Below are 57671 nucleotides of genomic sequence, written 5' to 3'. Positions count from 1 at the left end.
GTCACGTCCACGGCGATGATCTTCGACGCCCCGGCGATACGGGCCGCCTGCAGGACGGCCAGGCCGACCCCGCCGATGCCGAACACGACGACGCTCTCGCCCTCGCGCACCCGGGCGGAGTGGTGGACCGCCCCGTATCCGGTCAGCACCGCGCAGCCGAGCAGTGCGGCGTCGTCGAGCGGGATGCCGGCCGGCGCGGGCAGCACGCAGTTCGCGGCGACGACGGTCTCCTGGGCGAAGGCGGCGACGTTGAGGCCCGGGTGGAGCTCGGTGCCGTCGGCCGTACGGGCGTGGATGTTCGCGGCCCCCTTCAGCGCGTCGGCGCACAGCCAGACCTCGCCGATCCCGCAGTGGAAGCACGCGCCGCAGGACGGCGCCCAGTTGAGGACGACCGGGTCGCCCGCGGCAACGTGGGCGACGCCCTCGCCGACGGCGAGCACCGTGCCGGCGCCCTCATGGCCGAGGACGGCCGGGACCGGCAACCGCATGGTGCCGTCGGACAGGGACAGGTCGGAGTGGCAGACGCCGGCGGCGGCGAGCGAGACGCTCACCTGGCCGGGGCCGGGCTCCGGGAGTTCGATGTCGGTGATCTCCAGGGGAGCTCCGACGGCGGGCAGTACGGCGGCGCGGACCACGAACAGACTCCTCGGTGGGTCGTCGGGCGGATCAGAACTGGAGGGACTTGGTCTGGAGGTACTCGGAGAGGCCGTGGGGGCCGAGTTCCCGGCCCACCCCGGACTGCTTGTAACCGCCGAAGGGCGCCAGGGGGTTGAAGCGGCCGCCGTTGATGTCGACCTGTCCGGTGTCCATGCGGCGGGCGAAGGCGACGGCCTCCTCGTCGTCCGCACCCCAGACCGCGCCGGCCAGCCCGTACACGGTGTCGTTGGCGATGCGCAGGGCGTCGTCCACGTCCTCGTACTTCAGGATCGAGAGGACCGGGCCGAAGATCTCCTCCTGCGCGATGGTCATGTCCGGGGTGACGTCCGCGAAGACGGTGGGGCTGACGTAGTAGCCCCGGTCCTTGGGGGCCTCGGGGCCCCCCGCGACGAGGCGGGCGCCCTCCTCGACCCCCTTCTCGATGTAACCCCGCACCCGCGCCTGCTGCTTGGCGTTGACGACGGGGCCGACCCGCTCCCCCGGCACGTACTTCGCGACGGCGGTGGCCGCGAGCGCCACGGCCTCCTCGTACCGGTCGGCGTCGACCAGCATCCGGGTCCACGCGCTGCAGGTCTGGCCGGAGTTGGACATCACGTTGGCGACGCCGACGTTGACGGCCTTGGCGAGGTCGGCACCGGGCAGGATCACGTTGGCGGACTTGCCGCCCAGCTCCAGGGCGACGCGCTTGACGGCCGCTCCGGCGGTGGCACCGATCTGCCTGCCGACGGCAGTGGACCCGGTGAACGAGACCAGGTCGACGCCCTCGTGCTCGGCGAGCGCCTGACCGGCGACCGCGCCGATGCCGGTGACCAGGTTGAAGACGCCGGCGGGCAGGCCGGCCTCCTGGGTGGCCTCGGCGAAGAGCTGCGCGGTGAGCGGGGTGTCCTCGGCGGGCTTCAGGACGACGGTGCAGCCGGCGGCCAGCGCGGGTGCCACCTTGGCGACGATCTGGTGGAGCGGGTAGTTCCACGGCGTGATCGCGCCGACGACACCGACGGGTTCCAGCAGGACCGTCGAGTTGCCGAGCTTCTCCTCGAAGGAGTACGAGGCGGCGAGTTCGGCGTACGAACCGGCGACCAGCACCGGCACGCCGGCGTGCACCGCCTGGGAGAGCGGCAGCGGCGAGCCGAGTTCCGCGGTGACCGTCTCGGCGATCTCGTCCCTGCGGGCGGCGAGTACGTCGCGCAGTGCGGCGATCCTCGCGGCGCGCTCGGCGGGCGGGGTGGCCGCCCAGCCGGGGAAGGCGTGGCGGGCGGCGCGTACCGCCGCGTCGACGTCCTCGGCCGTGCCCGCCGGGACATGGCCGACGACCTGCTCGTCCGCGGGGTTCACGACCGCGATCGTGTCCCGGCCCGAGGCGGGCCGCCACTCCCCGCCGATGTACATCCCGTCATGCGCCTTCATGGCTGTCCCTCCCGGGCTCGCTGTGCCTGCCGCCGAAGCCGTGCTCGTGCGGACGGATGCCGTCCCGGGCCAAACTAGCGCTGTTAGTTTTTCGGCGCCAGGGAACCGCCGGAGAAGCGCCGGAGACACAGATCACGCACGGCCGGCGGCGGGGCGCCCCGTCAGGCGGAGTCCCGCTCGGCCTGGGGGCGTTCCACACGCGGAGCGGGGGTGGACGGCGGGGCCGACGGCGCCGGGCCCGGGGCCGCCGCCCGCGTTCCGCCGCCCCGCAGCCCGAGTCCCGCGGCGCCGACGAGCAACGCGCCCAGCATGACGAACGGGGCCGCGGTGCCCGCGACTCCGGCGACCAGTCCGGCCGCCGCGGGGGCCGCGACCTGGCCGAGCCGGTTACCGGTGAGCCGGAGGGCGAGCGCGGTGGACCGGGCCGCCGCGGGCGCGGCCTGGACGACGGTGGTCATCGAGAGCGGCTGGCCGAACCCCAGGCAGAAGCCCAGCACGGCGAGCATCACGGCGAGCCCCCACACCGGGACGGGCAGGGCGACGGCGGCGCAGAGCAGGCCGCCCAGCAGGCAGGTCACGGAGAGCAGGACGGCCCTGCCGACCAGGCGCAGCACCGGCGTCATCACGAGGCGGCAGGCGATGGTGGCGGCGGCCCGGAGGCTGAGCAGCAGGCCGACGGTGGCGGGCGCGATCCCGCGGTGCTCGCCGACCACCGGCAGGTAGGCGGTGAGGATGTCGGTGGCGCTGAGTACGGCGAGACTGATGAAGATGCCGGCCGGGACCCCGCGGGTGCGCAGGATGCTGCCCACCGGCACCTTCGCGGCTGCCTTCCGGGGGGATCCGGCGGCCCCGCGGTGCTCGATGCGCCACAGCGAGGTGAGGGAGACGGCGGCGACGGCCGCCGAGACGAGCAGCGCGAGGGCGCTCGTACGGGCCATCGCGCCGTCCCGCTCGGAGATGAGGTAACCCGCGGCGACCGGTCCGACGAGCTGGCCGAGGGAGGCGCCGATGGTGAAGTGGCCGAAGTTGCGGTCCTGTTCCGCGGGGGCGGACTGCCGGGCGACGAGCGACTGGGCCCCGATCACGAAGCACAGGTGGCCGAGCCCCATGACCCCGCTCCAGGCGGCGAGCGCCGTGAGCGAGCCCGAGGTGCCGCTGAGCGCGCACCCGCCGCCGATCAGGAGGACCCCGGCCGGCAGCAGCGGTGCGCAGCGGCCGTGGTCGGTCCGCCGTCCGAGCGGAACGGCGGCGAAGAGCGGCAGGAGCGCGTACACACCGGCGATGACGCCGATCGCTCGCTCGTCGGCGCCCAGCGAGAGAGCCCGGTAGGAGACGGCGGGCCGCGCCATCGACACCGCTCCCTGCGCGAAGGCGAAGGCGATGACGAGGCGCAGCAGCCAGCCCCTGCCGGGCCCTTGTTCCGGAGGCATCAGACGAGTCCGAAGAGGATGGCGGCTCCGAGGACCACCAGCGAGGTCAGCACGGCCCACTTGACGGTGAACCGGGTGTGGTCGCCGAACTCGACCTTGGCCATGCCGACCAGGACGTAGACGGCGGGGACGAGCGGGGAGGACATGTGCAGCGGCTGTCCGACGATGGAGGCGCGGGCGATCTCCAGGTGGGACACGCCGTGGGCGGCGCCGGCCTCGGCAAGCACGGGCAGCACTCCGAAGTAGAAGCCGTCGTTGGACATGAAGTAGGTCAGAGGCAGGCTCAGCACGCCGGTGACCACGGCCATGTGCGGGCCCATGCCGTCGGGGATCGCCCCGACGAGCCAGTCCGCCATGTGCTCGACCATACCGGTGCCGGTGAGCACGCCGGTGAAGACGGCTGCGGCGAAGACCATGCCGGAGACGTTGAGCACGTTGTCGGCGTGGGCCGCGATCCTGGCCCGCTGGTCGGTCATGCGGGGGAAGTTGACGGTGAGGGCGAGGGCCGCGCCGATCAGGAAGAGCACGGGGATCGGCATGAGTTCCAGGATCATCGCGGCCAGCAGGGCCACGGTGAGGCCGGCGTTGAACCAGTAGAGCTTGGGGCGCAGCGTGGGCCTGTCGGGGTCGAGCCCCTTGAGCTCGTGCTCCTCGTCGCCGCCCTGGGAGACGCCCGCGCTCCCCGCGCCACCGGTGCCGGCGGCGCCGGTTCCCTCCGGTGCCTTCGTGAGCCGGTCCCCGCCGCCCGCACCGACGAGGACGGTCTCGGGCTCGGTGACCAGCGCCTCGTCGAGGGTGAGCATGCCGAGCCGCTTGCGCTCGCGGCGGCCCAGGACACAGGCGAGGAGGATGACGGCGAGCAGACCGACGGCCAGGGCGGGGATCATCGGGACGAAGATGTCGGCCGCGTCCACCTTGAGGGCGGTGGCCGCCCGGGCGGTGGGGCCGCCCCAGGGCAGGGTGTTCATGACCCCGTTGGCGGTGGCGGCGACGCAGGTCATGACGACGAGGCTCATCTTCAGCCGCTTGTAGAGCGGGTACATGGCCGAGACCGTGATCATGAAGGTGGTGGAGCCGTCGCCGTCCAGCGAGACGATCGCCGCGAGCAGCGCCGTACCGATGACGATGCGCATCGGGTCGGCCTTGCAGAAGCGCAGGATGGCCCGGACGATCGGGTCGAAGAGGCCGACGTCGATCATCACGCCGAAGTAGACGATGGCGAACATCAGCATCGCGGCGGTCGGCGCGAGGGTGCCGACCCCTTCGATGACGTAGTCACCGAGCTTCGCGCCCTGTCCTACGGCCACGCAGAACAGGGCGGGGATCAGGACCAGCGCCGCGATCGGGGACATCTTCTTCGTCATGATCAGGACCAGGAAGGTCGCGATCATGACGAAGCCGAGGATTGTCAGCATATGGGATACCTCACGTTCACCTTTGAACTCTCACCGGTGCCGGCGGTGCGAGTGACGTTAGGGGCCCTTATGCAGCGTTAACAAGATGTTGACGTGTGAGCAATACGAGCAGAACCCCAGGTCAACGACGTGGTGTCACCGTGACGGGGACTGCGTTGAGCACGGCGGTGCCGGACAGCGGGTCCAGGAGGGTGCCGTCGAGGAGCTGGTTCACGTTGACGCCGGGCTCCGCCCCGGCCACCGACATGCGGGTGCCCGGGCGGCTGTGTCCCCAGCCGTGCGGGAGGCTCACCACGCCGGTGCGCACCGAGTCGGTGATCTCAGTGGGCGCCTCCACCTCGCCGCCCGCCGCCGTGATCCGGGCCGTGTCGCCCTCGACGAGCCCGATCCGGGCCGCGTCGTCGGGGTGGATCTGCAGGGTGCAGACGTTGGAGCCGCCGCGCAGCGCGGGGACGTTGTGCATCCAGCTGTTGTTGGACCGCAGATGGCGGCGTCCGACCAGGACGAGTCCGGCGGGCCGCGCGCCGAGCGACGCGCGCAGCCGGGGCAGATCGGCCGCGATCGGAGCCGGCAGCAGCTCGATGCGTCCGCTGCGGGTCCTGAGCACCTGCGGGAGGCGCGGTTCCAGCGGGCCGAGGTCGATCCCGTGCGGATGTGCGAGGAGCTGCTCCAGGGTGAGGTCGTACGGGCCGAGGCGCAGCATCAGGTCGAGCCGCCGTTCGGCGCCGGTGCGGCCGGTCAGTTCACCGGCGAGCGCCTCGGGCGCCCCCGCCTTGGTCAGCGCGGTACCGATGACCATGTCGTCGACGGCCTCCGGCGGCGCGCCGTGCATCCCGCCCACGGCGAGGACCAGCCTGGCGAGGATCTCGCTCTCGTCCATCCGTCCGTCCTCGAGGGGGACGGCGGGGCGGCTGTAGCGGACCTGGTTGCGTACCGCGAGGGAGTTGAACGCGAAGTCGAAGTGGGCGCTCTGCGAGGGCGGCGGCGGGGGAAGCACGACGTCGGCGTGGCGGGAGGTCTCGTTGAGGTACGGGTCGACGCTGACCATGAAGTCGAGGCCGCCGGCGAGTGCCCGGTCGAGGCGGTCGCCGTCCGGTGCGGAGAGGACCGGGTTGCCGGCGATGACGATCAGGGCCCGGATCCGGCCCTCCCCCGGTGTCTCGATCTCCTCGGCGAGGGCCGTGACGGGCAGTTCGCCCTTGGCCTCCGGGTGTCCGGAGACCCGGCTCGTCCAGCGGCCGAGGGCGAAGCCCTTGCCGGGGCCGGCGGCGCGAGGGGCGCGGGCTGTGGCGGAGAGCGGGAAGAGGGCGCCGCCGGGGCGGTCGAGGTTGCCGGTGAGGATGTTGAGTACGTCGACGAGCCAGCTGGCCAGGGTCCCGTGCTCGACGGTGCAGCTGCCGATGCGTCCGTAGACGGCGGCGGCGGGTGCCGCGGCCAGTTCGCGGGCGATCTCCCGGATGGTCCCCGCGTCCAGGTCGCAGGCCTCCGCCACGGCCTCGGGGGTGAAGTCCGCGACGGCATCCGTCAGTTCGTCGTAGCCCTCGAGGTGCTCGGCGAGCGCGCCGGGGTCGGTGAGCTTCTCCTCGACGAGTACCTGGGTGAGCGCGGCGAGCAGGAGGGCGTCGGTGCCGGGACGGATCGCGGCGTGCCGGTCGGCGAGGCGTGCGGTGCGGGTCCGGCGCGGGTCGATGACGGTGAGGGTGCCGCCGCGCCGGCGCAGCGCCCTGAGCTTGCCGGGGAAGTCGGGGGCGGTGCACAGACTGCCGTTGGACTCCAGCGGGTTGGCGCCGATCAGCAGCAGGTGGGCGGTGCGGTCCAGGTCGGGTACGGGGATGGCCTGGGCGTCCCCGAAGAGCAGGCCGCTGGAGACGTGCTTGGGCATCTGGTCCAGGGTGCTGGCCGTGAAGACGTTGCGGGTGCCGAGCGTGGACAGCAGCAGGGGCGGATAGAGCCCGCCTGCCATCGTGTGCACGTTGGGGTTGCCGAGGAAGACGCCGACGGCCTGCTTGCCGTGTTCCCCGGTCAGGGCGGGGATCTTCGCGGCGATCGTGTCGAAGGCCTCGCTCCAGGTCGCCTCGCGCAGGACGCCGTCCGTGCGGACGAGCGGGGTGCGCAGCCGGTCGGGGTCGGCGTCCAGGCCGCCGAAGGAGGCGCCCTTGGGACAGATGAAGCCCTGGCTGAAGACGTCGTCGCGGTCACCGCGGGCGCCGGTGACCACCGTTCCCTCGATGGTGAGGGTGAGTCCGCAGGTGGCCTCGCAGAGCGGGCAGATCCGCGGAGCGGTGCGGGATTCGTGGGACATGGGCCCTCCCCGGGGCGGCGGTGGCGCGCGGGCGTGATCCGGCGTCCCGCGGCGGGCGCGGAACCCCGGCGGACCGAGCATACCGACCGGTACGGATGGGGGCGAGGCCTTGGAGCGGGCCGTTGCGCCGCCACCGGCACCGGCTATTCGAGAACCCCCGCGAGGTAGGCCCGGAGCAGGATCCGGGTCTCCGCTACCAGGTCCGGATCGCCTGCCGGGTCGGCCCGGAACGCGAGTTGGAGCAGGGCGTCCGCGGCCTGCACACAGACCAGGACCGTGCGCAGGAGCACTGCATCGGTGGCCGACCCGTCGCGCCCGCGGCCGAGATGGCCGGAGAGCAGCTCCGCCAGGCGCCCCGCCACGCGCCGGTTCACCTCCTCGTCCAGCGGGCCGGCGGTTGGCACGGGAGGGCCGAAGTCGACGAGCGCGAAGCCGGGGACGGAGCGCTTCATCGCCAGGTACTCGTCGAGCACGGCGTCGATGGCCGCTCGCCATTCCCGCTCGGGGATCGCCTCCAGCCGGGCGACGACCCGTCCGGCGTAGACCTCCAGGTTGCGCTCGGCGAGGGCGTCGACCAGCGCCCTCTTGTTGGGGAAGAAGCGGTAGACGGAGCCGATGGGCACCCCGGCCCGGTCGGCCACCGCCCGGGTGGAGAACTGCTCGTAGCCGGCCTCGTCGAGCAGCCAGGCTCCGGCGTCGAGGATGCGGGCGAGGCGGTCGGCGCTGCGCTGCTGCACGGGGACGCGCCGGAGGTTCGTATGAGCACGGGACACGGTTCCATGATGCCCGTATGCCGTTGACGGGCCCCGTTTCGATTCCTACGGTGATCCATAGGATTCCTCGTCAGGGGTCCACAGGGTCCTTTCCGACGGGAGCACGTGATGAGCGGCATCGAGCAGGCGAGAGAAGCGGCGGAGAACCTCGGCCACCTTTCCGGCTTCGGCAACGAGCACAGTTCGGAGGCCGTCCCGGGCGCCCTGCCCCACGGCCGCAACTCGCCCCAGCGCGCTCCCCTCGGGCTGTACGCGGAGCAGCTCAGCGGCTCGGCCTTCACCGAGCCCCGCGCCCGTAACCGCCGGTCCTGGCTCTACCGGATCCGCCCCTCGGCCGCCCACCCCGCCTTCGTGCGCGTCGACAACGGCACCCTGCGCACCGGCCCGTTCACCGAGACGGTGCCCGATCCCAACCGGCTGCGCTGGGACCCGCTCCCCGACCCCGCGCCCGGCACCGACTTCCTGGCCGGCCTGTGGACGCTGGGGGGCAACGGCGACGCCACGCGGCGCACCGGCATGGCCGTGCACCTGTACAGCGCGAACGCCTCCATGACGGACCGGGTGTTCGGCGACTCCGACGGGGAGCTGCTGATCGTCCCCGAGCGAGGCGGCCTGCTGCTCCGCACCGAACTGGGCCTGCTCCGGGCCGAGCCCGGCCATGTGGCGCTGATCCCGCGCGGCGTGCGCTTCCGCGTCGAGCTGCTGGACACCACGGCCCGCGGCTACGTCTGCGAGAACTACGGGCAGCCCTTCGTCCTGCCCGACCTGGGACCCATCGGCGCCAACGGGCTGGCGAACGCACGGGACTTCCTGGCGCCCGTGGCGGCGTTCGAGGACCGCGAAGGCCCGGTCGAGGTGGTCAACAAGTTCTGCGGGAACCTCTGGTCGGCGACGTACGACCACTCACCGCTGGACGTGGTCGCCTGGCACGGCAACCACACGCCGTACGTCTACGACCTGCGCCGTTTCAACGTGATGGGCACCATCAGCTACGACCACCCGGACCCGTCGATCTTCACGGTGCTGACCTCGCCGTCCGACACCCCGGGCCTCGCGGGCGTCGACTTCGTCGTCTTCGCCCCGCGCTGGCTGGTCGGTGAGGACACCTTCCGGCCGCCGTACTTCCACCGCAACGTGATGAGCGAGTACATGGGCCTGATCGAGGGCGCGTACGACGCGAAGGCGGGCGGTTTCGTGCCGGGCGGGGGCTCGCTGCACAACATGATGTCCGCGCACGGACCGGACCGTGAGACCTTCGACCGGGCGAGCGCGGCCGAGCTGGTACCGCAGAGGATCGACGACGGCCTGGCCTTCATGTTCGAGACCCGCTGGCCGGTCACGGCGACCGCGCAGGCCGCGGGTGCGGACCATCTGCAGCGCGGCTACGACGACGTGTGGCAGGGTCTGAGCCGCGACTTCCGGCCGTGAGACCGCACCGCCGGCCACTCCTCGGAGAGATCGGGTGAACCGGATGAATCAGGTGAACGAGGCCGGCCGGCCCGGATTCGCCCCCGACTCCCTGGTGCTGAACCGGAAGCTGCCCCTCTGGTACCAGGTCTCGCAGTCCCTGCGGGCCTCCATACTGGGCCGCCCCCAGGACGCCTCGACGCGGCTGCCCACCGAGGAGCAGCTCGCCGCGCACTACGGCGTCAGCGTCCTGACCATGCGCCAGGCCCTCAAGGAGCTCGAGGGCGAGGGGCTCATCAGCAGGCACCGGCGGCGCGGCACGTTCATCGAGCCGCGCGCCCGGCGGGTGTCGCCGGTCCGGCTGCTGGGGTCGATCGACACGATCGTCGCCCAGCAGTCGGGCGAGCGGACGACGGTACTCGGCCACGGCCGCACGCCCGTCCCCGGCGATCTCGCGGAGTTCTTCCCCGAGTGCCCGGAGGTGGTCAGCTACCGGCGGCTGCGCTGCGACGAGGGGACGGGCGAGCCCACCAACTGGGCGGAGAACGCGCTGCGCCCGGAGACCGCTGCGCGGCTGGACGTGGCCGACCTGGAGCGGTGGCCGATGACCAAGGTGCTGCGTGACGTCGTCGGCGTACGCATCTCCCGGATCACGGACACCGTCGAGGCGCGCCTCGCCGACCCCGCCACGGCCGAGCTGCTCCAGGTCCCGCTGCTCAGCCCGATCCTGCACTACACCGGGGTGACGTACGACGAGGACGGCACGGTGGTGGACGTGGCGCGCATCCGCTACCGGGGGGACCGCTTCTCCTTCTCGGTGACCGTCGACGCGCACTGACGGCGGGGCCGCCGCGGCGGGATCGTTACGATGCCTGAGGCGGCGGACGTGGCGACGGGGAGGACGACACGGTGGCAGCACGGGTGGCGGCCGGAGTCGGCGGGGACGATGCGCTCCCGCTGCTGGACGACCTCATGCCCTGGTCGGTGCGGCCCCTGAGAACGGGGCGGCCCTGGGTGACGGCCGCCGAGGCGGCCTCGCTCCGGGCCCGCTGGGACCTGCTGGCGGGGGCGGAGCGCGCGGATCAGGAACGCCTCTTCCGGCCCAGCCGCTCCCGTACGCCGCTGACCCCGGCCGCGGCGCTGCCGGGCAGGTCCACCGGGACCGGCGCGTTCGCCCGGCACCCGGGCCCGTATCCGGAACCCGTGCGGATCCTGCACGGCCCCTTCGACGAGCAGTGGCTGATTCCCGACCACCGACTGCTCGACGCGGCCCGGCCCGAGATGTGGCGGGTCGCCGACGGTCACCAGATCTTCGCCGTCGAGCACGGATACGTGCCCCAGGACGACGGCCCCTGCCTGTCCGCGACCGCGCTGCTGCCCGACGGGCACGCCCCCGCGGGGCGGCCGGGCCGGATACGGCCGCTCTACCGGCGGCCGGGTGGGCAGGAGCCCAATCTCGCGCCGGGCCTGCCCGCCCTGCTGTCCGACCGGTACGGGACCGCGGTCAGCGCCGAGTCCGTCCTGGCCTGGATCCTCGCCGCCGCCCGGCCCTCCGCCGCGGGCCTCCTCGTCCCGCTGCCCACCGGCGGCGATCTGTGGGCCCGGGGCGTGGAGCTCGGGCAGGAACTGCTGCGGCTTCAGCTGCGTGGGGCGCGCGGCGGGGAGCGCCCGCGGCTGCCCGGCGGCCGGCGCCCGTACGTGCGGGCCCCGATCCAGCCCCGGCCGGACGGCATCCGCTACGACGCGGAGGAGGAGGTGCTCGTCGTCGGCGAGGGGCGCGTCTCGCCCGTTCCCGCCGCGGCGTGGGACTTCCGCGTCGGCGGAGTGCGGATGCTGGAGCTCTGGTTCGAGCGCCGCACGGCGGCGGCGGAGGGGCTGGCCGCCGTGGGGCCGCGTGGCTGGCCGCGGGAGCGGACGTCGGAACTGCTGGAACTGATCACCGTCCTGGCGCTGCTGGCCGGACTCGGGCCCCGGCAGGAGGCACTGCGGGACACGCTGGGGAGGACGGGGACTCTCACCCGGGACGCGCTGCGCACGGCCGGGGTGCTTCCCGTGCCCGCGTCGGCCCGTCGGCCGGCGTCCGTGCTGGATCACCGTGAGGAGGGCCCTGAGGGGCAGTTCGCTCTGCTGTGAGACGGGAGGGCGTCGTGCGGGTGGTGCCGGGCGGGAGGTGGCCGCCTCTGTGCACATGTCGCGGGTGCCGTTGCTCGCGTTCGCGCTGCCGGGCGGGCGCCGGTGCCGATGAGTGCCGGTGCCGATGGGTGCCGTACCGGCGCTGGGGAGCACACCGACGCAACGCTGCCCCGCCCTGGGGATGACGGACGGACGGACAGCAGCACTGCGCCGGAGCGGAGTGATCGTGGACACGGCCCTGGACGCAGGGCCGGACCGGTCGGGACAGCCGTCGGTCAGTGGCGGCTGCCGAAGAGCGAGCGCCGCAGTCGCCGCAGGGGGGCGAAGAGCGAGACACGCGCGCTCCTGCTCCTGCGGGTGTGCGCGACGTCGCGCGAGGTGAGCTCGAGCATGAGCAGCGTCGCCTCGGCCGACTCACGCTGCGGAACGGCAGGGCCGCCCAGCACCGAGAGATGGCGGTCGAGGCGCCTACTGGTCGCACCGCTCCCACATGTGATGGCAGGCACACGCGGCCTGCTGCGCACCGTTATCTGTTCCATGTCACTCCCCACCCGTACGAGGGCACCCGGCCCGGGCAGGTTAACCCTATCGTCCCGCAGTGACACTCGTGTATCCCGGCCGCAGGATCGCACGCCCGTACACGGGGGTTGACGGCCCGTTACCGGATCCTGTCGGTTCCAGGGCCAGTTGGGTTAGCTTGGAGGTGATTCGTCCGCACCAGGCGACGCTGCTGATGGAGGGTCACCGATGAGCGAAGTCCCGGACACCGGGCGCGTGATCGCGGATCGTTACCGCCTTCTGGACCGGCTGGGCGAAGGCGGGGCGGGCACCGTGTGGCGCGCCCGTGACGAGGTTCTCGGTCGCGAGGTGGCCGTGAAGGAGGTGCGGATCCCCGCATCCCTGTCCGCCACCGAGGCCGGACGGCTGCGTTCCCTCCTGGAGGGGGAGGTCCGTACGGCCGCACGCGTCACCCACCGCAACGTCGTCACCGTCCATGACGTGGTCACCCAGGACTCACGGCCCTGGATCGTGACGGAGCTGGTCCGCGGACTCACCCTGTCCGACGTCCTGGACGCCGACGGCCCGCTGTCCCCGCGGCGGGCGGCCCGGATCGGCGCCGAGGTGCTCGCGGCACTGCGCGGCGGCCACGAGGCCGGCGCGCTGCACCGCGACGTGAAGCCGGGGAACGTACTGCTGGCCAACGACGGGCGGGTGATGCTGAAGGACTTCGGCATCGCCGCAGACCGGGGAACGCCGGTACTCACCGTGGCGGGTGAGCCGATCAGCTCACCGGAGTACGTCGCGCCAGAGCGTGCGCTGGGGCGCACGCCGGGACCCGAAGCCGATCTCTGGTCGCTCGGAGTGCTTCTGTACGCCGCGGCCGAAGGCCGGTCCCCCTTCGGCCGGGACACCCCTGCGGACACGTTGCGCGCGGTGGGCGACGGGGAGCCGCCGCCTCTCGAACGGGCCGGTGCGCTCGCACCCGTCATCGAGGGACTGCTGCGCAAGGATCCGGCGGATCGGCTCACCGCCTCGGAGGCGGAGCGCCGGCTGCGGATCCTGGCGGCGGGCGGCACCGGATCGCCGGCCGGACCGCCCTCCCCGACGCCTGTGGACGGCGCGGACGCGGCGGACGGCGGCGGGGTACCCCCGGCGGACACGCCGGAGTTCACCGGACCCACGAAGCGCACGGGCGTGTTGGTGGCCGTCGCGGCAGTGGTCGCGCTGCTCGTCGCCGGCGGTCTCGTGTGGGCACTGGCGAACGACGACGACCCTGACGGGAGGAGCGGTGGCACGACGGTGACGTCCTGGTCGGCGAGTTCGCCGGCGCCCGCCTTCCCCGCCGAGGAGGAGGGGGCCCCGCAGGACGGAGCCCCCTCGTCTGCGCACGGCTGAACCCGGGCGCCCGCTACACGGGTGCGGTCAGGCCTTCGAGCTGAGGACGGGCAGATAGCCACCCGACTGCCCGGCGGCGGTGGGGTGGTAGGACTCACCGATGTTGAGCCAGTTCACGCTGTGCAGCCAGGCGCTGCCCGAGCAGATCTCGTGCCCGGTGAAGGCGGAGGTGACGTCGCCGAAGGTGAAGCCGTGGTCGGCGGCACGCTTGGCCGTGGCGGCGTTGAGGTAGTCGGCGGCGCCGTTGATGGCGGTGCGTTCCGTCTCGCTCAGACCGGCGACGCAACCGCCGCTGAGCTTGTAGAAGCGGGGGTAGCCGAGGACGACGACACGGGCCGAGGGCGCCTTGGCGCTGATCGCCGAGTAGACGGAGTCCAGTTTGCCGGGGAGGGTCGAGTCCACGTAGGCGCGGGCGGTGGCGATCCGGCTCAGACAGGTGGCTTCGGACTGCAGGACACAGGTGGTCATGACGTCGGCGAAGCCCGCGTCGTTGCCGCCGATGGAGATCGACACGAGGTCGGTCGCGGAGTTGAGCGGACCGAGCTGACCGGCCGTGACATCACCGGTCCTGGCTCCTGAGCACGCCGTGAAGGCGAAGGAGGCGGGGTTGTTGGCCGCCTTCCAGAGAGCGGGGTACGCACGGGTGCTGCGCTTGCAGTCCCCGCTCGCGCTGTCGTAGCTGCCGGCGCCGACGCCCGACGAGTACGAGTCCCCCAGAGCGACGTAGTCGACGGCTGCGGCCGAATCCTGGGCCTGGGCGACGCTCGCACCGGTCAGAGCGAGAACGGTGCCGAGCAGAAGAGAGGACGAGAACGCCACGAGTCCGGACATTTTCATGGAACCTCCTTGGGCAGGATCTCTGCCTACTCCGTGGTAGCAGTACGGACGCCAATTCCGGAAGTGTCCATGCCAAGAAGGTTGAACGAGGTTCGCGTGACGGCCCCCTGACGGCACATCACCCCCGCGGCGGACATACGGCGCGCCAAGGACCGGACGGCCGGCACTCGCCATCGACCGCGGCGCGGCACCCGGTTCACCTCCGCGCGCTCCTTTCACCCTCTTTGCTCGCTTCGTGACCCCGGCCGCCACGCCGCACGCCTGGCCGCCGGAGCCCGAGCGAACGGACCGGCCCGCCGCCTCCGTCCGGAACGACCGGCGGCCCTCCCTTTCGACGGCACCCGTCCGCCGGTGCCGAGCGGCAGGTCAGCGCGGAATTCCGCCCCGATCACCTCCACGGCGGCGCCGGTCGATTCACCTCCGGCCCGATCTTCCCGACGGCCGGTACACCACAGAAAAAGGAAGCATCAATTCCGTTGCCACATGTGACAGTTCCGTCGAAGTCCGAAAAGGGTGAGACGTCATTGCATGTCTTGCCATACAGTTCCAATCGTCAATATCGTCATGGATCAACCCGCAACGGCCCATCACGCAGGCGGCTCCAGGGGAGGGCTCAGGCAGCCGCGGTGGACACCGGAGCGGGGCGCGGTAGGGGGGTGCCGTGCCCAGCGGCCGTACTCAGTCGAGTCGGCCGCCGTACGGCCAGTTGTGCCAGCTCATCCGGCCGGCCCGGAGCGCCGTGCCGTCATGGCCGGAATGAGAACCCCCCTTTCGAACCGGACCTTCATCCGGACTGCCCGGGGGCGGGCCGTCCACCGGACGAGAGGGAAATGACTCATGAGTTCAGTCCTGCCTTCCTCGATCAGACCTGTCACCGAAGAGACCGGATCCGCTCGAATACAGAGCGAATACCGACCGATCTCTTCGCATCTCGCGATAGCGCCGCCGGTAAGTGTCGTGATCCCCGCCATGAATGAGGCGGAGAATCTTCCCCATGTGTTCAGGACGCTGCCCGACTGGATTCATGAAGTCGTGCTCGTCGACGGCAATTCCACGGACGGCACCGTCCGTGTCGCCCGAGAACTCCGTCCCGACGTCGTGGTCGTCGAACAGACCGGCAAGGGCAAGGGAGACGCCCTGATCAGTGGCTTCGCGGCCTGCACCGGCGAGATCATCGTGATGGTCGACGCCGACGGCTCGGCGGACGGCGAGGAGATCGTCAGCTACGTCTCCGCCCTGGTCGGAGGCGCCGACTTCGCCAAGGGATCCCGCTTCGCCAACGGTGGCGGGACGGACGACATGACGCCCGTCCGCAGGCTCGGCAACCGGGCGCTGTGCGCGGTGGTCAACCGCAAGTTCGGGGCCCGCTACACGGACCTCTGCTACGGCTACAACGCCTTCTGGAGACACTGCCTGGACAGGATCGCCCTGGACTGCACCGGCTTCGAGATAGAGACCCTGATGAACATCCGGGTGGTCAAGGCCGGTCTCAGGGTCCAGGAGGTGCCGAGCCACGAGTACAACCGCATCCACGGCGTCAGCAACCTCAGTGCCGTGCGCGACGGTCTGCGGGTGCTGCGGGTGATCCTCACGGAGAAGCGGGTGCGTCGCCGCCGGACCGCGACCGCTCCCGCCGTCATCGGCCGGGGACAACTGCTGTGAGCTCACGCGCCTTCTCCGTCGTCGTCTGCGTCTACACCGAGGAACGCTGGGACGGCATCCTCGAAGCGGTCGCCTCGGTCCGGTCCCAGTCGCTGCCGGCGGAGGAGACCCTCCTGGTCGTGGACCACAACCCGGCGCTGCTGGGCCGGCTGGCCGACGAGTACCGGGGCTCCCCGGGGGTGCGGGTGCTCGCGAACACGGGTCCACGCGGGCTGTCGGCGGGCCGCAACACGGGCATCGCCGCCGCACGCGGCACGATCGTCGCCTTCCTCGACGACGACGCGGTGGCCGGGCGTGACTGGCTGCGTCACCTCGACCGGGGGTACGACGACCCGGAGGTGATGGCCGTCGGCGGCCGGACCCTCCCGTCGTGGGCCTCCGGGCGCCGACCGCTCTGGTTCCCCGAGGAGTTCGACTGGGTCGTCGGATGCACCTACCGGGGGCTGCCGCCCGGCACGGTCCGGGTGCGCAACGTCCTCGGCGGCAACGCCTCCTTCCGGCGTACGGCCTTCGACGCGGCGGGCGGATTCGCCACCGGCATCGGACGGGACGGGGACAAGCGGCCACTGGGCGGTGAGGAGACCGAGTTCTGCATCCGGCTCACCCGTGCGCTCCCCCGCGCCGTGCTGCTGATCGACGACCGCGCCGTGATCCGTCACAAGGTCCCCGAGGCACGGGAGCGTTTCGGGTACTTCCGTACCCGCACGTACGCGGAGGGGCTCTCCAAGGCGCTCGTCGCCCGGAGCGTCGGTGCCGCCCGGGGGCTGGAGTCCGAGCGCCGCTACACCACCCGGGTGCTCCCGGCCGGGGCGCTGCGGGGCGTGCGCGACTTCCTGCTCGGCCGTCCCGGCGGCGCGGGCCGTGCCGGCGCCGTCGTGACGGGGGTGCTGGCGGCGGCGGCCGGTTACGCGGTGGGGAGCGTACGGGTCCGGCGTGCCGGCGCGTCCTTCGCCGTGCCCGCGATCGAGCCGGCGGGCGTGCGGGAGGAGGTCCGGTGAGCGGGGAGGACCACGGGTGCGGGGCCGTGCCGATCCTGATGTACCACGCCGTCGGCCACCGCCCGGCCGACGCCGTGTACGGCCTCTCCGTGTCACCCGGCGCGTTCGGCACGCAGATGGAGATCCTGGCCCGGCGCGGCTTCACCCCTCTCACCACGGCCGCGCTGGCCGGGAGCTGGCGCACGGGGCGGCCGCTGCCGCCCCGGCCGGTGCTGATCACGTTCGACGACGGCTACGAGGGGGTGCACCGGCACGCGCTGCCGGTGCTCGCCGAGCACGGGTTCGCGGCCACCGTCTTCGTCACCACCGGCTGGCTGCGCGGGAGCCACGACGAGGGCGGCGCCCCGGACACCATGCTCGGCTGGGACCAGGTGCGCGAACTCGCCTCCACGGGCGTGGAGATAGGAGGACACAGCCACACCCACCCGCAGCTGGACCAGCTCGACGGGACGGCGCTGCGGGCCGAGACCGCGGGCTGCCGGGAGATCGTCGCCGCCGAACTGGGCGCTCCCCCGGTCTCCTTCGCCTACCCCTACGGCTACTCCACCCGCAGGGTGCGCCGGTCGGTGCGGGCGGCGGGCTTCGCCCAGTCCCTCGCCGTGGGCAACGCCCTGGCGCGGCGCCGCCAGGGACCGTACGCCCTGGAGCGGGTGACCGTACGCCGTCGCACGGGCGCGGCCGAGTTCGCACGGCTGGTGGAGGGCCGGGCGGTCGCCCGGACGTTCGCGGTGGACCGGGTGCTCACCAAGGGGTTCGCAGTCGTGCGCGGGGCGCGCAGGGTGCGGCGCGGGCCGGGCTGAGGGCGGTCCCCGGTCCGGCGCGGCGGCGCCGCCGGACCGGAGGCCGTGGCCCCGTCCCGCCACCCGGGGGCAGCTCCTGAAACCTGGGTGCGCGGGACGGCACCGTGGCGGATCATGGGCGCCATGTCTGCCAACCCCGAGTCCGCCCTGCCGATCCGGCTCAACGTGGACGACAGCGATTCGCCGTCCGATGTCGTGGACGCGCTGTTCCTGGGCCGCTTCGCGACGGGCGAGCAGCCTCACTCGCACAGTTCCTCCCTCGACCGGGTCAGGTCGGGGGCGACCCTGCTCCCCGCGTCGGCCGAGGTGCTGAGGTCGGCCCGCGACGACGACCGCAGCACGACGCTGGCCGAGGGTGACGGGTGGACGCTGCTGGTCTCCCGGTGGAACCGCGGCGCCGACGTGACGGTCACCGCGACCTCCCCCGAGCTGGCGCGGAAGATCCTCTCCGAGGCGACGGACGGTGCCCTGGACGAGCCGGAGCCGCAGCCCGAGAACGTGACCATGGGCTTCTGGTACGTCTCACCGCGCCGTGGCCCGCACCGCACCACCCGGCAGATCGCCGCCGGCACCTGGGAGGAGGTCCGGTCCAACTACACGGCTCCGGTGGCCGACGCGATGGACCGGCTGATGAGGGTGACCCCCGACGACATCGCCGGCCGGCTCCTCCTGCTGCACGGCCCGCCGGGCACCGGCAAGACCTCGGCGCTGCGCACCCTGGCCCGGTCCTGGCGGGACTGGTGCCAGGTCGACTGCGTGCTGGACCCGGAGCGGCTGTTCAACGACGTCGGCTATCTGATGGACATCGCCATCGGTGAGGACGACGGTTCGTCGAAGGGACGGTGGCGGCTGCTCCTGCTGGAGGACTGCGACGAGCTGATCCGCGGCGAGGCCAAGCACACGGCCGGTCAGGCTCTGTCCCGTCTGCTCAACCTGACCGACGGTCTGCTCGGCCAGGGCCGCAACGTCCTGGTGGGGGTGACGACCAACGAGGACCTGGAGCGGCTGCACCCGGCCGTCGTCAGGCCGGGCCGCTGCCTCGCCCGCATCGAGGTGGGCTCGCTGACCCGCTCCGAGTCGGTGTCCTGGCTGGGCACGGAGAAGGGCATCGGCCGTGAGGGCGCGACGCTCGCCGAGCTGTACGCCCTGCGGCGGGGCAACGGGCCCGCGTCCGTGCCGAAGCAGGACGCGGGGGCGGACGCCGGTCTGTATCTCTGAGACGGTGCCGGCCCGGCCCTCAGCGTGCGTAGGCGGCGCGTACCGCGTCCTGCACCTGCGCCAGCGCGTCGGCTTCCGACAGGCCGAGGCGGCGGGCCTGTTCGGCGTACTCCTGCGCCGCCGTCGCCGCGTGGCGGGCCGCCGCGTCACCCGCCGCGGCGACGAACGTCCCGTTGCGGCCCCGCGTCTCGATCACCCCGTCGGCCTCGAGGGCGCGGTAGGCCTTGGCCACCGTGTTGGCGGCGAGGCCGAGTTCCCCGGCGAGTCCGCGCACGGTCGGAAGGCGGTAGCCGACCGGCAGGGCGCCGGAGCGGGCCTGTTCGGACAGCTGGGCGCGCAGCTGCTCGTACGGGGCGGAGGCGGAATCCGGGTCAACGGCGATCTTCAGGGTCACGCGCCGATTCTCTCCCACCGAGGGGCCGGGTCACCGGCCGTGCCGCCGGAAATTCGGAGGCGGCCGGACCGTGGCCCGCGTTAGCGTCCGCGCATGACGGTACGCGTGCGTGACTTCCTGCCCGCCGACGCGGCGGCCTGGGTACGGGTGCGGCGTGCCGCCCTGCCCTTCATGGTGACGACTCCGGAACAGGTCCTCGGCGATTTGGCCGACGCCCGTCCGGACAGGCGTTACCGGCTGCTGGTCGCCGAGGAGGACGGCGAGGTGATCGGGACGGCGCAGGTCGGGATCTCCCACGAGAGCCCGAAGCCGGGCCAGGGCTTCTGCAATCCGTACGTCCATCCGGACAGGAGGGGCAGGGGCGCGGGATCGCTGCTCCTGCGGGCCGGTGAGGAGCATCTGGCCGGTGCCGGGGCGAGCGCCGTCTACACCTGGGTGCTCGACGAGCCGGCCGACCGCGCGTTCGCCGCGAAGCGCGGCTACGCGGCGCGCCGGCCCGCGCACTTCCTCCGCCTCGGCCTGACGGAGGGCTCGCTGCCACCGCTCCAGGACCTCCCCTCCGGGGTCGGACTGCTCACCGCGGCGGACTTCGAGGACGATCCCCGCCCCCTGTTCGAGGCCGACGCGGAGACGACCGCGGACGAGCCGAGCGACGTCCCGGTGGAGTTCTCCGACTACGAGGACTGGCTGGCGACGACCTGGCGGCGGCCCGGCTTCGACCACGCGCTCACCACGGTCGTGACGGTGGACGGACGGGTGGCGGCGTTCAGCGCCGCGCAGACCGACGGGCTGACCCGCTACTGGTCCGCCATGACCGGCACCGTGCGCGCCTTCCGGGGCAGAGGGCTGGCGAAGCTCGCCAAGAACGACTCCCTGCACCGGGCGCGGGCCGCCGGGTACAGGGACGCCTACACGGGCAACGACGCCGACAACGGACCGATGCTGGCGGTCAACCGCTGGTTCGGCTACGAGATCTGTGCCACGGAGGTACGCCATGTCCGCGAGATCGGCTGATCCCGGGTCCGCCCTGACGGTGGCGCTGGTCAAGGCGGGCCGTCTGAAGATCCGCTACCCGGCCGAGCCGGTCCGGGACGACGGGAACCGGATCACCGTCCGCGCCCCGTGGGCGGCCCCGGGGGTCCGGGACTTCGGATTCGTACGGTTCGAGCCCGGCGACGTCTTCACGGAGCACTACTGGCGCGACCGGTGGTACGCGGTGAAGGAGGTCCGTACCGGGGGCGGGCGGCTGAAGGGCTGGTACTGCGACATCACCCGGCCCGCCGTGCTCCGGGACGGCGAACTCCTGGTCGAGGACCTGGACCTGGACCTGTGGGTGCCGGCGGAGGGATCGTCCGTACTGCGGCTCGACGAGGACGAGTTCGAGGAGAGCGGCCTCGCCGGCCGCGACGCCCCGGCGGCGGAGGCGGCCGTCCGGGCCCTGGACGAGCTGGAGCACCTCGCCCGCACCGGGGAGCTGGCGGGACTGCTCATCTGAGGAGGGTGCCGGGGCACGGCGCTCCGGGGGCTCAGGGGGCGACCAGCTCCACCTCGTACCCGGCCGTGTTCTCCAGGTACGCCGCGTAGTGACCGCTGCCGCCGGCGTACGGGTGGCGGTCGGGGAAGAGGAGCCGCCAGCCGCGTCCGGGCGCGCCGGCCACCAGGGAGTCGAGCGTGCCCCGGTCCCGGACGTGGAACGCCAGGTGGTTGAGCCCGGGACGCAGCCGGTCGTGCGGGCCCCCGGTGCCGTCCGGTGACTGCTCGACGACGACGTAGCTGTCACCGCGCCGCCAGCTCCGGCCGTGCGACCAGCGCTGGTACGGGAGATGACCGAGGCGGCCGAGCAGCCATCCCCATTCCGCTTCGGCCTCGGCGAGGTCGGGCACCCACAGCTCCACGTGGTGCAGCCGGCCGGTGGGGGCCCCCGCCGTCGGCAGCGGGACGGCGCGGCTGATCCCCCGGGGTTCGTACGCGACCGTGTCGGTGTCCTCGTGCCAGTGGATCAGGAAGCGCTGCTCGGCGCGGTACCCCTCGAGTCCGGCACGGCAGTACGCCACCATGTCGTCGGGCAGGGTGTCCAGCGGGTACCACGCCAGCTCGGAGCACTTGTCCGGCTCCGCGTTGCGAGGCGGACGGGCGGGGTCGAAGTCCGCCTCGAAGAACCAGCCGGTCCTGGGGTCGCCGCCGGGCCCCCTGTGCTGCATCACCAGGGCCACCCGGAGCTCGTCCGGATCCAGTTCGACGCCGATCTCCTCGGCCGCCTCCCGGATCACGGCGGCCCGGACGTCCTCCCCGTCCTCGGCATGGCCGGAGGGGGCGTGGAGCAGCCCGTCGGCGTACCCGGTGCCGGACCGCCGGGCCAGCAGCACGTCGGGGCCCCTGCGCAGGACGAGGTGGACGTCGACGATCTCGCGGTGCCGGCGGGGCGGCTCGGCCCGGGCCACCAGGGCGTACCTCTCGTCGTCGACCTCCTTGCCCCAGAGCCGGGCGTCCCCGGAGAGCGGCTCGTGGTGGACGCGCTCCGTGTGCGCGCGGAGGAGGGCGGTGAGACGGGCCGCGGAGAGACCCGTGCCGTTCCACACGCCTTCGATCAGCAGCAGCCGGCCGCCCGGCCGCAGGAGCGAGAACCAGTGCCGCAGGGCTGCCGCGGGGTCCGGCAGCAGCCACACCGTGTGCCGGGCGAGGATCACGTCGAACCGCTGCTTGCCGACGGGTGGCTGGCCCGCGTCGCCGACGAGCACCTCCGTGCCGGTCCCCGCGAGTTTGGCCCGGGCGTGCTCCACCATGCGCGGTGAACGGTCGACGGCGGTGACGCGGTGCCCCTGGCCGGCGACGAGCAGGGACAGGCTGCCCGTGCCGCAGCCGAGGTCGAGGACCGCCGAGCGCGCCGAGGGCAGCCAGGTCTCCATCCGCGCCGCCCAGGCGCTGCGGACCACCGGGTCGTGGAGCCCGTGGTCGGGTTCCTCGTCGAAGGAGTCGGCGGCGGCGTCCCAGTCGATCGTGGTCATGCCCTCGATTCTCCCAGCCGCCGCCGACAGCCCGTCACGTCCGGTTCCGCGCCACCGCCTTCCTCACCAGCGGCCAGGCCAGGATCAGCAGGACGACGGCGTACACGGTCACCGAGAACGGAGTGTTCACCAGACCCGTCACGCTGCCGTCGCTGATCTGGAGGGCGCGCCGCAGCTGCTGTTCGGCGGACGGTCCCAGGATGACCGCGATGATCGCGGGGAGCACCGGCAGCCCGTACCGCCGCATCCCGAAGCCGATCAGTCCGATCACCAGCAGGATCACCAGGTCGACGGCCTCCCCGCCGACCGCGTAGGCGCCGACGGCGGCGAAGAACAGGATGCCCGCGTAGAGGTAGGGGCGCGGGATCCGCAGCAGCTTCGCCCAGAGCGGCGCCAGGGGCAGGTTCAGGGCGAGCAGCAGCACCATGCCGACGAACAGCGACGCGATCAGGCCCCAGACCAGTTCGGGTTCACGCTCGAACAGCAGCGGGCCGGGCTGGATGCCGTACTGCTGGAAGGCGGCCAGCATGACGGCGGCGACGGCCGTGGTGGGCAGGCCGAGCGTGAGCATGGACACGAGGGTTCCCGCGGCGGACGCGGAGGCCGCCGACTCCGGTCCCGCGACGCCCTCGATGGCGCCCTTGCCGAACTCGTCGCGGTGCTTGGACAGCCGCTTCTCGGTGACGTACGAGAGGAAGGTGGGGATCTCCGCGCCGCCGGCCGGGATCGCGCCGAACGGGAAGCCGATGAGGGGTCCGCGCAGCCACGACTTCCAGGTGCGCCGGACGTCTGCCCTGCCCAGCCAGGGGCGGCCGACGGGGATCGGCTTTCCCGTGGAGCGGCGCAGGTGCGCGGCGACCCAGAGGGCCTCCCCGATGGCGAAGAGTCCCACGGCGACGATCACCACGTCGACGCCGTCCGCCAGTTGGAGCGAGCCGAAGGTCAGCCGCTGCTGCCCCGTCATCTGGTCGAGGCCCACGAGCCCGATGGTGAGACCGATGAGGAGCGAGGCGAGACCGCGGATCCGGGAGGAACCGAGGACGGAGGTGACGGCGATGAAGGCCAGCACCATGATGGCGAAGTAGTCGGGTGCCCCGATGTCGACGGCGAGCGAGGCGACGGTGGGGGCGAGGACGACCAGCAGGATCGTGCCGATCATGCCTCCGGCGAAGTGGCCGATGGCGGCGGCGGCGAGCGCCTGCGCCCCGCGCCCGGCCTTCGCCATCGGGTTGCCCTCGATGGCGGCGACGACGGCGGCGCTCTCACCCGGGGTGTTCAGGAGGATCGAGGTGGTGGAGCCGCCGAACATGGCGCCGTAGTAGATCCCGGCGAACATGATGAACGCGCCGGTCGGTTCGAGTCCGTACGTCACCGGCAGCAGCAGTGCCACGGCCATGGCGGGTCCGATGCCGGGGAGCACTCCGATGGCCGTGCCGAGCAGGACCCCGAGCGCGGCCCAGAGGAGGTTGACCGGTGTGAGCGCCGTGCCGAAGCCGTCGATGAGGGAGTTGAGGGAATCCATCGGTCAGAGCACCCCCATCAGCGGGCCGCCCGGGAGGGGCACCCCCAGCAGGCTGTCGAAGACGAAGTAGGTCAGAAGGGAGAGTCCGGCCGCGATGAGCGGATCGCGGTCGAGGTGGCGGCTGCCCAGCGCGTAGGCCGAGCCCCAGAAGAGCAGGGCGCCGGAGACGGGGAAGCCGAGCGGTCCTATGAGGACGGCGAAGGCGAGGAAGACGCCGGTGAGCAGGGCGACGGTGCGCCGGTCGGCGGGTTCGCCGAGGTCGACGTCCTCGCCGCCCTCGGCCTCGCCGCGGCCGCCGCGCAGGACGTCGACGGCCAGGAGCACGGCGACGGCCAGGAGCCCGACACCGACGACCACCGGGACGGTCCGGGGGCCGACGGGCCCTCGCTGGGTGATGTCCACGCTCATCGTCAGGGCGTCGGTCAGGACGAGGACGCCCAGCACGAGCAGCAGGACGCAGACCCCGAGTTCGGAGTGCTCACGCAGCCAGGAGCGTGCGGTGACGGGCCGGGAGGGGGTGCTGTCGTCGGTCACAGTCCCAGCTCCTCGAGGACGGTGGCGACGCGGCGGTCCTGGGCGTCCAGGAAGTCGCCGAAGTCGTCACCGGTGAGGAAGGCGTCGTCCCAGCCGTTCTTCTTCATGGACTCCCGCCACTGCTTCGAGCCGTGCAGTTCGCTGACCAGCCCGACGAGCTTGTCGCGTTCGGCGTCGGAGAGCCCGGGCGGGGCGACGACGCCGCGCCAGTTGGTGAAGTCGGTGTCGAGACCGGCCTCGCGGAGGGTGGGCGCGTCGAGGCCCGGGACCCGCTTCGGCCCGGTGACGGCGAGCAGGCGCAGCTCACCGGCCTTGATCTGGTCGAGGTACTCGCCGACGCCGGAGACGCCGAAGCCGACCTTGTTGCCGAGGATGGAGGCGAGCAGTTCGCCGCCGCCGTCGAAGGGGATGTAGTTGACCTGCTTGGGGGCGATCCCGGCCGCCTTCGCCATGAGCATCGGTGCCAGGTGGTCGGGTCCGCCCGGCGACGAGCCTCCGCCGACCGGGATCTTGCCGGGGTCCTTCTTCCAGGCGGTGAGCAACTGGTCGATCGTCTCGTACGGGGAGTCCTTGGCGACGACGACGATGTCCTGCTCCTCGGTGAGCCGGGCGATCGGGGTGGTGTCGGCCAGCGTCCGGGGCGACTTGTTGGTGCGCACGGCGCCCACGACGCCGAGGCCCATGGACATGGCGAGCTTGCCGTTGCCGTGCTCGGCGACCAGCCGGGTCACACCGACCGTGCCGCCCGCGCCGGGCAGGTTGAACACCTCGATGCCGTGGGTGAGTCCGGCGTCCTCGGCGTTCTTCGCCGCGGTGCGCGCCGTGATGTCGTAACCGCCGCCGGGTGTGTTGGGGACCATGAAACGCAGTCCGGGGATCTGCGTGCCGGTGTCGGAGCCGCTGCCGGTGGAGAGCAGCGGTGGTCCGACGAGCACCAGCAGCGCTGCCCCGAACAGGGCGAGTGGAGTGCGCAGTCGCACCGGGTGCCGCCTTTCGAGCTCGGTGGGGACGGGTGTGAGGTGGCCCACATGTTGCCTGCGCGTTAACGAGCTGTCGCCGTTCCGGAATCAATGGACGTTGTGGTCCTTGTGGTCGCGCCCTAGCGTGTCGGCGTGACGAATGTGCTGGTGGTGGACGACGACTTCATGGTCGCGAAGCTGCACAGCCGGTATGTGTCCGCCCTGGACGGCTTCACGGTCGTCGGCGTGGCCCACACGGGCGCCGAGGCCCTGCGCGCGGCCCGCCGGCTGCGTCCCGACCTGGTCCTGCTCGACATCTTCCTTCCCGACATGGACGGGATCCAGGTGCTGCGGGAACTGCGGGCCGCGGAGGAACGCGAAGGGGACTCCCACAGCGCCGACGCTCTCTTCATCACGGCGGCGCGCGACGCCGGGGTGGTCAGGGCGGCCCTGCGGGCGGGGGCCCTGCACTACCTGATCAAGCCGTTCCACCGCACGGCCCTGCAGGAGCAGCTGCAGCACGTGGCCTCGCTGCGCAACCGTCTGGACGCCCTGGACGAGGCACGCCAGGACGCCCGTCAGGAGGACGTGGACCGCATCTTCGGCACCCGCCCTCCGGGCTCCCGCGAGCTCCCCAAGGGCCTGGCGGCCCGCACCGCGGATCTCGTGGAACGCGTCCTGCGGGACCACCCGGCGGGGCTTTCGGCCTCCGAATGCGCCGCGGCGGGCGCCCTGTCACGGGTCAGCGCGCGCCGCTACCTCGAGTACTTCGCGGAGACGGGGCGGGCCGAGGTGTCCCTGCGGTACGGCGGGACGGGGCGGCCCGAGCGCCGCTACCGCGCGGTGTCCTGAACCGCCCGTCCGGCCGCTGTCCTGTTCACGCGTCGCTCGGCCCCCGGCCATACGTTGCGCGTGGGCATGACATCAATGCCCGGCAGCGTGTTCCCGGTTGGCGCAGATCGACCGAGGAGGACCCGTGTTCGCGAATTCCGTGTCCCGCAGGCAGATGTTCGGGGTCGGCGGAGCGGCAGCCGCCGCGCTGATGCTCGGGACGGGGGCGTGGGAGGCGCAGTCCGCGTACGCCGCGCCCGCCCTGAAGGGCGACCCGTTCACCCTGGGTGTCGCCTCGGGCGACCCGACGTCGGACGGTGTCGTGCTCTGGACGCGTCTGGCTCCCGACCCCTTCGCCCAGGACGGCCTCGGCGGGATGCCCGCGAAGCCCGTCCGCGTCCACTACGAGGTGGCGCTCGACGAACGGTTCCGCCGGGTCGTGCGCCGCGACAGCGTCGTCGCCACCCCCGAACTGGCGCACTCCGTCCACCCGGAGGTGCGCGGGCTCGCCCCCGACCGCACGTACTGGTTCCGCTTCAGGGCGGGCTCCTCGATCTCCCCCGTAGGGCGTACGCGCACCACACCGGCCCCGTGGGACTCCCCCCGCGAGCTGAGGTTCGCCTTCGCCTCCTGCCAGGCCTGGCAGGACGGCTACTACACGGCCTACCACCACATGGCGCGGGAGGACCTGGACCTGGTCGTCCACCTCGGCGACTACCTGTACGAGTCCGGCGTGAAGACGAACAGGCGCGGCGTGACCACCGATCCGAGGTTCCACACGGAGACGGTCGACCTCGCGCGCTACCGTCTCCAGTACGGCCTCTACAAGTCCGAGGCCCCGCTGCGCGAGGCGCACGCCGCCTTCCCGTGGATCATGACGTTCGACGACCACGAGGTGGAGAACAACTGGGCGGACGAGACCTCCGAGAACGACGAGGACCCGAAGACGTTCCTGCTGCGCCGGGCCGCCGCCTTCCAGGCCCTGTACGAGCACGCGCCGCTGCGCCGCACCCAACTGCCGAACGGCCCGGACGTGCAGATGTACCGCAGGCTCCCCTACGGCCGGCTCGCCGACTTCACGATGCTCGACACCCGTCAGTACCGCGACGACCAGGCCTGCGGTGACGGCACCTCCGCCGACTGCCCCGAACGCTTCGACGAGGACCGCACCCTGCTCGGGGCCCGCCAGCGGGACTGGGTCCTCAAGGGCTTCAGCCGCTCGCAGGCGCGCTGGCAGATCCTCGGCAACCAGGCGCCGATGGGCCAGACCGACCAGGACCCGGGTCCGGGCACGAAGGTCTGGACCGACCCCTGGGACGGCTACGTCGCCGAGCGCAACCGGCTGCTCGCGCAGGCGGACACCCGTGGGGTGCGGAACCTGGTCGTCATCACGGGCGACCGCCACCAGAACTACGCCTGGGACCTCAAGCGCGACTACACGGACCCGGAATCGGCGACCGTCGGCTCGGAGTTCGTGGGCACGTCGGTCACGAGCGGCGGCGACGGCGCCGACATGACGGCCCAGGGGGAGACGTTCCTCGCGGCGAACCCGCACATGAAGTTCTTCAACAGCCAGCGGGGCTACGTACGCGTCACGGTGGACCGCGAGCGGTGGACGAGCGACTTCCGGGTCCTGCCCTTCGTGACGAAACCGGACGCCACGATCAGCACGCGCGCGAGCGTGGTCGTGGAGGACGGCACCCCTGGCGTCCAGGTCTGACGCCTCACCTGATGGCCGGCGGCTCCCAGCCCACGGGAGCCGGTGGCCGCTCGACACGCCCCCGAGTGCGAGCCCACCGGCACTACCTGAGCCCTCCCCTAACCATCCCTTAAGCGCGTCATAACGATCCCCACCTGCGCCTTCTCGCGCCCGGATCCGCTCCCTGCGGCGGCTAGCTTGCTGATCACCAGACCTGGTCGACCACAGCCAACAGCCGTGCCGCCGAAGGAGAACCACCACCATGGCCGTCATCACCACCACCCGCCGCGGGCTCGCCGGAGGCATCGTCGCGCTCGGCGTCGCACCGCTCGCGCTGACCGGGCTCTCCGCCGCCCCGGCCGCTGCCCACGGTTCGCTGAGCGATCCGGTCAGCCGGGTCTCGGCCTGCTTCGCGGAGGGTCCGGAGAACCCGCGGTCGGCGGCGTGCAAGGCTGCGGTGGCGGCGGGCGGCACCCAGGCGCTGTACGACTGGAACGGTGTGAACATCGCCGACGCGGCGGGCAAGCACCGGCAGCTCATCCCGGACGGCAAGCTGTGCAGCGCGGGCAACGACAAGTTCAAGGGGCTGGACCTGCCGCGCGCCGACTGGCCGTCCACCCCGATGCAGGCGGGCGGCCACACCTTCCGGTTCCGGGCGACCGCTCCGCACAGGGGCTCCTTCGAGCTGTACCTGACCAAGGCGGGCTACGACCCGGCGCAGCCCCTGAAGTGGTCGGACCTCCAGGAGAAGCCGTTCGCCACGGCCACCGACCCGACCCTGACGGACGGATCGTACGTCTTCGACGGCACGGTGCCGCAGGCGTCCGGGCGGCAGCTGATCTACACGGTCTGGCAGCGGTCGGACTCCCCCGAGGCCTTCTACGCCTGCTCCGACGTGGTGTTCGGCGGCGAGAACGCCGGAAGCGGGACCACCACCGAGGCCGCGCCGGCGCCGGCCGCCTCCGCCCCGTCCGAGGCGGACATCGACGAGGGCGCCGGCAAGTCGTCCGTCGAGCACGACGGCCACGGGGACGACGACGCGTCGACCGGGGCGGAGGTGACCGAGGCGGCCCCGGCCGCCGAGGCGTCCGCCGCTGCGGCGAACGCACCCGAGCCGGACAACGCGGCCGCGGCCCCCGCGGGCGGGGCACCCGCCGACGAGACCCTCGCCGAGACGGGTGGCAGGGGCAGCACCTCGTACCTCGCGATGGGCGGGGCCGCCGCGCTGGCCCTCGGCGCGAGCGCCCTGTTCGTCTCGGTCCGCCGGCGGTCCGCGGGCGGCGCGCACCGCGCGTGACCCCACGGCTGCCCGGCCCCTGTCCCCGGGGAGCCGGGCAGCGTGCTCTCAGCTCACGGCCGAGGCGCAGGTGGTCGGGGTGGCGCGCGCCGGGTCGAGGGCGTTCGCCACCTCGTGGAAGGCGATCCGGTCGACGGTCCCGATGGCGACGTGCTCGGACAGGTCGACCGGGCACAGGTCCTGGAGCAGGACGTTGCGCACGTTCGCCCCGCTCAGGTACTGCGTGCGGTACGGGGTGACGACCTCGTCGTACCGGGTCGCGATGACGGTGTAGCGGACCCCCGGCACGGTGTCCCCGCCCGCGTTGAGCTTGGTGATGAACGCGGATCCGGCTATCTGGTCGGCGAGGCCCGGTGTGTTCGTCGTGAGGAGGTCCTCGACGCCGGGGAAGTACGGCAGCAGCCGGGTGAGGCCGAGGAGCGTGGTGCCGTGGTTGTCGGGGGCGATCCCGACGAGGGCGTTCACCTTGTCGGCGCCGCCGAGGAACTTGAGGTAGTAGTGGGGCATCATGCCGCCCTGGGAGTGGCCGACGAGGTCGGCCTTCGGGGCGCCGGTGGCTCCGAGCACCTTGTCGACGAACACGTCGAGCTGTCCGGCCGACTTGTCGATCGGGCCGAGTCCGTTGAAGAGCGGTACGCCCGGGAGCTGGCCGTAGTCGAGCGAGAAGACGCAGTAGCCCCGGTTGACGAGGTACGGCGCGAGGACCAGCCAGTTGTCGATCGAGTTCCCGAAGGTCCCGTGGACGAGGACGACCGGGCGGGGGTGGGCCGCGGAGGGCTTGCAGGAGTAGTCGTTCCAGCCCCGGGACGGAGCGGCGGCCTGTGCGGGGACCGCGGTCGCGGTCGCCGTGGGGGCGGCGACGAGCGCGGTGAGGGTGAGGATCAGGGCGGCGAGCGTCCGGCGAGCGCGTGGGGTGCGCGGGGCACGGATCCAGGGCAGCATCGGGTGGTCTCCTTGCGGCTCAAGGGAGTGGCGATGTCGGTGCGCCCTGCGGTCCGGACCACAGTGAACTACGTTCTCTACGTGCTCATGCCAAATTACGCATGAGTAAGGTCGCCGCGGAAGTTACGCGTCGGTAAAAAGATTCCGGCGCCCCCGGAGGCGGGCCGGGAGCCCGGACGCTGCGGACGACCGCCCTCGGGTCAGGCCGCGAGCCGCCCCGGCTTCACCGCCTGCGGGCCGAACCTGGCCCGCAGCCGGTCGGACACCGCCTCGATCCGCCGTGCCCGTTCGTCCACCGGGTCGAAGGTGAGCTGATGGGCGGCCCGTTCGGCGTCGTGGAGCCCCTCGGCCCTCAGCCCGATCCCCCGCACCCTCGCCCGCTGCAGGGCGAACGACTCCTGGATCCGGTACGCGAGCGAGGTCAGCGCCACCGAGTGGGCGGTGGGCTCCGTGAGCGTACGGCTGCGGGTCAGCGTCGCGTAGCCGGTCCGGTCGGCGTAGCGCACGGACACCGCGAGCGAGCGGCACACCTGCCCGTCGCCGCGCATCCTGGCCCCCAGTTCCTCGGTGAGCGAGAGGAGGGCGCGGCGGTGCTGCTCGGGGTCGAGTTCGTCGCGGGGGAAGGAGCGTTCGGCGGCGATCGACCGGGCGGCCGCGTTCGGGACGACCCGCGTGCGGTCGATGCCGTTGGCCCGCTCCCACAGCTCACGTCCGGTCCGTACGCCGGTGATGCGCTGCAGGGTGGCGAGCGGCGCGGCGGCTATCCGGCCGATGGAGTCGAGCCCGTATCCGCACAGGGTGCGCGCGGTCGCCGCCCCGACGCCGTCCAGTGCGGCGGCGGGCCGGGACGCGAGGAAGCCGGCGTGCTCACCGGGGGCCACCACGAAGGTCGTTCCCGCGGGGGCCTGCCGTGCGGCCATCCTGGCCAGCATGGGGTTGGAGGCCGCACCGATCGCGCAGTCCACGCCGTGCAGGGCGAGGGCGCGCACCCGGATCACGGAGGCCAGGCCGGCCGCGTCCTGCCCGAAGTAGCGCAGGGCACCGCCGACATCGGCCAGCGCGGCACCGGGCGGGGCCGCCTCGACGACCGGGGTGAACGCCCCGAGGAGGGCGATCAGCCCTTCGTAGGCCGCGCTGTCCGGCAGTCCGCCGCCGATCCGGCGGAACCGCAGGCACAGGACGGCCGGCTGCTCGTTCATCCCGCGCTCCCCTGGCTCCGGTGCCACAGCTTCCTCCCGGTGGGCGCGCCCTCACCGGCCGGCTGGAGATCGGACCAGGGGTTCATCTCGTAGCCGGTCGGCAGCTGGATGCGACGGCCGTCGTCGGAGGTCTCCCCCTCCTCGTCGGCGGGCTCCTCCGCCAGCCGTGCCGCGACCGCGTCGAGACCGCCGGTGCGCCGGAGTTCGGCCAGTTCCGCCAGGTTCCAGGCCGCCGCGCCGACCACGCTCATGCTGCGCGCGCCCCGCCGCTGGACCACCCCGCGCACCAGCAGCAGCCAGGAGTGGAAGACGGTGTGCGCGCAGGCGGCGTGACTGTCGTCGAAGAAGGCGAGGTCGACCAGGCCCGTCCCGTCGTCCAGGGTGGTGAAGATGACCCGGCGCCCGGAACGGACCGGCGGGGTCTGCGTGGCCACCTTGGCGCCCGCGACCAGCACGGTCTCCCCGTGCCTGGCCTCCCTCAGCCGCTTGGCGGAGACCGCGCCGAGCTCCTCCAGGAAGTCGTGGTGATCGCCCATCAGATGGCGCGACACGTCCATGCTGAGCACGCCGAGTTCGGCGCTGAGACGTTCGGCGTCGTTGAGGTCGGGCAGCCCGACGCTGCCGGTCCGGTGCCCGCCGCCGAGCGGGAGCTGGGCACCGTTCCCCTTGGTGCCCGGACCCCGCTGGGCGCGGTGGAGTTCGGACAGGTGCAGCAACAGGTCCCGGCGGTTGGCGCCGAAGGAGTCCAGCGCACCGACCTGGGCCAGGCGTTCGGCGGCGGGCTTCCCGGGCCTGGCCCGCTGCCAGAAGTCCAGCAGGGAGCTGTAGGGCTGCCCGGCCTCGATCCGGGCGACCTCCGCCTCACTGATGCCGTGGACGTCCGAGAGAGCCAGCCTCAATCCCCATTTCTCACCATTGTCGCCAGACACCAGTTCGATCCGATGGGTGGCCGCCGACCGGTTCACATCCAGCGGCAGCACCGGCACCCCGCGCCGCCGCGCGTCCGCGAGCAGCAGCCGCTTCGGGTACATCCCGGGGTCGTGCGTGAGCAGCCCCGCGTAGAAGGCCGCCGGGTGGTGCGCCTTGAGCCAGGCCGACTGGTACGTCGGCACGGCGAAGGCGACCGCGTGCGCCTTGCAGAAGCCGTAGCTCCCGAACGCCTCGATGATCTCCCAGGCGCGGGCGATCACTTCGGCGCCGTACTTCCGCTCCGCCGCCCGCCGGGCGAACCAGACCTTGATCCGGGCCTGCGACTCGAGGTCGGAGAGTCCGCGCCGCACCCGGTCGGCCTCGCCGCGTCCGCAGCCGGTCATGATGTTCACCATCTCGATGATCTGTTCGTGGAAGACGACCACCCCGTAGGTGTCGCGCAGCGCTCCTTCCAGGTCGGGGTGCGGATAGCGTACGGGGGCGCGGCCGTGCCTGGCCTCGATGAACGGCCGCACCATGTCGGCGGCGACCGGACCCGGCCGGAACAGCGAGATGTCGACCACCAGGTCGTGGAAGGTGGCGGGCTGGAGGCGGCCGACCAGGTCGCGCTGGCCCGGCGACTCGATCTGGAAGCAGCCGAGCGTCTCGGCGCTCTTGATCAGCCGGTACGTCTCCGGGTCGCCCTGCGGCACGGCGTCCAGGTCGATCTCCCGCCCCGAGGCCCGCTTCACCTCGGTCACCGCGTGCGCCATCGCCGACTGCATCCGTACGCCGAGCACATCGAGCTTGAGCAGCCCGAGGTGCTCCACGTCGTCCTTGTCGAACTGGGACATGGGGAAACCCTCGCCGCTGGTGGGCATGACCGGGGTACGCCGCAGCAGCGAGTCGTCCGAGAGGAGCACCCCGCACGGGTGCATGGCGATGCCGCGCGGCAGTGCGTCCAGCGACTCCACCAGGTCCCAGAGCCGGCCGTACCGCTCCTTCCGCCCGGCCACGGCACGCAGTTCGGGCAGTTCCTCCATCGCGGCGCGGGCGTCCCTGGCCCGGATGTGCGGGAAGGCCTTGGCGAGCCGGTCGGTCTCGGCCGGGTCCATGGAGAGCGCGGCACCGACGTCACGGATGGCGTGGCGCACCCGGTAGGTCTCGGGCATGGAGACGGCCGCGACCCGCTCGGTGCCGAAGCGGTCGATGATCGCGCGGTAGACCTCCAGACGGCGGGCCGACTCGACGTCGATGTCGATGTCGGGCAGCACGAAGCGCCGCTTGGACAGGAAGCGTTCCATGAGCAGCCCGTGTTCGACCGGGTCGGCGTGGGCGATCCCGAGCAGGTGGTTGACCAGGGAACCGGCCCCGGAGCCTCGCGCGGCGACCCGGATGCCCATCCCCTTCACGTCGTCGACGACCTGGGAGACCGTGAGGAAGTAGGTGGCGAAGCCGTGGTGGGCGATGATGTCCAGCTCGCGGTGCATCCGCTCCCAGTAGTCGCGCCTGCGGTCGTAGCCGTGCCGCACCATGCCCGCGGCGGCGCGGGAGGCCAGCACCCGCTGGGCGGTGCGCCGCTCCGCCCCGACGAGGCGCGGCTCGGGGAAGTGGACGCTGCCGAGCCCCAGGTCCTCCACCGGGTCGACGCGGCAGGCGTCGGCGGTGTGCCGGGTCTCGGCGAGCAGCCGCTCGCCGGCCCCCCGGCCGAGTCCCGCCGCGGAGGCGATCCGCTCCGCGGTCTCCCGCATCGCGGCGTCGTCCTTGAGCCAGCGCTCCCCGCTGTCGAGCGGGGTGCGGCGCGGGTCTACGGGGACGAGCCTGCGGGCCGAGTCGAGCACGTCGGCGACGGGTCCCTGCCCGGGGTCCGCGTACCGGACGGCGTTGGTCAGCACGGCCCGCACCCCCTGTTCGGCGGCGAAGCCGACGGTGCGGGCGGCGAGCCGCAGCGATCCGGGGCCGGTGCCCTCGCGCCCGTGGTGGACGGCTTCGAGGCGCAGGGCGTCGCCGTAGATCTCCCGCCAGGGGGCGAGCAGTGCGGCGGCCCGGTCGGGCCGGCCCGCCGCCAGTGCGGCGCCCACCTCGGAGGCGGGGCCGAGCAGCACGGTGAGCCCTTCGGCGGGCAGCGCGTCCCGGCCGACCAGGGGCTGCCCGGCGTCCGGGCCCCTGGTACCGGAGTGCGCCGCGGTGACCAGCCCGCACAGTCCGGCCCAGCCGCGGGCACCGTCCCGGGCGAGGAAGGTGACCCGGGGTGCCGATTCATCGACAAAGGCACCCCCGCGGGCCGGTGTGCGCGGCCTGTGCGCGCGCACCCCTTCGGCCACCCGCGCCACCGCCAGCTCCGCCCCGAAGAGCGGCCGCACATCGGCCTTCTCGCAGGCCCTGGCGAAGCGGACCGCACCCGCGAGGCTGTCACGGTCGGTCAGCGCGAGGGCGTCCATCCCCCGCTCGGCGGCGCGCTCGGCCAGCCGCTCCGGGTGCGACGCCCCGTACCGCAGGGAGAACCCGGAAACGGTATGCAGATGCGTGAACCCTGACATCCGCACCTCCTGGACCGATCCGTACTCACCACCCCTCGCTCTCCACCATAGACCAAGTTTCGAACGTTCGTACGATAACCGAGGGTGCGGCCACTCCTCCGCCATTCGGCCCGCCCCCACCTGCGCGAACAGCGCCCTGCCCGGACCGTGGGGGGCATGACTTTCGCTGACGAGGTGAAGAACGCCGTCACCGTACGAGCCGCACTCCTGGTCGTCGGCGTACTGGCGCTGCAACTGCTGTTCATCGCCTCCTACGTCGGCGCGCTGCACAGGCCCGACCCGACGGACGTCCCCTTCGGGGTCGTCGCACCGCAGCAGGTGTCGGGGCAGCTCGTCACCCAGCTGGACGGCCTGCCGGGCGACCCGCTCGACCCTCGCGCGGTCTCCGGCGAGGCCGAGGCGCGCCGGCAGATCGAGAACCGCGACATCGACGGCGCCCTGATCGTCAGCCCCTCCGGGTCGACGGACACCGTGCTCGTCGCCTCCGGCGGCGGCACCGTGCTGGCCACCTCGCTGACAAAGATCATCAAGGAGGCGGAGGGGCCCCGGCAGCGCACGGTACGGGCCGTGGACGTGGCCCCTGCCTCCCCGGACGACTTCGACGGCCTCTCCTCCTTCTACCTGGTGGTGGGATGGTGCGTCGGCGGCTACCTCTGCGCCTCGATCCTGGCGATCAGCGCGGGCACGAAGCCCGCCGACCGGCAGCGCGCGGTGATCCGCACCGGTGTCATGGCGCTGTACTCGATCGCGGGCGGCATCGGCGGCGCGGTCATCATCGGCCCGATTCTCGGAGCGCTCCCTGGCAGCGTGTGGGCGCTATCCGGGCTGGGCGCCCTGGTCGTGTTCTCGGTCGGCATGACCACACTCGCCCTGCAGGCACTCACCGGCATCGTCGGCATCGGGCTGGCCGTCCTCATCATCGTGATCGCGGGCAACCCGAGCGCGGGCGGCGCCTTCCCGCTGCCGATGCTGCCGGACTTCTGGCGGGCCATCGGCCCCGCCCTGCCACCCGGCGCGGGCACCTGGACGGCCCGCTCGATCGCGTACTTCAAGGGCAACGCGGTCACCGGTCCGCTGCTGGTGCTCTCCGCCTGGGCGGTCGCCGGCACGGCACTCACCCTGCTGCTGTCGATGCGCCGCCGGGAGACGGGCGGGACACGGCAGGCGGCCGTTCCCGGAGGAGCGCCGGCTTCCCCCGGGAACGGCTCGAGCCCCGCCTGAGGCCGGGGGTCAGCCCAGCATCTCCTCGACCAGACCAACGGCCCGGGCGGTGCCGCCCTCCGCCCGGACATCGGCACGGAGCCGTGCCGAGCGCCGGGCGACCTCGGGGTCGGCGACGAGTTCCGTGAGCGCAGTGCGCAGCGCCACGGCGGTGGCGTCCGCCGTGTCGATGCGGCGGGCCACGCCCAGCTCCACCAGCCGGTCCGCGTTCATGAACTGCTCGGCGCCCTGCGGGACGGCGATCATGGGAACACCGGTGTACAGCCCCTCACCGCTGCCGCCCATCCCCGCGTGCGTGACGAACGCGTCGGCCTGCTCCAGGATCGCCAACTGGGGCACCCAGGAGTGCACCTCGACATTGCCCGGGATGTCGCCCAGCTCGTCGGGATCGACGTACTTCCCGATCTGGAGCACGACGTGCCATCCCGCCAGGTCGCCGTACGCCTCCAGGCACCGGCGGTAGAAGTCCGGCTGCTTCGTGTACGCCGAGCCCAGGGAGACCAGCAGCACGTTCTCCGCCCCGGCCGGCCGGGTCCAGGTGTCCCGGTCCGTACGCGAGCCGAAGCAGGGGCCGACGAACGACACCGCGTCGGCGTCGACCCGGTCCGCGTGCGGCTGCATGGCCCTCGGGATCGTCGCCAGGGCCCTCGCGGGCCGACCGGAGAACGCGTCGACGTCCGTGGTGACCGCCCCGGACAAGGCGAGCCACCGCGCGAACTTCGCCCGGTACGCCTCGGCGCCGGGCAGCTCCCACAGGGCCGCCGCCATCTCCTCGGCGTAGCCGTCCCAGGCCACGAAGGTCGGGGAGAGCTGAAGGACGGGCCTGCCCTGCGACTCCGCGAGGGCGCGGGCGGCGTAGGCACCGATGTCGTACAGGTAGAGGTCCGCCCTGTCGTGGTCGTAGGCGGCACGCAGGTGCGGAAGGGCCTGGACTGCCTCGTCGAGGAAGAGGTCCATCGCGGCGATCGGGTCGGCCGGCCAGTCGTTGTCGACGAACGGCAGGCCGGATGCGTACGGGACGAACTCGGCACCGGTGGCCGTGATCCGGTCCGCCACGGCGGGGTCGTTGGCATACGTCACCCGGTGGCCGCGGGCCACCAGCTCACGCAGGATCTCGAGGCTCGGCAGGACATGGCTGACGATCGGGATGCCGATCATCGCGATGTGGGCACGGCGACGGGACATACGGAATCACTCGTTTCAGGTCTACGGCGAGAAGGACACACCGGACCGGCACGCCGCCACCCGGGGCGCAGCCTGCCGGGGAGCGCGCACGGGTGCGCGGCACGGGAACGGGGGCACTGCCCCGTCCGGTGTCAGCCGTAGATCTGACAGGGATTCATGGGCGGCAGCCTAAGGGCGTACCGGTGGGTGCGCCAGGGATTTTCCGGGGCGGCTCGACCGCGTGGTCATCATGGGCGCTCCGCCGCGCACACCTGACAGGACGAGGCCCGCCCATGTACGGCACCCGGCCGCGCTCCTGCTCCGACCGCCGCGGAACACACCCGACCACGCCGCGACATCGGCGGCCCCGTCGTCGCTCCTGGCCGGTGCAGTGCCGGGGGCAGCGAAAGCCCGCCCCTCGCACAGCGTATTCGAGGGGCGGGCTAGCCGGCCGTCAGGAGCCGGAACCGTGGGTCAGCCGATCTCGGCGCCGTACGCCGCCAGCGCCTCGGGCACAGGCTGGAAGAACGTCTCGCCGCCGGCGGAGCAGTCGCCGCTGCCGCCCGAGGTCAGCCCGATCGCGGTGTCGCCCGAGAACAGCGAGCCACCGCTGTCGCCCGGTTCGGCGCAGACCGTGGTCTGGATGAGGCCGTTGACGATGTCGCCGTTGCCGTAGTTGACCGTGGCGTCCAGGGCGGTGACCTCACCGTCGTGGACCTGGGTGGTGGAGCCGCTGCGGGTCACCGACATGCCGACGGTCGCGTCGCCCGCCTTGGTGATCGCCTGGGTGGAGCCGTCGTAGAGGTCGACCTCGCTGGGGTGCTCCACGTCCGAGGTGTACTTGACCAAGCCGTAGTCGTTGTCCGGGAAGCTGGATCCCTCGTTGGCACCGATCTCCGAGCCGCCCTGCGAGTCGGACCAGCTGGTGATCGACTCGGTGCAGTGGCCGGCGGTGAGGAAGTACGGCTCGCCGCCCTTGACCACGTTGAAGCCCAGCGAGCAGCGGCCGCCGTTGCCCCAGATCGCGTCGCCGCCCGCGATCAGCGGCTTGAACTCCCCTGCGGACTTGTTGAGCTCGGCCTTGGAGCCGAGCCCCTCGACCACCTTGCTGAGCTTGTCCCAGTCCGCTCCGTCGACCGTGCGGTCGGCGGTGACGATCACCTTGTTGCTGACCGGGTCGACGGCCCAGGAGGTGCCGGGGATGGTCGCCTTGTCGGTGAGGGTCTGCCGGGCGGTCGTCAGCTCGGCGAGCGTGTTCTCGACCAGTCTGGCCTTGCCGCCCGCCTGACGGACCTGCTCGGCCGCCGCCTGGTCGACGACGTTCACGACGAGGTTCTTGGCCTCGGCGTCGTAGTACGAGCCCGCGGTGTCACCACTCAGGGACTTGCCCAGGGTGGCGGCGAGACTTCCGGCCGACTCCGCGTCGAGGGTCTTGGCGGTGAACTGGGGAACGTCGTCACTGGCGTTCGCAGTCTGGAACGTCACCCCTGCCGCGACCACGGCGAGTACGGCCGATCCGGCCATCGCCGTGCGCTTCCTGGATATGCGTCGGTGCTTCAACTTCGACCTCCTGTGGGGCCGTGCACGGACAAGTGGGGTGTCCGGAACACGGAGGATGGGGCGCCCACTATTCCCATGCGGCCGATAGCACACAAGGTCGACTTCCGGACGCGCACACGACGACAACGGTTCGCACGCGGGGCGTTCACAAGCCGGACGTCCCACCACGTCGGTTCCTATTGCGAACACCCGGTGCGACGGAGGGTCGGCACCGGGTGAGGACCAGTCCTGTCCTGTAATCGCGCCCGGAGTCCGGATGTCGCGGAGAGCGTTCCTGAAGCCGAACGCCACCGAGTGCCTCCGAACGTCCCGAACACCACCGGCGCGTGCCGACAGGGAGTGCCGGTATCGCTTCCGATAGGTCATCATCGAACTGGCAGTACACAACGGGTAGTTGATGCCCGGTGCGGATGGAATGACCGAGCGGAGGAGCGGCGTGCGAAGTCGGGTGCGCGTGGCGGACGGACGGCATCTGCTGGTCGAGCGTCAGGGGGACCCCCGAGGCAGACCGGTGTTCCTCCTGCACGGCATGCCCGGCAGCCGGCTGGGTCCCGCTCCGCGCGGGATGGTCCTCTACCAGCGGAGGATGCAGCTGATCAGCTACGACCGGCCGGGATACGGCGGATCCGACCGGCTGCCGGGGCGCAGGGTGAGGGACGTCATCGAGGACGTACGGGCGATCGCCGACTCGCTCGGCCTGGAGCGGTTCGCGGTGGTCGGGCGCTCCGGCGGCGCCCCGCACGCACTGGCCTGCGCGGCGCTGATGCCGGACCGCGTCACCAGGAGCGCGGCTCTGGTCAGTCTGGCCCCGAGGGACGCCGAAGGACTCGACTGGTTCGACGGGATGGCCGCGTCGAACGTGCTCGCCTACTCCCGGGCCGTGGCGGATCCGGACGGGCTGGCGGAGTCCTTCATCAGCCGCTCGGCGGAGATCCGGCAGAACCCGGTCCGGCTCCTGGACGACCTCCGGCGGGAACTGACCGACTCCGACCGGACCGTGGTCAACGACGCCGGTATCCGCACCATGCTCCTCGCCAACTTCCGCGAGGGGCTGCGCACGTCGGCGTACGGCTGGATCGACGACGCGCTCGCGTTCTGCAGGCCGTGGGGGTTCGACCCCGCGGACATCAGGTGCCCGGTGATGCTGTGGCACGGCGTCAAGGACGTGTTCTCCCCCGTGGGCCACTCCCGCTGGCTGGCCGAACAGATCCCGGGCGCCACCGCCGTACTGGAACCGGCGGCGGCGCACTTCGACGCGCTGTCCGTGCTGCCGTCCATTCTCAACTGGTTGCTGGACGAGGGGGAAGCAGGGGACGCCGCCGCCTGCTGACGCTGACGGAGGTGTCCCGGCCCCGGCTCCGAGAGCCGGGACCGGGACACCTCCGTATCACAGCGACATCGGCTCCAGTTCCCGCCGGAACCTCCGCTCGTCCCGCGCTATCCGGGTCAGCGGGTGGTCGTCGCCGAGCTGTCGTGCCAGTTCGTCACCGGTCTCCGCCCGCAGCCTCAGCGCCTCGTCCTCGCGTCCCATCGCGTCGAGCGTGACCGCGAGGTTCGAGGTCATGGCGAGGGTCTCCGGATGGTGCGCCCCGAGCACCTCCCGCAGCTGACCCGCCACGGTGCGCTCCGTCTCCAGCACGATCCCGAGCTCGCCCCGGTCGGCTGTGGCGTTGGCGAGGTTCATCACCGAGAACAGCGTGTTCGGGTGCTCCCGTCCGAACACCTCGCGCATGGAGGCGACCACCCGCGTCAGCAGCCTCTCGGCCTCCACAGGCGCCCCGGTCCCCGAGAGGTAGACGCCGAGGTTGTTCTGCGCGGCGAGGGTGTAGGGATGCTGCTCCCCCGGCACCTTCATGTACTGGTCCACCACCTCCTGCGCGGCATCCCTGGCCTCGGTGGTCTCCCCCGCGGCGAACAGGTCGGCCGCCATGTTGAGGTCGCACGCGAGCGAGTCGGGGTTGGCGACGGTGTACTTGGCCCGGTACCTGGCCCGGGTGGCCACCGTGAGCCTGCGGGCGTCCTCCAGCAGCCCCGCCCTGCGCAGGGAGACCGCCAGGCTCTTGGCGGCGCTGAGCGTGGTGGGGTAGGTCCGCCCGAGCGTGGCCTTGTAGGAGTCGTACGTCCGGCTGAGCAGACCCACCGAGTCCTCGTACCGCCCCACCTCACGCAGGTCACGGGCAAGCGACATCGCGGAGGAAAGGCTGTACGGATGCTCGGGACCCAGGACCTCGGACCGCAGGTCGTAGACGTCCTGGTCGATCTCCCTGGCGCGTGCGTACTGCCCGACACTCCGCAGGTTCAGCGCCAGGTTGTTGGCCGCGGCCAGCGTACGGGGATGCCGGTCGTGGAAGATCTGGCTGAACCCCTCGTGTGCCGCGGTCGCCAGCTCGATCGCCTTGGTGTAGTCGCCGAGCAGCCCCAGGTCGATGGCCAGGCTGCTGGTGGTCATGTACGTGTGCGGATGCTCCGGCCCCAGCACCTTTCGCTGCCGCCCGAGGGTCACCTCGTCGAGCTCCTTGGCCTCGACGAACCGGCCCCGGGTCCGCAGGATGTTGGAGAGGTGGAAGCAGAGGTAGAGGTACTGCAGGTCCTCGTTGCCCAGCATGTCCCGCCAGGTGTCGCGGAGCTCGTCCCCGAGCCGGCCCGCGGTCCTGACGTCCCCGCGCTTCCACAGGTAGCGCACCCGGTCGATCAGCAGCCGGCGGGTCTCCGGTTCCCTGCAGTTGCGAGCGTCCGACGGGCCGAGATGCGGCCAGATCGTGGCGAAACGCGGCCAGGTCTCCGGATTGTCGATCGGCTCGTCGTCGTCGGGCCGTGCACCCGCCAGGATGCGGTGGACGACGTGCCTGGCCTCGCGCTGCTCCTCCTCGCTGAGCTGGGCCCTGATCACCGCCTGCACCAGGCGGTGCACCTGGATGGAGTTCGAGACCTGGTCGACCTTGGCGAGGGCGAAGCGGCCGATCTCCCTGATGACCCGGCCCAGCACCAGCTTCTCCTGGAGCGAGGCGTCGTACGGCTTCAGCGCCTCGATCATCTCCTTGCTGTAGAGGAGATTGGCGGAGATCGGCTCTGGAGCGAAGAACGCGCAGAGCTGGAGCAGCCGCACCGCGGCAGGTGACCGCTCCTTGAGGCGTTCGATGGAGATGTTCCAGGTGGCCGCGACGGGCTGCGGATATCCGGCCGGCTGGTTCAGCGCGAGGACCTGGGGTGCCTGGCGGGCCAGTTGCTCCAGGTAGGTGTCGATGGGGGTGGCGGTCTCCGCGATCCAGGCCGCCGCCTGTTCGACCGCGAGCGGCAGGTCACCGACAGCGGTGGCCACCTGGGCCGCGTCCTCGTCGCTCAGTCCCGGCGCACGGCGCTGGAGGTGCTCGATCGACTCCTCCCGGAGGAACACGTCGACGGGCAGGGCGTCACCGTGCTGGGACCAGGTCTGGTTCCTGGACGTGACCAGGATGTGGCCCGAGCCGCCCTGCGGGAAGTAGCGGCTGAGGCGCTCGGGGTCGTCGGCGTTGTCGAACACCAGCAGCCAGCGTTCCGAGGGGACACCCCGCCGCAGCAGGTCCACGGCCTCGTGGGACGCGGCCGCCATGTCGTCGCCGCCCTGTGCCCCGAGGCGTACGGCGAGTTCCGCGAGGCTGGCCACCACGTCGTCGATCTGCTCGGAGGATATCCACCACACCAGGTCGTAGTCGGCCATGAAGCGGTGTACGTACTCCAGGGCCACCTGGGTCTTGCCGACGCCGCCCAGGCCGTACAGCGTCTGCGGCTGCGGCAGCACGACGGCCATGCCCCCGCCGAGCTGGTCCCGCATCCGCTCCAGGACGAGGGAGCGGCCGGTGAAGCCGGGGTTGCGGGGCGGGGCGTTCCAGATCCGGGGCACTGTGCCCGGGAAGCGGGGGCCCGGTGACATCCCGTCGCCGAGCTGCACCGGCCGGTCCAGGGCGCGCATCAGGGCCGTGGTGGCGTGTACCTCGTCGAGCCGGAACAGGTCGACCGGGTTGCGGTCGATGTACGGCGCGGACAGCCGGACGTCGCTGACCCTGAGCGGCAGCAGCTGGCGCCGTCCGCCACCGGGATCCTCGGAGACCGCCCTCTCCCACAGGTTCACGGCCCGCTGGGACTTGAGATAGGCGCTGGAGAGCAGGACGACCGTGCGGGTCGCGGACTCGGCCGCCTGCGCGGCGTCCACGGGGCCGGTGTCGGCGGAGACGTCGCGCGGCACCACCCGGAACCCCGCCCGGGTGAGGACCGATTCGATCCAGTCGGCCCACATGCGGTTCTCCGCCACGTAGCTGAGGAAGAGATCGGCGGGCAGCGCGGGCCTGCGCCTGGTGAAGGCGTCGCGGATGCGCAGCCTGACCTCCTCGCCCACCTGCGGCATCGAGGTGATCTCCTGCTGGGTGACGACCGCGGTGAGGCGCTCGAAGGCGGACAGGAGGGAGTTGCTGAGTCCTGCCTCGTCGCCGAAGGTGGCCAGGGTCTCCTCGTACGCGTAGTAGGGGCGGTAGGGGATCTCCACCGCGCCCCAGTAGGCGGTGAGTTCGTCGCCCGAGAGGTCACGCGGCAGCCGGTCGAACTTCAGCCGGGCCAGGGCCCGGCCCGCGTCGGCCTTCTCCTTCTCGCCCTCGTCGATGCGCATCGGGACGGGGAAGATGGAGATGGGCCTGCCGGTGTAGCGCTCGGCGATCTGACGGGCGACGGAGGCCGCACCGTCGATGGACTGGTCGCTGAGGGTGAAGCAGTCGACGAGCACGTCAGGGAGGTGGACGGTGCAGATGTCGGCGATGTCGCTGAGGCCCGTACGGCTGTCGATGAGGACGTAGTCGTAGTTGGCCTTCATGTCGTCCCGCAGGGCGTCGAAGAAGAGCCCTCCGCCGAGCCGGTCGTAGAAGTTGTCCCAGTCGAAGGTGGAGACGGTGGCGGAGTACTCGCGGTTCTGTCGTCCGGCGGAGACGAAGTCGAGGGTTCCGCCCCGCGGGAACTCCCAGCCGAGCGCCTCGGGGGTGAGCGAGACCGCGTGCGGCTGGATGCGGGCGTAGTCGCGGTGCCAGTCGTCGGCCCGCTGGGCCGGGTTGGTCGCGGCCCAGGCGTACTCGGTGATCAGGTCGATCACGCCGGTGGTGGCGCCGAGCGTCGAGGGGTCGAGGAAGGGATGGAAGAACCGGTGGAGTCCGGGGGCTTCCAGGTCCCAGTCGACGGCCAGCACCCTCTTGCCGTTGGCGGCGAGGATCCAGGCGGTGTTCGCCAGGGCCATGGTGCGCCCGGTGCCGCCCTTGTACGAGTAGAAAGTGACGATGCGCCCGTCACGACCGGCTGTCATACGTCCTCCGCATCCATCGCAGGGTCGTGCATGTCGGGTATGAACTGTGTGCTGCCCATGGGCCCCATCAGTCGCGTCCGTTCGCTGTGCCGGCCGCCGGCCGGTGGGTAGACCGTGGCGTGCCTCAGATACTGCTGGGCTGCCACCTCGACCACTTGGGGAAGGACCTGGCCGAACGCCTCCATGCTGGGTACCCCCTTGGCCGCGACACGGCAGAAGGCCCGCCCCTGCCGCATCTTGACCGGCATCGTCTGTTCGAGTTTCTCGGTCAGTTCGGCCTCGGCCGCCCTGCTCTGGTGGTCGTCCCTGCACCAGGGGACGACCATGGTCACCCAGGGACGGTTCTCCCGGTCGAAGGCGGCGAGCCGCCGCCTCAGGTCCTCGTCGTGCAGGGCCCAGCGGTCGACCAGGAGGATCTCGGGGGTGCTGGGCGGTTGCTTGCCCTCGCGCTGCCCCGGCTCCTCGTCGAACGACGCGACGACGGCCTGGTAGTTGAGGGAGCGCACCAACTCCTCGGCGACGTAGGCCAGTGGTCTGGCCGCGGCCGGATGGTAGGGGTTCCACTCCTGCGGGTTGTCGCCGTAGTACTCGGGGTTCCGGCCTTCCGGCAGATCGTGGCGGGTGGGCGCGGCGATGGTGATCCGCATGGGCCTCGGGGCGCCCGCGCCGCTCCCCGGAGCGCCGAAGGCGCTGGGTACGAGACGGAAGTCGAGTGGTCTGCCCGAGCCGATCTGCACGGTGTCGGCGACATGGACGATGCGCTTCGCCAGGTGGTAGACCGCTTGTTCGTAATCCTGCGCGAACAGCGTGAGTTTGATCAGCCCGTAGAGTCCGTCGCTGACGTAGCGGTCCCCGAAGTCGCGGTGGTTGAACTGTAATCTCTCAGCCGGGCCCGGGAGTTGGCTGGGCTGCACCGGCACCCAGAGCGCGGGCACGATCGCCTCGGCCGGCTGGTTCGACCGGGCCCTGTGATGGATCGCGCGCTGTTCGAAGGCGTACCACTCCTTGCCGCACATCTCACTGGCGAAATAGCGCGGCGAGAACAGTGGTACGAAGACACGGCAGTTGGCCAGGACGTTTCCCAGCCGCTCGGACCAGCCTTCACCGGAGCGTATCTCGCGGTCCATGAAACCGGCGGGCGATCCGGCGGGGAGGTTGGTCATGGCCATCACATGGCCGCAGAGATCCTGGAAAAGCCGTTCGACCCACATGTCTGGGTCAGATCCACCGCCGTACCCCGGTGTATGCGCGTAGCTCAGAAAAAAGTACGGCCGATGGTCCGCTCGCTGTTGCGTCATGCGTGCACACGACCCCCGTCCTGTGTGAGCACCCGCATCCCCAGGACTGTGGAGAGGGTGCGAGCGAATTCATCATTCCGGAGCGGACTGTGCTCCACCCCCATGGCGTTCGGTCAATCAACGCCGCTTTTCAGTCATCCCTACCCACGAATCATCGAACAGGTTCTTGATCAAGCTCTTGATCCACGGCATTCATGAGGATGTTCATCCCACTTGTCCCATGTACACCTCTCGCCTCGTCACGCAGGGACCTCAGCAGCCGCTTTCCTCCGACGGTCGGCTCGGCCGCCCCCTCCATCATGTCCAGCGCCTCGGACACACCGTCCATGAATCGGGGAACGAGAAAGGAAAGTCCCACACGTTCGTATGCGCCCGCCAGTAGCCGAGAAAAGGGGACCTTTGCATTCCGGTCCCAGGGCGGCCGATACTCCCAGGCTCCGTCCAGCGCGTAGAGATCTGTGACGTCCAGCATGGCCCGCAGCCTCGTCCGTCGCAGACCGCGCAGCAGAGCGACGGCGAGATCCTCGCTGTCCTCCGTCATCACGAGCCCGACGGTCCCGAAGCCGTGGGGCCGTCCCGTGTTCCGGCCGGCGACGAGCGGGGTCAGCGTGGTCAGGCTCTCGGCGGCCTCCGCGGCCTGCTGCGGGGCGGCCCGTTCAAGCAGCTCCCACGCCCTGCCGACGGCTCGGATCCATGCCTCCGCCTCCGCCCGGCCCAGCCTCGGCGCGGCGGGGGCCTCGAAGCAGTCCCGGTACGGGTCCAGATCGTCGAGCGCGAACCCCGGCCCGTTCTCCGCGGCGACGTGCCGCACCGGGAGCCAGTCCGGGCTGTCCGCCCCTCTCGCGACGAACCGTTCCCCGCCGTCCGCCCGGCGGATCGAGAACCCCCCTCCGACGGAACGCACCCGGGCCCGGCCGGTCTCACCCGGCCCGGCGAGCCGGAGTTCACCGAGCGTGGGGAGGAGGAGCCGGCCGTCCCGGTAGTCCGCCGTCGCCTCCAGATCGAGGCCGGAGCGCACCACGGCGGCAGCCACGTACGAAGGCAGACGCAGCGCCATACCGACGGCTTCGGGCCGCTCCGCGTGCAGCCCCTCCAGGACGTCCAGCAGCCAGGTGCGCGTGTACGGGTGGGCGAGTACGTGATCGAGCCCGGCGGCTCCTTCTTCCGAGGACTCCAGAACGCCCGCGAGCGCCCATGCCTCGTCCCACCGGGCGCCTCCGCGGCCGTCCAGGGCGTCGTGGAGGCCGGCCAGGAGCGTACGGGTCAGGTCGTGCTGTTCGGCGGCCAGCTCACGCCGGTCGGTCAACGCAGGGGGCACCGCGGCCGTGCGGGTGCGCGCCTCGATGCCCCGTACGAGCGCCTCGAGGTCGGCGCAGTAGACGGACGGGTTGTCGAAGTCGCCCGCCGAGCTGTACCGGTGCGTGTAGAGCCCTCCGCCGCAGGACCGCACGACGGGGCACCGGCGGCACGTCTCACTGACCCCGGCCAGGCCGAGTTGCCTCGCCCGGACCCCCGGATGCGCGGCGACATCGTCGAATGAGTGCGCGAACACGTCGAATCCGGTGGCCGCCGCACCCTCGTAGGCGCTCTTGAGGGAGTCGACCTGCTCCAGCTGACCGTCCGTCTCGACGACCACCAGGTCCGTGGGGGCGAGCCCGAGGGACTCCGTGAGACTGGGGCCGCCGCTCAGCGTGGAGAGCACCGACGAGAACAGGCGCACCGGCACGGGGCCGCCCTCCTCCTGCCAGCGGTCGAAGACCGCGAGGAGCCACTCGGCGTAGGCCGTGGGGGATCCGTCGGGACGGGGAGGCGGCTCGTCCCATGTGGCGTGCGGGAGGAGGAAGTCGATGAGCGGGGGGTCGAGTGCGACCAGGGCGTCCAGCACCGCGTGCGGGTCGTTCTCGATGTCGACGGTGCACAGGAGCCCGAGGTCGAGATGGCGGTAGCGCTCCTCCCGGAGCAGTTCGACCGCCTTGAGCACGAGGGGATGACTGCTGCGTCCGTCCGCGAAACGCCGGTGCCGGTCGTTGGCCGCGCGGTCGCCGTCCAGGGAGATACCCACCCTGACGCCGAACTCGTCGAAGAGGTCCAGGTAACGGGGGCTGAGCTGAAGGCCGTTGGTGTGGATCCTGAGGTCGAGGCCGGCCACACCCGACAGCGCGGAGCCGAACTCCTCACAGACCCGGCGGAGACGGGCGGGGCCCGCCAGCAGAGGCTCCCCTCCGTGCAGGATCACTGACACGGAGGGCAGTGCGTGTGTCTTCGCGTGCTCAGCCAGACGCTGGGCGGTCTTGGCGATGACGCGATCAGAAACCGTCTTGGGCCGGGTTCTCCAGCTCTGATCCGCGTGTTCATAGACATAGCAATGATCGCAGGCGAGGTCACACCTGCTGTGAACCTTCAGAACGATTTCGCGGAACGGGACCGCGGGGCCAGTCATTCACCCACTCTAGTCCAGTCGCACCGCGAATACGGCCCCCGGCTGCAGTAGCCGATCGGCCGAATGAGTGGAATATTCAGTTGTTTTACCGCAGGGGTGCTCCCGCTTCCCCTACAGCGAGGAGTTGAAGGTGGAGATCTCTGTCGGGCGACCGCCCGCCGTCGCGAGCACCCGGCCCATCTTCCTGGCTGCTGCACTGCCGGATGCTTCGATCTTCGCAAGCGGCACACGACGCTTCGCGACAGCGAAGTCAGGGGTGGATTCGTAGGTCTTCACGGCCGTCCTCGATGGGCTCGTTCCGGACACGGAAACAGCACCGGCACCTGCACCATTGCAGTGTCCGGCGGCACGACTTTACTCTCATGGACCCGGTGTGCAACTCGACTCGTAGAGCCGTAACCCGAGTGATTTGTACGACTACTCCAAATGGACAGGAACCCATTCATTCAAGGGCCTGGGCCACCACCACATCGAATACAGGGGTGATCATGACGGCGATTCCAGGACCACTGCAGAGCATGGTCTTCAGGAGCGCTGATCTGCCCGAGCTCTTCCACCACACCGACGCCGTCGCCGTCGCACGCCAGCGTGAGGCGGTCAACACCACCCGCGGCCAACTGGTCCTGCTCGTCCTCGGCACCCTGCCCGCGGCCCTCCCCTGGCACGCCGAGGTGGGATCGGGCATCCAACTCCTCGATGGTATCGCGGTGTTGGCCTACCTCGGTGTCCTGATCGCGACCTTTCTCGCCTCCCGACGCAAAGCAAAGTCGCACTGGCAACTCAACCGTTCAGCAGCCGAGTTCATCAAGTCCAACTGCTGGCGCTACGCGGTCCACGGCTCCCCCTTCGACTCGTCCGTCCAGCATCCCGAGGCCGTGTTCGCCAGCCGGCTGGAGGAGGGGCTCCAGGAGTTGCGGAAGGTCGGGTGGGACGACCCGAGGGAGGAGATGACGGACTCCGGCGGCGGGCTCATCACGGCGTCCATGCGGGAGTTGCGCGACAAGGCGTTCACCGTACGCAAGGAGACGTACGTCCGGGACCGGCTGATCGAGCAGCGACGGTGGTACCGCAGACGCATGCTGGTCTCGCGGCGGGGGGCGCTCGTGTGGTCCGGCACCATCGCCGCGCTGACACTCCCGGCCCTCGTCCTCGCCGTGCTGCAGACCTTCGGAAGCGCCGGGTCGTTCGCGCTGACGGGGACGTTCTCCGCCGCCGCCGCGGCCTGTCTCGCGTGGAACGAGACGCGCCGTCATCACCCTCTGGTGACCGCGCACTCGCTGGTCGAGGAGGACCTGGAGAACATGCAGGCCGCGATGGAGACCACCCTCACCGAGCGGCAGTGGGCGGCCGCCGTCTTCGAGACCGAGCGGATCGTCTCCCCCGAGCACACGGACTGGCTGGTCAGGCACCGGATGTGAACCCAGGGGCTCAGCCGCGCTCCACGCCGTCGCGCCAGATGACGGTGACCGGGCGTCCGACGCTGCGGGCGTACGTCACGATGTCGCCGGTGCCTCCCAGGCCGCGTGCGGGCAGGCCGTCCCAGACCGCGAGCAGGCGGTCGCAGTGGTCGGCGATGTAGGCCCCCGCCGCGTAGTAGGCCTCGTCGGTGGAGTGCGGGAAGTCCAGCCGGATCTCGCGGGCCGCGCGGGCCTTGAGCGCCCGGTAGCGCTCGAGGTCCGCCCCGTCGGCGAAACCCGCCTCGTAGTCCCCGCTGGGGATGACCACGGTGAGTTCCGCGCCGTGTGCCAGGGCCAGGTCGGCGAAGATCTGGTCGGCCCCCACCGCCAGGCTGGAGAGCGCCTCCAGGGAGCCCTCGTGTCCGTACAGCGCCGCCCTCAGCTCCTCCAGCACATGCGCGTGGACCTCCTGGGGGATGGAGCGGTGACCGGTCACTCCGATGCGTTTCACGGACCTGGAACCCCCTGGTGTCTGCGGGGGCTCCAGGAGGGCGTCCCTCCGGACCGGCACAGCGTCCGCCCCCGTGGTACCTCTGCGACCGACCGTACCGACATTCTCTCAAGAGCCGCGGGTCGAAAGGGAGCCCCCGCCGGGGATCGGCGGGGGCTCACGGGAGTGCGGCGGTGCCCGGCCGGGTCAGAACACGCTGACGCCGTACGCGCTCAGTGCTTCGGTGACCGGCTGGAAGAAGGTCGTCCCTCCGGAGGTGCAGTCGCCGCTGCCGCCCGAGGTGAGACCGATCGCCCTCGTGCCCGAGTAGAGGGGACCACCGGAGTCGCCCGGTTCGGCGCACACGTCGGTGCGGATCATGCCGTAGACGATGTCCCCGCCGCCGTAGTTGACGGTGGCGTTGAGGCCGGTGACGGAGCCGCTGTGGGTGCCCGTGGTGGAGCCCCTGCGGGTGACGGACATGCCGACGGTGGCGTTCGCCGCACTGGTGATGTCCTGGCTGCCGACCGTGCCGGACTTGGTGACCGAGGTGTTGGTGTAACGGACGATGCCGTAGTCGTTGGTGGGGAAGCTGGATCCTGTGGTGGTGCCGAGGACAGTGGTATGGGCCGAGTTGGACCACCAGGTGCCTGCGCCGTCGGTGCAGTGACCGGCCGTCAGGAAGTAGTAGGTGCTGCCGCTGCGGACGTTGAAGCCGAGGGAGCAGCGCCAACTGGAGGCGTAGACGGCGTCGCCGCCCGAGATCAGTTTGCTGAACGTCCCGGGGGTGCGTTCGATGCGCAGGGCGCCGGCGTCGGCTCCGGCGGACTCCTTGATCTTGTTGATCTCCGTCTGCGAGACGGTGCTGTCGACGGTGACGAGGAGCCGTCCGGTCGCCGGGTCGACGTTCCAGGCGGTGCCGGCGACATCGGCCCGGAGCACGGCCGATCCCGCGGCGCTGAGCTGACTCGTGCTGTAGGTACCGGCCTGGTCGGCTTCGGCCGTGGGAACGGCGAGGGCGGCGACGGCCACGAGGCCTGCGGAGACGGCTGTGATCCGGCTGCGTCTCGAGGTGCCGCCGTTGCGGGGGTCGGTGCGCTTGATCCTCACTTCTCGTTCCTCCCGAGGGGAATCGGGGGCCCCGCCTGTGGGGTGGCCGGACCCGTGAGGCGCGGCCAGGGGCGTGACCGCGCTCCGGAGGACTGCGGATTCCGGAGGCGTCGTGCTCCTGACGGGCGCTGCTCGGGAGTATTGAGGGGCGTCAATGTGCCACGCAAGGGTGTGTTTTCGGCCGCTTCGGCGCACGCCTGAACCGGCCCCGGCAGCTCTGTGGCCGCAGGGGCCGGTGGGGTCGGCCTTCTCGTCCCGGGTGGGACGGATCAGCCGTCGATGCGGTTCCGCTCCCCCGCGGGCACGGCCACCGTGAGGGTGTTGCCGGGCGGCGGGAAGGGGCAGATGAAGTGGTCGGCGAAGGCGCACGGCGGCAGCAGCGCGCGGTTGAAGTCGACCCGCACCCGGCCGTCCGCGTCCGGTGCCGGGGGCCGCAGGAAACGGAAGCGGTAGCTGCTGTTCCCGCTGGTGGTGTCGGCGAAGACGGCCCAGAGCGAACCGTCGGGCTCGACCGCCACCTGGAGGGTGTGCCCGGCGCCGTCCACCGTGAAGGCGATCTCGCCTGACAGCCCCAGCCCCCGCTCACGCCCGTCCGCGTTCTCGACGCGGACGTTCCGGTCGGAGTCGTACGGCCGGAAGGTGCCGTCCAGCGACCACTCGGGGTCGTACGGGGTGGCGTCGATGGTCCGGAACGCCTGGCGGGCCGGGGACTGCGGGTCGAAGTCCCGCACCGCCCAGAGGCCTTCACGGCTCAGCACGACCAGCCGGCGCTCGCCCTGGGCCACCCTGGACGCGTCGATGGGGCCCCGGTCGGCACCCAGACGGACCTCTCCGTCCAGCGGCTTCGTGTCGACGGTGAGCCCGTCATCGGGGGTGGCGACGAGCACCACCTCGTCACCCTCCTCGCGCCAGAGCCCGGGTACGGCCGGAATTCGCCCCTCCGGGTGGTCCGCGAGCCAGTGGGTGCCGGTGAGGGAGAGGGGGCCGTGCGGCGCGGCGACGGCGACGATGCGCCCCTCGTGCCAGCGCTGCCAGGCGTGGAACTCCTCGCTGTCCTGCTGTGCGTCCGTGCTCATGCGGTCAACCCTTCCATACCGGCTCGGCCAGGCCGAGGTGCGACCTCAGCGTGGAGCCGGCGTATTCCGAGCGGAAGGATCCGCGTTCCTGGAGGAGCGGGACGACCCGGTCGACGAAGTCGTCGAGGCCGACCGGGGTGAGGTGCGGTACGAGGATGAAGCCGTCGGCCGCGCCCTCGGCGACGAACTTCTCCAGTTCCCCGGCCACCGTCTCGGGGGAGCCGATGAAGGACTGCCGTGCCGTCGACTCGATGACCGTCTGACGGATGGACAGTCCCTTGGCCTCGGAGAGCTCCCGCCATTTCGCGGCCACGGCCGACGGGTCCGCGACCCGGACCCGGCCCTGGACCAGATTCGAGCCGGGGTCGGGGTCGACGGAGGGGAGCGGCCCGTCGGGGTCGTACGAGGAGAGGTCGCGCCCCCAGACCTGTTCGAGGGCGAGGATCGCGTTCTGCGGGGAGACCTGCTGCCGGCGGATCGCGGCGGCGTTCCGCTGTGCCTCCGCGTCCGTGTCGCCCAGGACGACGGTGACCCCGGGCATGATCTTGAGGTCCCCCGGCTGCCTGCCGTACGTCGCGAGGCGTCCCTTGACGTCGGCGTAGAAGGTCCGACCCGCCTCCAGGGTCCCGTGCCGGGTGAAGACGACGTCGGCCGTGGACGCCGCGAACTCGCGGCCCTCGTCGGAGTCCCCGGCCTGGATGACGACCGGGTGGCCCTGGGGCGGGCGGGGGACGGTGAACTCCCCGGAGATCTCGAAGTGCTGCCCGGAGTGCGCGAACGGACGGGAGGTGCCGTCGGGGGTCCAGGAGTCCCACAGCTCACGTGCGGTGGAGACGAACTCGGCCGCGCGGGTGTAGGGGGTCCCCCCTGGTCGAGCGGAGCCGAGAGCTCGGGGGAGGTCGGCACGGTCGAGGTAGCCGCCGCGGCGGAAGTTCTCACCGGTGAAGGCGTCCGAAGAGGTCACCACGTTCCACGCGGCGCGGCCCGCGCTGAGGTGGTCGAGCGTGGCGAGGCGGCGGGCGAGTTCGTACGGTTCGTTGAAGGTCGCGTTGACCGTGGCGGCGAGCCCGAGGCGTTCGGTGACGGCCGCCAGGGCGTTGAGGACGGTGAGGGACTCGGGACGGCCCACCACGTCGAGGTCGTGGATGCGGCCGTCGTGCTCACGCAGCCGCAGCCCCTCGGCGAGGAAGAAGAAGTCGAACCTGCCCCGCTCCGCGGTCCTGGCCAGGTGTTCGAAGGAACTGAACTCGATCTGGCTCCGCGAGCGGGGATCGGCCCAGACGGTGGTGTTGTTGACGCCCGGGAAGTGGGCGGCGAGGTGCATCTGCTTCATGACGTCCCACCTGAGGTGCTCGTGAGCGTGTAGCGGTTGGCGGGGCGGCCGAGGCCGAGGTGCTCACGGAGTGTGCCGCCCGGGTAGAAGGTGCGGAACAGGCTGCGGTGCTGGAGCAGCGCCACGGTCCCGTTGACGATCCTCTCCAGGTCGCGCTGCGGAGTGATGGGGGTGAGGTGGAAGCCGTCCACGGCCCCGCCCCGGTGCCACTGGGTGATGAGTTCGGCGAGGTCCACCGGGCCGCCGCGGAAGTAGGTTCCCCGCCCCGCGAGTTGCGGCCCGCTCACGAGTCCGGGTTCGGGTGAGGTCTCGGCGTCACCCAGGTCGACGGTGAGGGCGGCCAGGACCCGCAGGCCGTCGGGGTCCCGGCCGTGGGCCGCGGCGGAGCGGCGCAGTTCGTCGCGGAGCGCGGCGGCCTGCTCCGGTGAGGTGGCCCGGACGTGGACGACGTCGGCGTGCCGTGCGGCGGGCTCCCGGGCCGGGCCGCTCGTGGCGTCGATGACGGTGACGGGCCTGCCCTGCGGCGGCCGGGGCACGATGGCCGGGCCGCGGACGGAGAAGGTGCTGCCCTCGAAGTCGACGTAGTGGAGCTTGTCGCGGTCGATGAAGCGGCCGGTGGCCACGTCCCGGATCTCCGCGCCGTCCTCCCAGCTGTCCCACAGCCGCGCTCCGGCGTCGGCGACCTCCCCGGCCTCCTGCCACAGCGCGGAGACGGGGGCTGCGGGGCGGCGGCCGAACAGCCGGGCCTCGGCCTCGGTCGTCGAGACGTCGGCCTGCCAGCCGGCCCGGCCCTTGCTGACCCAGTCGAGGGTGGCGACGGCGGAGGAGACGTGGAAGGGCTCGGTGTGGGTGGTGGTGACGGTCGGCACGAGGCCGATCCGGGTGGTGGCGGGTGCGACACGGGCCAGCACGGCGAGCGCGTCGGGGCCGGGGCGTGCGAAGGAGTCGTTCAGGGTGACGAAGTCGAGCGCTCCTCCTTCGGCGAGGCGGGCCAGCGCGACGTGGGAGCCCGCGTCGTAGCGTGGCGGGCCGCCGATCTCGGCGGCGAGGTGGAGTGGCCTGGTGGCGGGCATGCGGAACCTCTCGGGTCAGTTCTCGGTCTTGGGCAGGCCGGGCGGGTTGATCTCCGACTTCTCGACCGCCTCGTCGGACAGGCCCCAGCGCCGCTTCAGCACCTCGGCGTACGAGCCGTCCTGGATGATGTGGTCGATCGCGGCGCCGTACGCCTCCGCGGGACCGCTGCCCCTCTTCGTGGTGGCGGCGATCTTCCCCTGGAGGCCGTCACCGGCGCCGGAGGCGACGGAGACGGTCTTCCCCGCCACGTCGGCGGGGCCCCTCACCTTCCAGCCGGACCCCTTCCTGGCCTCGAAGGCGGTGTTGTCGAGCCGGTACGTCGCGACGTCGTACTTCTCCTTGCGCTCCTCGGTCACGGTGACGTCGGACAGGACCCCGTCGGACTTCGAGTTGTCGACGCCGCCGAAGAGGTTCTCCCAGGAGACCTGCTCGAACTCGGGCATCAGTCCCGGCGTGTCAACGATCAGCGTGACGAGGTCGGTCTCGCTCCCGATCCGGATCCGGTCGTCGGTCGCGTAGAAGCCGAGCGGTGGCGAGGCGTCGGCGCTCGCGCCCAGCCGGAGCGTGCCGCGTTCGCTTACGGCGGCGGGGACCTGGGCCGCGATGGTCTCCACCTTCTTTCCTCTGATCCGGTTCTGGTCTGGGCCGATGTTGATTCGCGTGTCCTTACGGCCCTCGGGGCGGATCACGTCCTGTGTGCCGGCGGCGGTGAGGGTGGCGAGGGCTGCGGTGAGGGTGCGTCGGACGGGCATATGGCTGCTCCTCGACTGCGGGGACACGTTCAGAGGACCTTGGAGAGGAAGGCGCGGGTGCGCTCCCGGACCGGACGGTCGAGTACGTCGGCGGGCGGTCCCTGTTCGACGATCCGCCCCTCGTCCATGAAGACGACGGTGTCGGCGACCTCGCGGGCGAAGCCGATCTCGTGCGTGACGACGATCATCGTGGCGCCCCCGTGGGCCAGGTCCTTGATGACGTCGAGTACCTCGCCGACGAGCTCGGGGTCGAGCGCCGACGTCGGCTCGTCGAAGAGCAGCAGCCTGGGTTCCAGGGCGAGGGCGCGGGCGATCGCGACGCGCTGCTGCTGGCCTCCGGAGAGCTGCTTGGGGTAGGCACCGGCCTTGTCGGCGAGCCCGACGCGGCTCAGGAGCCTCTCCGCCGCGGCGACGGCGTCCTTGCGGGGGCGGCCGAGTGCGGCGACCGGGGCCTCGATGATGTTCTCCAGCACGGTGAGGTGCGGGAAGAGGTTGAAGTTCTGGAAGACGAAACCGATCCGGGTGCGCCGGCGCAGGACCTCGCGTTCACGCAGTTCGTAAAGCTTGTCGCCGGACCTCCGGTAGCCCACCAGGGCTCCGTCGACGCTGATCCAGCCCTGGTCGACCTTCTCCAGGTGGTTGATGGTGCGCAGCAGAGTGGACTTCCCCGACCCCGACGGGCCGAGGACGACGGTCACCTCCCCGGCGCGTACGGACAGGTCGATGCCGCAGAGCACCTCGACGGCGCCGAAGCTCTTGTGCACGGACCGGATCTCGACCATGGCCTCGGATCCGCTTGCTTCTTCGGTGGGTGCGCTCATCGCACGGCCCCCTTGGCGTAGTGGCGTTCGACGTAGTGCTGGAGGACGGAGAGCACGGCGGTCAGGAGGACGTACCAGACGGTGGCCACCATGAGCGGGGGCACCACCCGGCCGTTGCGTCCGTGGACGACCCGGACCTGGTGGAAGAGCTGCCGCAGCTGCCTCAGCCGTGGGACGACCTTCAGGGCCGCGTAGTCGTCGGCGGCCGGCTCTCCGGCGACGTCGGGCACGGCCGGTGGGCGGACGGGTGGATCGCTGGTCAGCGACACGTCGAGGTTCCTTCTGCGGCGAGGAGGGACGGAAGGGGGGCCGGGCTCAGGCGGTGGGGTGGTCCCGACAGGAGAGGTCGCGCAGGAACGCGAGCGCCGTCCGGGCGGTGGCGTCGTTCTGCCGGAACGCCGGCCCGCCGGTGCGCGGCCGGGTGAAGGCACCGCCGGAGCGGGCGGTGGTGGAAGGGCCGAGGGCGAAGCGGCGCGGGTGGGGACGGCCGTCCCGGTCGAGGATCCGGCCGTCTGCGGGGTCGACGGAGAGCAGGCCCGTGCCGGTGCCGGCGGCGCCTTCCTCGTACAACGCGCTCAGCAGCGCGCTGCGGGTCGTGCGCAGCGAGGGGTCGGGCAGCCGGGCCTCGACCAGGGCGCGGGCTTCGGTGTACGCGCCGGGCAGGGTGGCGCTGCGGGCGCGGAAGACACCGTGTTCCTCGTCGGCCTCCACGGTCATGTCCGCGCCGAGGAAGCGGACGACGCCGGCCTGCGAGAGGGCGAGGAGCTGGCGCAGTCGGGGGCCGGGCGGCCCGGAGGCGAGGTAGCTGAAGAAGCCGTGCCACCGTTCACCGGTGTCGCCGAGCCCGGCCAACTGCCCGTAGACGGAGAGGAGTCCGAGGAACACGGCGAGGTCCGGACTGTGCCGGGAGTCGTGCCGGCGCTCCAGGTCGGCGGTGACGTGGGCGCGCAGCGCGTCCTGCAGCGCGTCGTACGAGTCGTGGCGCACTCCGTCGAGGGGCCGGTCGAGGGCGTCGAGGTCGAGCCGGTCGGCGGGGTCGGGGACGGCCGAGGCGACGAGGGCGGCGAGCTCGGCGCTGCCGGGCTCCGCGACGGCGTACCTCTCCTCGAAGTCCCCCCGGTCCATGGCGGTGCGCCCGGGGTGGGCGGTGAAGAGCCGGTGGTAGTGGGCGTGGCCCAGTTCCTTGGCGATCAGCGGCCACACATCGTGCCGGAAGTCCACGGGGCCGGGGCGGCCGACGAGCTCCGCCACCTGCTCGGCGCCGAAGTGGTGCGGCAGCGTGGGCCGTTCACCCTGCCAGGGGTAGCCGATCTTGGAGTGGTACGGGACGCCCCGTCTCGAACCGACGTACAGGACGGGCTCCCTGCCGGACGGGACGTAGGCCCCGTTCTCGTACCGTCCGCCGCGCCCTTCGGTGAGCAGCACCATCAGGTCGATGAAGGCGAGGCCGAAGCCGCGTACGAGGACGGGCTGCCCCGCGGGCAGGGCGGAGAGGTCGGTGTCGGCCGTGAAGCCGGGCGGCAGGTGGACCAGTCCGTGACGAGCGGCGAAGGCGGACAGCTCCCGCTGTCCGGCGTCCGGCTCGGCGTCGAGGTGCCCGACGGTGAGGACGACGAGGTCGGCGTCGAGCGGCTCGGCGCGTCCCTGGAGCCGGACACGCTGCCGGCCGCAGCGGGGGCCGGACACCCGCAGCGCGCGGCCGGTGTGTTCGTGCACGGTGATGCCGGGCGGCAGTGCGGCGACCGCTTGCTGGTACACCCACCGCAGGTAGGCGCTCTGCAGCCGGCGGCTGGGGAAGTCCTGTGGGCCGAGCCGGTGTATCTCCCGCAGGACCGCGGGGTCGGCGTCGACG

The 57671-nt window shown here is 71.9% G+C and carries 46 protein-coding genes and 1 pseudogene (2 of these 47 cut by a window edge); 16 read left to right on the top strand and 31 right to left on the bottom strand.

Annotated elements, in window-relative coordinates; translation table 11 throughout:
• The 6 genes from LWJ43_RS26820 to LWJ43_RS26795 all read right to left on the bottom strand — a co-directional run.
• Positions 1–635: the 5' portion of a Zn-dependent alcohol dehydrogenase gene (locus LWJ43_RS26820; protein ID WP_277334760.1), read on the bottom strand. Its footprint begins 445 nt before the window's first position; the window shows 635 of its 1080 coding nt (coding positions 1–635); its start codon is at positions 633–635; its stop codon lies beyond the left edge, outside the window.
• Between the two features lie 31 nt (positions 636–666).
• Positions 667–2061 carry an aldehyde dehydrogenase family protein gene (locus tag LWJ43_RS26815; protein WP_277334759.1) on the bottom strand — a complete coding sequence of 465 codons (1395 nt, stop codon included), beginning with the start codon at positions 2059–2061 and terminating at the stop codon, positions 667–669.
• Between the two features lie 161 nt (positions 2062–2222).
• Positions 2223–3491 carry an MFS transporter gene (locus LWJ43_RS26810; RefSeq protein WP_277334758.1) on the bottom strand — a complete coding sequence of 423 codons (1269 nt, stop codon included), beginning with the start codon at positions 3489–3491 and terminating at the stop codon, positions 2223–2225.
• A complete protein-coding gene (locus LWJ43_RS26805) occupies positions 3491–4906 on the bottom strand; it encodes a CitMHS family transporter (protein ID WP_277334757.1) in 1416 nt (471 codons plus the stop codon). Before LWJ43_RS26805 ends, LWJ43_RS26810 begins: the two co-directional genes overlap by 1 nt.
• Positions 4907–5027: 121 nt before the next feature.
• Positions 5028–7208, bottom strand: a complete 2181-nt coding sequence (locus LWJ43_RS26800; protein WP_277334756.1) for a molybdopterin oxidoreductase family protein — start codon at positions 7206–7208, stop codon at positions 5028–5030.
• A 143-nt stretch (positions 7209–7351) separates the two neighbouring features.
• Positions 7352–7981, bottom strand: a complete 630-nt coding sequence (locus tag LWJ43_RS26795; protein ID WP_277334755.1) for a TetR/AcrR family transcriptional regulator — start codon at positions 7979–7981, stop codon at positions 7352–7354.
• Between the two features lie 108 nt (positions 7982–8089).
• On the opposite strand from LWJ43_RS26795, the gene hmgA reads away from it, so the two are divergent.
• The 3 genes from hmgA to LWJ43_RS26780 all read left to right on the top strand — a co-directional run bounded on the left by hmgA (position 8090) and on the right by LWJ43_RS26780 (position 11521).
• On the top strand, positions 8090–9409 hold the full coding sequence (hmgA, locus tag LWJ43_RS26790) for a homogentisate 1,2-dioxygenase (protein ID WP_277334754.1): 1320 nt from the start codon (positions 8090–8092) through the stop codon (positions 9407–9409).
• A gap of 43 nt (positions 9410–9452) precedes the next feature.
• Positions 9453–10226, top strand: coding sequence for a GntR family transcriptional regulator (locus tag LWJ43_RS26785; RefSeq protein ID WP_277334753.1), 774 nt, complete (start codon positions 9453–9455; stop codon positions 10224–10226).
• A 71-nt stretch (positions 10227–10297) separates the two neighbouring features.
• On the top strand, positions 10298–11521 hold the full coding sequence (locus LWJ43_RS26780) for a type ISP restriction/modification enzyme (protein WP_277334752.1): 1224 nt from the start codon (positions 10298–10300) through the stop codon (positions 11519–11521).
• Between the two features lie 275 nt (positions 11522–11796).
• On the opposite strand, the gene LWJ43_RS26775 is transcribed toward LWJ43_RS26780, so the two are convergent.
• On the bottom strand, positions 11797–12060 hold the full coding sequence (locus tag LWJ43_RS26775; protein ID WP_277334751.1) for a hypothetical protein: 264 nt from the start codon (positions 12058–12060) through the stop codon (positions 11797–11799).
• A gap of 208 nt (positions 12061–12268) precedes the next feature.
• Here LWJ43_RS26775 and LWJ43_RS26770 point away from each other — a divergent pair, with 208 nt between their 5' ends.
• Positions 12269–13417, top strand: a complete 1149-nt coding sequence (locus LWJ43_RS26770; RefSeq protein ID WP_346771996.1) for a serine/threonine-protein kinase — start codon at positions 12269–12271, stop codon at positions 13415–13417.
• 27 nt (positions 13418–13444) lie between these two features.
• On the opposite strand, the gene LWJ43_RS26765 is transcribed toward LWJ43_RS26770, so the two are convergent.
• Positions 13445–14254, bottom strand: coding sequence for an SGNH/GDSL hydrolase family protein (locus tag LWJ43_RS26765; protein WP_277334750.1), 810 nt, complete (start codon positions 14252–14254; stop codon positions 13445–13447).
• Positions 14255–15091: 837 nt separating this feature from the next.
• On the opposite strand from LWJ43_RS26765, the gene LWJ43_RS26760 reads away from it, so the two are divergent.
• From LWJ43_RS26760 to LWJ43_RS26745, 4 genes are all read left to right on the top strand, one after another.
• On the top strand, positions 15092–15916 hold the full coding sequence (locus tag LWJ43_RS26760) for a glycosyltransferase family 2 protein (protein WP_277334749.1): 825 nt from the start codon (positions 15092–15094) through the stop codon (positions 15914–15916).
• Complete coding sequence (locus LWJ43_RS26755; RefSeq protein WP_277334748.1) at positions 15913–16914, top strand: glycosyltransferase family 2 protein; 1002 nt, start codon at positions 15913–15915, stop codon at positions 16912–16914. The genes LWJ43_RS26760 and LWJ43_RS26755 overlap by 4 nt, the downstream gene beginning before the upstream one ends.
• A 38-nt stretch (positions 16915–16952) precedes the next feature.
• Complete coding sequence (locus LWJ43_RS26750) at positions 16953–17714, top strand: polysaccharide deacetylase family protein (protein WP_277336003.1); 762 nt, start codon at positions 16953–16955, stop codon at positions 17712–17714.
• Between the two features lie 123 nt (positions 17715–17837).
• Positions 17838–18932, top strand: coding sequence for a DUF5925 domain-containing protein (locus tag LWJ43_RS26745; RefSeq protein ID WP_277334747.1), 1095 nt, complete (start codon positions 17838–17840; stop codon positions 18930–18932).
• A 19-nt stretch (positions 18933–18951) separates the two neighbouring features.
• Here LWJ43_RS26745 and LWJ43_RS26740 read toward each other — a convergent pair whose 3' ends face one another.
• On the bottom strand, positions 18952–19326 hold the full coding sequence (locus tag LWJ43_RS26740; protein WP_277334746.1) for a GntR family transcriptional regulator: 375 nt from the start codon (positions 19324–19326) through the stop codon (positions 18952–18954).
• 93 nt (positions 19327–19419) lie between these two features.
• On the opposite strand from LWJ43_RS26740, the gene LWJ43_RS26735 reads away from it, so the two are divergent.
• Entirely contained in the window at positions 19420–20340 is a 921-nt protein-coding gene (locus LWJ43_RS26735; protein ID WP_277334745.1) for a GNAT family N-acetyltransferase, read from the top strand.
• Positions 20321–20821, top strand: a complete 501-nt coding sequence (locus LWJ43_RS26730) for a ribonuclease FAU-1 family protein (RefSeq protein WP_277334744.1) — start codon at positions 20321–20323, stop codon at positions 20819–20821. The genes LWJ43_RS26735 and LWJ43_RS26730 overlap by 20 nt, the downstream gene beginning before the upstream one ends.
• Before the next feature lie 31 nt (positions 20822–20852).
• Here LWJ43_RS26730 and LWJ43_RS26725 read toward each other — a convergent pair whose 3' ends face one another.
• From LWJ43_RS26725 to LWJ43_RS26710, 4 genes are read right to left on the bottom strand one after another with little or no spacing between them, the layout of a single operon-like run.
• Positions 20853–22331 carry a trifunctional class I SAM-dependent methyltransferase/NUDIX hydrolase/VOC family protein gene (locus tag LWJ43_RS26725; protein WP_277334743.1) on the bottom strand — a complete coding sequence of 493 codons (1479 nt, stop codon included), beginning with the start codon at positions 22329–22331 and terminating at the stop codon, positions 20853–20855.
• A gap of 34 nt (positions 22332–22365) precedes the next feature.
• Positions 22366–23853, bottom strand: a complete 1488-nt coding sequence (locus LWJ43_RS26720) for a tripartite tricarboxylate transporter permease (protein ID WP_277334742.1) — start codon at positions 23851–23853, stop codon at positions 22366–22368.
• 3 nt (positions 23854–23856) lie between these two features.
• Positions 23857–24387: a tripartite tricarboxylate transporter TctB family protein gene (locus tag LWJ43_RS26715; protein WP_277334741.1), complete on the bottom strand. Its 531-nt coding sequence runs from the start codon at positions 24385–24387 to the stop codon at positions 23857–23859.
• Complete coding sequence (locus LWJ43_RS26710) at positions 24384–25367, bottom strand: Bug family tripartite tricarboxylate transporter substrate binding protein (RefSeq protein WP_277334740.1); 984 nt, start codon at positions 25365–25367, stop codon at positions 24384–24386. The genes LWJ43_RS26715 and LWJ43_RS26710 overlap by 4 nt, the downstream gene beginning before the upstream one ends.
• A 132-nt stretch (positions 25368–25499) precedes the next feature.
• On the opposite strand from LWJ43_RS26710, the gene LWJ43_RS26705 reads away from it, so the two are divergent.
• From LWJ43_RS26705 to LWJ43_RS26695, 3 genes are all read left to right on the top strand, one after another.
• Positions 25500–26198, top strand: coding sequence for a response regulator (locus LWJ43_RS26705; RefSeq protein ID WP_277334739.1), 699 nt, complete (start codon positions 25500–25502; stop codon positions 26196–26198).
• 124 nt (positions 26199–26322) lie between these two features.
• A complete protein-coding gene (locus LWJ43_RS26700; protein ID WP_277334738.1) occupies positions 26323–27897 on the top strand; it encodes an alkaline phosphatase D family protein in 1575 nt (524 codons plus the stop codon).
• Positions 27898–28138: 241 nt separating this feature from the next.
• Positions 28139–29173 carry a lytic polysaccharide monooxygenase auxiliary activity family 9 protein gene (locus LWJ43_RS26695; RefSeq protein WP_277334737.1) on the top strand — a complete coding sequence of 345 codons (1035 nt, stop codon included), beginning with the start codon at positions 28139–28141 and terminating at the stop codon, positions 29171–29173.
• Positions 29174–29221: 48 nt separating this feature from the next.
• Here LWJ43_RS26695 and LWJ43_RS26690 read toward each other — a convergent pair whose 3' ends face one another.
• The 3 genes from LWJ43_RS26690 to LWJ43_RS26680 form a co-directional block, all read right to left on the bottom strand.
• A complete protein-coding gene (locus tag LWJ43_RS26690; protein WP_277334736.1) occupies positions 29222–30115 on the bottom strand; it encodes an esterase/lipase family protein in 894 nt (297 codons plus the stop codon).
• Positions 30116–30315: 200 nt separating this feature from the next.
• Positions 30316–31314 (bottom strand): DNA polymerase Y family protein, encoded by a 999-nt coding sequence (locus LWJ43_RS26685; protein ID WP_277334735.1) that lies wholly within the window; start codon positions 31312–31314, stop codon positions 30316–30318.
• Entirely contained in the window at positions 31311–34763 is a 3453-nt protein-coding gene (locus tag LWJ43_RS26680) for a DNA polymerase III subunit alpha (RefSeq protein ID WP_277334734.1), read from the bottom strand. The genes LWJ43_RS26685 and LWJ43_RS26680 overlap by 4 nt, the downstream gene beginning before the upstream one ends.
• 156 nt (positions 34764–34919) lie before the next feature.
• Here LWJ43_RS26680 and LWJ43_RS26675 point away from each other — a divergent pair, with 156 nt between their 5' ends.
• On the top strand, positions 34920–35984 hold the full coding sequence (locus tag LWJ43_RS26675; protein WP_277334733.1) for a DUF3533 domain-containing protein: 1065 nt from the start codon (positions 34920–34922) through the stop codon (positions 35982–35984).
• A gap of 9 nt (positions 35985–35993) precedes the next feature.
• Here the strand turns inward: LWJ43_RS26675 and LWJ43_RS26670 are convergent, their stop codons facing one another.
• Positions 35994–37169 carry a macrolide family glycosyltransferase gene (locus LWJ43_RS26670; RefSeq protein ID WP_277334732.1) on the bottom strand — a complete coding sequence of 392 codons (1176 nt, stop codon included), beginning with the start codon at positions 37167–37169 and terminating at the stop codon, positions 35994–35996.
• Positions 37170–37622: 453 nt separating this feature from the next.
• A complete protein-coding gene (locus LWJ43_RS26665; RefSeq protein ID WP_277334731.1) occupies positions 37623–38708 on the bottom strand; it encodes a S1 family peptidase in 1086 nt (361 codons plus the stop codon).
• 436 nt (positions 38709–39144) lie between these two features.
• On the opposite strand from LWJ43_RS26665, the gene LWJ43_RS26660 reads away from it, so the two are divergent.
• Positions 39145–40038, top strand: a complete 894-nt coding sequence (locus LWJ43_RS26660; RefSeq protein WP_277334730.1) for an alpha/beta fold hydrolase — start codon at positions 39145–39147, stop codon at positions 40036–40038.
• Between the two features lie 57 nt (positions 40039–40095).
• On the opposite strand, the gene fxsT is transcribed toward LWJ43_RS26660, so the two are convergent.
• The 4 genes from fxsT to fxsA form a co-directional block, all read right to left on the bottom strand.
• The gene (gene fxsT, locus LWJ43_RS26655; protein WP_277334729.1) at positions 40096–44028 is read right to left on the bottom strand and encodes an FxSxx-COOH system tetratricopeptide repeat protein; all 3933 of its coding nucleotides are present in this window, start codon (positions 44026–44028) and stop codon (positions 40096–40098) included.
• Positions 44025–45326 carry an FxsC protein gene (fsxC, locus tag LWJ43_RS26650; protein WP_346771995.1) on the bottom strand — a complete coding sequence of 434 codons (1302 nt, stop codon included), beginning with the start codon at positions 45324–45326 and terminating at the stop codon, positions 44025–44027. Before fsxC ends, fxsT begins: the two co-directional genes overlap by 4 nt.
• Positions 45327–45477: 151 nt before the next feature.
• Positions 45478–47766, bottom strand: a complete 2289-nt coding sequence (gene fxsBH, locus LWJ43_RS26645) for a radical SAM/SPASM protein FxsBH, inactivated beta-hydroxylase extension form (protein WP_277334728.1) — start codon at positions 47764–47766, stop codon at positions 45478–45480.
• A gap of 111 nt (positions 47767–47877) precedes the next feature.
• A complete protein-coding gene (gene fxsA, locus LWJ43_RS26640) occupies positions 47878–48042 on the bottom strand; it encodes an FxSxx-COOH cyclophane-containing RiPP peptide (protein WP_277334727.1) in 165 nt (54 codons plus the stop codon).
• A gap of 212 nt (positions 48043–48254) precedes the next feature.
• Between fxsA and LWJ43_RS26635 the strand changes: the two genes are divergently transcribed.
• Positions 48255–49184: a DUF4231 domain-containing protein gene (locus LWJ43_RS26635; protein WP_277334726.1), complete on the top strand. Its 930-nt coding sequence runs from the start codon at positions 48255–48257 to the stop codon at positions 49182–49184.
• A 10-nt stretch (positions 49185–49194) separates the two neighbouring features.
• On the opposite strand, the gene LWJ43_RS26630 is transcribed toward LWJ43_RS26635, so the two are convergent.
• The 9 genes and pseudogenes from LWJ43_RS26630 to LWJ43_RS26590 form a co-directional block, all read right to left on the bottom strand.
• Positions 49195–49674 carry a hypothetical protein gene (locus tag LWJ43_RS26630; RefSeq protein WP_277334725.1) on the bottom strand — a complete coding sequence of 160 codons (480 nt, stop codon included), beginning with the start codon at positions 49672–49674 and terminating at the stop codon, positions 49195–49197.
• A gap of 186 nt (positions 49675–49860) precedes the next feature.
• Positions 49861–50763 (bottom strand): S1 family peptidase, encoded by a 903-nt coding sequence (locus LWJ43_RS26625; RefSeq protein ID WP_277334724.1) that lies wholly within the window; start codon positions 50761–50763, stop codon positions 49861–49863.
• 269 nt (positions 50764–51032) lie between these two features.
• A complete protein-coding gene (locus LWJ43_RS26620; RefSeq protein ID WP_277334723.1) occupies positions 51033–51839 on the bottom strand; it encodes a DUF1684 domain-containing protein in 807 nt (268 codons plus the stop codon).
• Positions 51840–51843: 4 nt separating this feature from the next.
• Positions 51844–53172, bottom strand: a complete 1329-nt coding sequence (locus LWJ43_RS26615) for an NtaA/DmoA family FMN-dependent monooxygenase (RefSeq protein WP_462100914.1) — start codon at positions 53170–53172, stop codon at positions 51844–51846.
• The gene (locus LWJ43_RS26610) at positions 53169–54245 is read right to left on the bottom strand and encodes an LLM class flavin-dependent oxidoreductase (RefSeq protein WP_277334722.1); all 1077 of its coding nucleotides are present in this window, start codon (positions 54243–54245) and stop codon (positions 53169–53171) included. Before LWJ43_RS26610 ends, LWJ43_RS26615 begins: the two co-directional genes overlap by 4 nt.
• A gap of 15 nt (positions 54246–54260) precedes the next feature.
• Entirely contained in the window at positions 54261–54998 is a 738-nt protein-coding gene (locus LWJ43_RS26605; protein ID WP_277334721.1) for a transporter substrate-binding domain-containing protein, read from the bottom strand.
• A 29-nt stretch (positions 54999–55027) separates the two neighbouring features.
• Entirely contained in the window at positions 55028–55780 is a 753-nt protein-coding gene (locus LWJ43_RS26600) for an amino acid ABC transporter ATP-binding protein (RefSeq protein WP_277336001.1), read from the bottom strand.
• 35 nt (positions 55781–55815) lie between these two features.
• A pseudogene (locus LWJ43_RS26595) lies at positions 55816–55971 on the bottom strand (amino acid ABC transporter permease); the annotation flags it as partial.
• Between the two features lie 163 nt (positions 55972–56134).
• On the bottom strand, positions 56135–57671 hold the 3' portion of the coding sequence (locus tag LWJ43_RS26590) for an FAD/NAD(P)-binding protein (protein WP_277334720.1). The gene runs 305 nt beyond the window's last position; only the last 1537 of its 1842 coding nucleotides appear in the window; its start codon lies beyond the right edge, outside the window; its stop codon occupies positions 56135–56137.

The organism is Streptomyces sp. JH34 (assembly GCF_029428875.1).
In the GTDB taxonomy this organism is placed as follows: domain Bacteria; phylum Actinomycetota; class Actinomycetes; order Streptomycetales; family Streptomycetaceae; genus Streptomyces.
The sequence above is the reverse complement of the archived record's forward strand: the minus strand, read 5'-3'. Positions and strand labels throughout refer to the sequence as shown.

What these genes read in the sequence shown, in the direction of transcription:
- LWJ43_RS26815 (WP_277334759.1), bottom strand. Translation starts at nt 2,061, where the DNA reads ATGAAGGCGCATGACGGGATGTACATCGGCGGGGAGTGGCGGCCCGCC.
- LWJ43_RS26810 (WP_277334758.1), bottom strand. Translation starts at nt 3,491, where the DNA reads ATGCCTCCGGAACAAGGGCCCGGCAGGGGCTGGCTGCTGCGCCTCGTC.
- LWJ43_RS26805 (WP_277334757.1), bottom strand. Translation starts at nt 4,906, where the DNA reads ATGCTGACAATCCTCGGCTTCGTCATGATCGCGACCTTCCTGGTCCTG.
- LWJ43_RS26800 (WP_277334756.1), bottom strand. Translation starts at nt 7,208, where the DNA reads ATGTCCCACGAATCCCGCACCGCTCCGCGGATCTGCCCGCTCTGCGAG.
- hmgA (WP_277334754.1), top strand. Translation starts at nt 8,090, where the DNA reads ATGAGCGGCATCGAGCAGGCGAGAGAAGCGGCGGAGAACCTCGGCCAC.
- LWJ43_RS26785 (WP_277334753.1), top strand. Translation starts at nt 9,453, where the DNA reads ATGAATCAGGTGAACGAGGCCGGCCGGCCCGGATTCGCCCCCGACTCC.
- LWJ43_RS26775 (WP_277334751.1), bottom strand. Translation starts at nt 12,060, where the DNA reads ATGGAACAGATAACGGTGCGCAGCAGGCCGCGTGTGCCTGCCATCACA.
- LWJ43_RS26770 (WP_346771996.1), top strand. Translation starts at nt 12,269, where the DNA reads ATGAGCGAAGTCCCGGACACCGGGCGCGTGATCGCGGATCGTTACCGC.
- LWJ43_RS26765 (WP_277334750.1), bottom strand. Translation starts at nt 14,254, where the DNA reads ATGAAAATGTCCGGACTCGTGGCGTTCTCGTCCTCTCTTCTGCTCGGC.
- LWJ43_RS26760 (WP_277334749.1), top strand. Translation starts at nt 15,092, where the DNA reads ATGAGTTCAGTCCTGCCTTCCTCGATCAGACCTGTCACCGAAGAGACC.
- LWJ43_RS26750 (WP_277336003.1), top strand. Translation starts at nt 16,953, where the DNA reads ATGTACCACGCCGTCGGCCACCGCCCGGCCGACGCCGTGTACGGCCTC.
- LWJ43_RS26745 (WP_277334747.1), top strand. Translation starts at nt 17,838, where the DNA reads ATGTCTGCCAACCCCGAGTCCGCCCTGCCGATCCGGCTCAACGTGGAC.
- LWJ43_RS26735 (WP_277334745.1), top strand. Translation starts at nt 19,420, where the DNA reads ATGACGGTACGCGTGCGTGACTTCCTGCCCGCCGACGCGGCGGCCTGG.
- LWJ43_RS26730 (WP_277334744.1), top strand. Translation starts at nt 20,321, where the DNA reads ATGTCCGCGAGATCGGCTGATCCCGGGTCCGCCCTGACGGTGGCGCTG.
- LWJ43_RS26725 (WP_277334743.1), bottom strand. Translation starts at nt 22,331, where the DNA reads ATGACCACGATCGACTGGGACGCCGCCGCCGACTCCTTCGACGAGGAA.
- LWJ43_RS26720 (WP_277334742.1), bottom strand. Translation starts at nt 23,853, where the DNA reads ATGGATTCCCTCAACTCCCTCATCGACGGCTTCGGCACGGCGCTCACA.
- LWJ43_RS26695 (WP_277334737.1), top strand. Translation starts at nt 28,139, where the DNA reads ATGGCCGTCATCACCACCACCCGCCGCGGGCTCGCCGGAGGCATCGTC.
- LWJ43_RS26690 (WP_277334736.1), bottom strand. Translation starts at nt 30,115, where the DNA reads ATGCTGCCCTGGATCCGTGCCCCGCGCACCCCACGCGCTCGCCGGACG.
- LWJ43_RS26685 (WP_277334735.1), bottom strand. Translation starts at nt 31,314, where the DNA reads ATGAACGAGCAGCCGGCCGTCCTGTGCCTGCGGTTCCGCCGGATCGGC.
- LWJ43_RS26680 (WP_277334734.1), bottom strand. Translation starts at nt 34,763, where the DNA reads ATGTCAGGGTTCACGCATCTGCATACCGTTTCCGGGTTCTCCCTGCGG.
- LWJ43_RS26675 (WP_277334733.1), top strand. Translation starts at nt 34,920, where the DNA reads ATGACTTTCGCTGACGAGGTGAAGAACGCCGTCACCGTACGAGCCGCA.
- LWJ43_RS26670 (WP_277334732.1), bottom strand. Translation starts at nt 37,169, where the DNA reads ATGTCCCGTCGCCGTGCCCACATCGCGATGATCGGCATCCCGATCGTC.
- fxsT (WP_277334729.1), bottom strand. Translation starts at nt 44,028, where the DNA reads ATGACAGCCGGTCGTGACGGGCGCATCGTCACTTTCTACTCGTACAAG.
- fsxC (WP_346771995.1), bottom strand. Translation starts at nt 45,326, where the DNA reads ATGACGCAACAGCGAGCGGACCATCGGCCGTACTTTTTTCTGAGCTAC.
- fxsBH (WP_277334728.1), bottom strand. Translation starts at nt 47,766, where the DNA reads ATGACTGGCCCCGCGGTCCCGTTCCGCGAAATCGTTCTGAAGGTTCAC.
- LWJ43_RS26635 (WP_277334726.1), top strand. Translation starts at nt 48,255, where the DNA reads ATGACGGCGATTCCAGGACCACTGCAGAGCATGGTCTTCAGGAGCGCT.
- LWJ43_RS26620 (WP_277334723.1), bottom strand. Translation starts at nt 51,839, where the DNA reads ATGAGCACGGACGCACAGCAGGACAGCGAGGAGTTCCACGCCTGGCAG.
- LWJ43_RS26615 (WP_462100914.1), bottom strand. Translation starts at nt 53,172, where the DNA reads ATGAAGCAGATGCACCTCGCCGCCCACTTCCCGGGCGTCAACAACACC.
- LWJ43_RS26610 (WP_277334722.1), bottom strand. Translation starts at nt 54,245, where the DNA reads ATGCCCGCCACCAGGCCACTCCACCTCGCCGCCGAGATCGGCGGCCCG.
- LWJ43_RS26605 (WP_277334721.1), bottom strand. Translation starts at nt 54,998, where the DNA reads ATGCCCGTCCGACGCACCCTCACCGCAGCCCTCGCCACCCTCACCGCC.
- LWJ43_RS26600 (WP_277336001.1), bottom strand. Translation starts at nt 55,780, where the DNA reads ATGGTCGAGATCCGGTCCGTGCACAAGAGCTTCGGCGCCGTCGAGGTG.